Here is a 41469-nt window from a genome sequence, read left to right on the forward strand (position 1 = left end):
CGGGGCGGGCGCGACCTGCCCAAGGAATTCACGTTCAAGACCTTCTCTGACTGGATCAGACATGTATTAGAGGAAGAGCTAGAGCGGAGTTGGGAAATCGAGATGAACGGAACAGGTGTGCCAGAAGCGTACGCGCCGGCCGCGGGCTGGCGTCAGCCCGCGGCCTTGGGCAAGCTCCTAGTGAGCAACAGCATTCGCCTAGAACAGCGTATCTCGGTCTTCTTACTTCACTTCTCCTCATCCGTGGATTCTATTTCTTGTTCACTCAGTTACCACACCGGCGTTCACTCCGTTCGTCCATGACTCAGCACAGCTCACGAAGCGACGTTCGGGAAGTACCGAGTCTAGAATTATTTCATAATTAGACGAACATGAGAAATATATCTACCTGACTTCAGGAAAGTGAGTCGATCACGTTGTATAGTCCCGCAAGTCGGCAGAGATTCGGACCGAAACTAGCCTATCCTCCGAAACTGTGAACTTCTGGGGGGTACAGATTTATATATCGTTATACAGTATATGAGATGCGATACTGTACTGTAGACCACTCGAGCATACCGAAAACAAGCGATTTAGGCCCTATTCATTTCACTTGTCTAAATTCTCGTTTAACCAAGGGACTTTACGAGGGTCGATACTGTACCCCAGACACGAATGTCTACTCCCAGCGAGAGACGGGCTCACTCCCAGGGGAAGACCATCCAAGACGCGATCGAACGCTACCTCACCTACAAGATCCAAGCTGAAGGGTCCCGGACGACGATGCGCTCGCCGCTGATTGGGTTCGCCGAGTTCTGTCAGGACGAACTCAGCCTCGAGGACATTGGAGATCTCGAGCCGGCAGACGTCCGTCGATACAACGAGGACCTATACGACCGAACCAAGATCGACGAGGAGATCTCGGCGTCGACGGCACAGACGTACTTCGCGTATGTCCGTGCGTTCCTGTCCTGGTGTGTTCGAGACCAGCTCCTCGAGACGAACCCAGCGGACACGACCGAGGCGATGGATCCGCTTCCTGAAGACGATGGGAAGCGAAAAACGCAGTACTGGTCGGAAGACGAGCGCGAGCAGCTCATCAACTACGTCACCAAGCGCGTCGACATGGCACTCGAAGGAATCATCCGGGTTGATCGAGAGACTGCATTCCGCGATAGAGCGATCGTCGTTATGCTTGATGGAACGGGGGCGCGTGGGGCAGAACTATTCTCGGATCCAAAGGACGAGAAACGTGATGGCCTTCGCTGGTCTGACGTCGATTTCGAAGAGCGGTCGATAGAGGTCTATGGGAAGTCACGAGACTATGAAACCGCACCGTTCCCTGAGAGCGTTCATGATGTCCTTGAGCGATGGCGAGGACTCCTCGATCCACCTATTGACGAGTGGCCTGTTTTCCCGACCGGCCACTATCAGTCGAAACGCGAGGCACTTGTCGAATCGATCGGTGAGGAGACGGTTTCTGCGGCACTCGAGGGTAGGGGTGACGCAGGGAAAACCGAGGTTCTTGACCGACTACACCGCGAGCATGAGGTCCCACCGCCGTCGATCTCCAAAGAGGGAGTTCGGCGGTTGATGAAACGCCTCACGAAAGAGGCGGGTATCGACCCGGACGGCGATTACGACTATCTCACACTACACGGCGCACGACGGGCGCTCGGTCGTGATCTGTATGCCAGTGGCTTGTCCGAAAAGGCGCAAGAAGCTCTCCGCCACCAATCGATTGAGACGACACACGAAGCGTACTCGGATACCAAGATGAAGGACGTTTCCGATAGTATCGACGAAGTACGCGACTGATCTGGACTACGAACTATGCGGTAGCAGTATGAGAGTCGCGAAACATCTTTCCCACCTCCACACAAAATTCGGCATCTGATATCGCTTTTTCGCCGTCATTGGCTCAGCGATCTCCCGGCGCTGTTCCCAAGTCAGGTCGTCGCGCTCGAGGACGAGCATGTCCGGGTGATCACAACATGAAAATCAAAGGGCGTCCACTCGAACACTGTGCAAAATGCCACTGACCCGTATTCCTTCCAGAAGAATGCGACCTCTGCAAAGACTGTCGACGCGAAGTGTATGAGAAAAACATGGCCGAGCAGTACGGATTCGACGACTTCGAGGACGCGGATTTCGACGACTAAACTTCTATTTTAGACTCCAATTGCTTTTTAGAGAGGTATACGACCCCCGCGCCAATCAGTAAGGAAAGGAAAAATAATAGCGTTGAACCACCAAGAATACTAATACCCACCGTCAGAAGTGTGGCACAACCAATAAGTATTGTTCGCTTCCTCAAAGTCCTAACAATCTTGGCTGAGTGCTGTGTGATCTCTTGTACAGATTTGGCAGTTTCAAACTCATTCTCTCCAAGTCTCTTCCAATATTCATCTAATATCTCTACGCTATTCCATTCCGACGGGCCATTGACCAAACTATAAAGTCGACTATCCTCCTGTCTAAGTTCTATTTCACATCTTTGACACTTCACAATTCCATCCCTTGGTGTACTGAGATCAGAGGATTTCCCACAAAACGGACATTCATCAAATGAGTATACATTCTTCTCAGTACCATCATATGAAGCGGCTTCTAACACTTTAATGTCTATAAGTGAAGAGAAAGCCGAAGTCAGTTCCCCGAACGCATCACCCGTCTCTTCCACAGAGTCATGCATCCTCTTACTCGCTAATTTGATCTCAAGAAACTCAGCTTCAGACGTATCACTATTCCCAAGTAATCCGACTATGGTATCCAAATACGCATCGAATTTCTCTATATCCCTCTCAACTTCTTCAACAAACGACTGATACGGGTTCTTGATTTGGACTGAAAACTGGTCCGTATATGCTTCGTTCAAAGCCTCCACATCACGTTCTAAATCTCTAATCTTACTATCCGCGTTCTCAAATGCTTGTAAACACTGCTCTAGTAGTTGATCCGGTATTTCATCTTCTGGAATACTCGATGCCATCTCCACATAGTTCACTACTTCGTCAATAGCATCATCAATAGCGTTGTAATCATCATAACACTCTTTCATAGCATTGAGGCTCCTAATATCGTCAATAGCAGTATACGGGTAATCATCCACATCCAGTGGATACCTGTCATCTAGATCCGCATCAGTAGAGTACGGCGATTGCTGCGCTGATGGAGCAACACTATTCCCGTGAATCGCATTGTGACAATCCTTACATACAGTTTTCAAGTTACTCAACTTGTGCGTCCCACCCTTTGACTTCGGGACAATATGGTGCGCATGAAGCTCCGCATTCCTGCCCGTCCCACCCTGCGCTCCACAATTCTGGCAAGTATGATTATCGCGTTTGTAGACCTGCTTCCGGCGAGAATCCCAATCCGACGGATACTGCTGTGACATTGATTAGTCACAAATTTTCACATTATCATATCAAACCATCGCTTGGAACCCCGCTACTACCTGTTGAACATTAAATATTTACTAGCCGATACCACAGGTATAACTATGACAGGTACTACCACAATCTGCATCATCTGCGACACTCCACCAGACGACTCCCGGTAGGCACTCTGCAACGAGTGCGTCTCCTTGCAAGAGGACAAGTTCGAACGCGAGGTGATTCAATGAAGATTAAAAACGATCGCGTCAGTGTCCTCGACATTTACGACGTTGTCCGAGCTGAGGATGGAGAAATCCAAGCTATCTCAGAGATGTGGGACTTCGGCGCTGATCTCGTCCGCAAAGCCGTTGAATGGTGTGACAAGAATCCCAAGGAAGTCGAGAAACAGTGCGAAGAGAAAAACGAACACCTCAACAGCATACTCGAAGCAGAAGCGAACTGGAGGGAAGACACATGAACTAGGACGACGCCCGGGGCGACGATCTCGAGCAAGACCCATTGGATAGGCTGGCAATGATATTTCCCCTCCTCTTCCTCACAGGATTGGCAGGATACTCCCTTGCACAAGGACTCAGTATGATAGGATGGGAATTCCTTGTAATTCTCTGGCTCTATGCATTAGTTGAGGTAGTTAGCGGGATATTCGAGGTGAGCGACCGATGATGGAAGAAGCTCGTATTGCATGGGTTGCTAACAACAAATTAGATGCCCGGTGTCCCGTATGCGGACCCCCAATAGAATTCGATATCGAAGACGAGTTTATCGAATGTAGCTGGAACGCTCGTTGCGGTGCTACATGGAAGGTGCAAAATGTTGTAGCAGAAGTAGAAGAGGTAGGCGAACGATCAATGTGCCCCGTCGAGTGGATCACAGATTATCTTATCCGGGCCGAGGGATCTGAGTATACAACCGGGGAAAACTGACAGCCGAATTCGACGGCAAAACCCATGATGCCATTGTAGTTCATGCGGGCGCCCCAGATTTCATTCTCGAGGTGAGTGAGTGAACTAGATATCTTGGTTCAGTAGAATGACAGTTTCTCATCCATCGATACTGAGAGCTGATCCATAACCTCAAACGATTTAGTAGCAATACGCTGAATGGTTTTCTCTTTATCTTCGCCGAATTCTGTCCAAGGCGTATGAGCGATCTCGTTCCGCATTGACGCCATCTCCTGCAACCGTTGATGCTGTTTCTCATTGATAACGCGGAGGATTCGGGCTAACCGTATCCGGTCTGAATGCCCCATTTGTTCGACTATTCCTAAATCCTTATTTGAAAGTGCTTCTTTCTTATTTCGACCTAACTTGACCACACAAGTCATCGCAAGGAATTCTTCGAAGAACGCACTTTGTCTAATAATCGCTGTTTTGAAATCGTTCTCACCAATCAAGTTCTCAATATGAGCTATTTCTTGATCTAAAATAGTCTTCAGCGCCTTATCGCGGATAATATTCAAAATCAGACTTATGCGTAAGTCGAGAAAGCTAGCCTCCCCCTCCACAAGCTCTTCATCTTCGTGCTCTTTCTCCAACCAGTTCTCGGGCGGGTCAACAATCAAACCGCTTAGACCATCCAACTTCTCATAATTGACTATACTATCCTCGGCCCATTCCCCCGTCATATTCTGCTTGAAGCGCCTGAAATCTAGATACTCCTGTTTAGATGATTCCCACCACTCTTCATTAATCTCCATCCCTATGATTCTGCCATCGTCATAGGTCATTTTGGCAACTGGCGGATAATCAGACATATTAGAAGATAACTGGATGGATCGGCACTAAATGTTCTGATTAGAGTAGCGGTAGATGTTCAGATTCCGAAGATCAGATTTGAGATAACGTTCGCTCCAGTCCATCCAACTCCGGCCAGCAGTGCGGCGAACAATCTCGTGATCTCCTCTCTGAGATCCCGATTCCTGGAGTCGAAGCCGCAGCCTTCGACTCCGGGATTATCCGACAGACGCTCCTCCAGGCCGCTGTCGATCAGAAATCCATCAAGGCTGTCACTGACACCACTCGTGGAACATACTCCGATGACTACACGCTTGCCCAACTTCACACGGTCCTGCCTGCTGAACTCGAAGCAATCGCTAACCGCCTTCTCTGTCAACAGGCGGCGATGATCCTCGGCAGTAGTCATTCAGATAAGTTCTGGGTATAGCGATTCGGTGGTTTCTGCTCATGATGCTGTAAACGGCTACGTTGAGATGACCCATACCCAAAAGTTCGCTTAACTACTAGGGCCGAGGATCATCTGCCTCGATTTCGTCCATATCCATTATCATGGCTGTCCACACGCTGAACCTGGCGTAATCTGTCACACGAAGCCTCGTGATGGCACCTCCCAGTGCCATCGCTACCTTGCTGGATTTGTTCTTTGTCGGGCCAAACCACTGGTCGTCGCAGTCACACCCGTTCGTGGTGATGAACCGAAGAGCGACGCGGTCGAGCGAGTGCTCGACCACGTCGCGGCTCTCCCCTTTGATGTCGCTGGCGTTCTTGCCGACCGTGGGTTCTACGACGGAACGTCGATCGAGCGACTGACTGCAGTCGCATCAGTCGCTCTTCCAGTCGTGCGGCGCGGAAAACAGATGGCGGAGAAACTCGACACGACGGTGTCCTACTGGACAGAGTACGTGATGTACGAGGGGAGCAAGCGGGAACTACGCTTCCCGCTCGCAGTCTGTGTCTCCTACCAGCAGGGCAATCGAGGCAAACACGGCTTGCTCGTTCGGGCGTACGTGGCGTGCGATCTGACCGATCGCACGCCGAAAGATGTCGAAGCACTCTACCAGAAGCGCTCAGCGATCGAGACAGCTTTCCGAACGATGCGTGAAGCGCGTGCACGAACCAGCACGACTGATCCAGTCGTGCGGCTGTTGTTCGTTCTGGTGAGCTTCCTGTTGCGGAATCTCTGGGTGATCGTTCGGTGGGGCGTGCTCGCCACGCCGCAGCGCGGCGGGCGAGCACTGCCTGTCTGGTTCCGGTTCGAGGTCTTCCGCGAGTGGATTGATCACGCACTCGACGACACGTTACGGCGGAAATGGGAAGCACCGACGAACTGTACCGGGATTCTGGCGACCTATAGCCAGTTGGACGTGGGTTGAGATCGTTCGCGTCCAGCGGCAACCCTGTACCGGAGCGACGGCTTCGCATCGTGTCTGGCTCGACGGCTTTTTCACTGCGTGAGATCGCCGTCTGAGGTGCCGCAATGAGTCACTCGGTCTGATCTCTTTCAGTCCTTCTAAAAATCGAGTCAGCAATCAGGATCGATGGGAACTACTGACACTGGCAGAGTCGGATTCCTTGCGTCACCGGTTCATCCTATGATGGGTCCACGGTGAGGCGTTGCAGAGATGAACAGGGTTCTGTAGTGTTATTCGGCCTATCATATTACTCCTAACATTTAGATAAAAGTTATCGGGTATATATGAACAACAATTCATCGAAACGAACTGTTATAACGAAAGAACAACAGTTAACGCTCAATGAAAGACTTTGGAACATACATACAGGAGCGACAGAAAAACATCATATCACAAGTAGAAGAATTGAAATGCCAACCCATTCTTTTCGTTGGCTCAGGTCTATCCATGCGGTACTTCAACGCTCCCACTTGGGAAAGCCTGTTAGAACAAATGGCCGATGACTGCCCAGAAGTCAACCATAGTATCGATTACTACCTCCAAAGAAACGACTCCTACCCCGAGATCGGAGGTATACTTGCTGACGACTACTACGATTGGGCATGGGGAGACGGTAAAAACGAGTTTCCAGATGAACTACGTAGCCGCGAATATCCCAGCGACATCTACCTCAAATACAAAGTTGCAGAACACTTCCGTGACATCACTCCCAACTCAATTGATGCCATTAACAATCAGCGACACCGGGAAGAAATCGGACTTCTTCAAGAGATACAACCTCACGCCATCATCACAACTAACTACGATCCCTTTCTCGAAGTTATCTTCCCCGACTACCAACCCATCGTCGGCGAAGAAATACTGCGTACAGACTACCAGAGCGTCGGCGAAATCCTCAAAATCCACGGCTGTGTCTCTACGCCAGAAAAACTAATCCTCACTGACGAAGACTACGATCAATGGGTCAATAAGCAAAAATATCTCTCTGCAAAACTCCTCACTTATTTTGCTGAACATCCTGTACTGATAAGCGGCTACTCCGTCACAGATGATAACGTGCGGCGGATACTCTCTGATATAGATGAGATTCTAGCACCTGATGACGGACTAATCGACAACATCTACTTCCTCGACTGGGAAGACGACATATCCTCTGTTGACACATTCCAAAGAGAGAAACCCATCCAGACAGTAGATAGTAAATCAATTCGCGTTAACTACATCCAATCTAAATCATTTGACTGGGTTTTCCGCGCATTTAGCCAAGGCGGGAATATTGAAGGAGTGAATCTCAAACTCCTACGAACAGTCATGGCCAATACCTACGATATTATTAAGACAAAAGCCCCACGAGAAGAAATTGAGATTAACTACCAATCCCTTGAAAGAGCGGCCAACTCCGGTGAATCATTCGGGACTCTATTCGGCGTTACAACACACGACAACCCGATGGACTTCAACATTCTATATCGCCACCGACTAACCGAAGTTGCAGAAGAACTTGGATACGATACATGGCATTATGCAAACCAACTCATAGCACAGATCGAGGAAAAAAAGGACATTAACATCAAAGAAAGTGATAATCAGTATCACATGGATATTGCATTCGACCGCGAAGACACTCAACGCCGTTATTCCGACTCCGCAGTCGAACTCCTACGTAAAGTCAGAGACGGAGAAGATTACGAACTCGAACTACAATCTGACTCAGTTAGCTGAACTCATCAAGTGTTCTGCTTAATGCACTCACATCAATCTGTAATCCATTATCGCCCTCATTCTCAGAAAAATAAAATACTACTACATCATCACGGTCCTTGAAGACCGATTCATCACTCATTTCCTCCGGCTGTATCGAAACAAACCGATCACCAAGCCGCAAATCACATTGGTCCGGTCCTTCGCTCGGACCAAGACGGTCACATTCTGACCTGCTCTCAACGACTTTCTCAATGATTGCTTCACGAGCATTCCGGTTCGAGTACGTTCCGTTCAGGACTAGTCCCTCAACAAACTCCCGTACATCTTCCCGGTCAATTTGATCAATAGCAGCCCGGATCGTGAGAAACATATCGTATGCTTCCTCTGTTGCCTCATCTAGCCGTTCCCGTCCGTCGTAGTGATTGTAGTAATAATTCTGCCAATCATTAAAATCGCCGTCAGGATGCTTCTCCTCAAACTCTTCGTGTATCTTACTGATATCCCCCACCAATGGTTTCCGGTTCGCTGAGGAATATTTCACAGCGTTATTCATGGCATAGAATGTATATTTTGGTGCTTTCTTCTTATCCCCAGTAGTGAGTTCCTTTCGTTCGTCAGCGTCAATACTGATGGTTTCAGCCATTGCTGGCTAGCAATACTCTGATATGATATAGCTCTTACTAGTCGCATATACTGAAGAAAAACCCTGCCAGATTACTTCCCAACGATTATCACCATCCGTGTTCGGTTAAGGCCAGACCTCCGCTCTGAAGGCTTGAGCCACTCGTTTATTCAAGATGATCTCCGACGCCGGTATGCACAGCGGCTTCTCGTCGATAAGCAAGTGAACCCTCGAGTTGTCATGGTAGTCGGTGGCTGGGACTCATTCCAAGCGATCGAACCCTATCTGAACGCACCCACTGCCGACGTAGTCAATGAGGTCTTCGAGGACGCTGGCTTAGCGTGATAGTCGATCGAGGATAGTGTCGAGGTGTGAACCACTCTATGACGGTCTGTAGGACAAGGGAAGACGTTTTTTCGTCGGGCCACTACATACAGCCATGCCTTTTGGGACGAGCTGGCAGACACTCCTCGATGAATGCGATGCTCTTGGAGAGGATGCCACACTCACAACACCGCTCACTGAGAAGCAGTTTCGTATTACCAGTGCTCAAGAGTCTCGTATCGTGATCAAGTTCGCCGATACCGGCGACTCGCAGCCGTTGCAACGTGACCAATTCGAGACCTTAGCCGGCCGAATCACCGACTCTGGGGGCACATTCGAACTCCAACGGCTTCCCCTAGACGCAGAACCGTACGCGGCAGTGCTGAGTCTTCACCCTCGCTATGAGTGCAACGACCGGGCGGGGACGCTCACTGAGACCGACGAGCCAACAACCTCGCAACTCATCAAGGGTGTCTCTCCCTCCACTGACGAGCAGGAGCATGACCGGACGGAACCAGATCTTGACGTCTACGCCGACATGCTGCTCTTGATCGACGCTCTCGAACGGCATAATCCAGCGGTACTCGACGAGTGGGAGACGCCAGAACTCATCAATCTCTATACACTACTCTCGGATGTCCAACGGAATGCGGGCGACCTTCGCACAGAGGTTCGTGAAGTCCTTCTTGACCGGCTTCACCACGATAAGCCAGTATACGGCCAGTATGGGTCGGTCCAACGCACGACTCGACGCAACCGCTCGCTCAAAGCCGATGAGGAGGTGCTCCGTGTGCTCGAAGACGCCGGCATCCCTCGCGAGCGGCTCATGTCCGTTGATCGCGAGAAGGTCGATGAGGCGCTCGAGGTGACTGAACTCTCAGAGTCGGCGGTGTATGAGATCGACGAGCGTGAGTACGTCCGCAAAGCTGAGGTTGACGAGGAAAGCAAGGAAAGCCGTCTCCAAGGACTGAAAGACCAACTGGCGCTGAGTGACGATCCAGAAGCCGAGGAGTTGCGTCAGGAAGTCACAGAACTAGAACAGCGGATTGAGGACTTGACGGAGTTCAACCCCGGGACGTCAGTTGGAACGTGATTGTAATCTCCTCGAACGACCTCTGCTGTTACGTTGCTCAGACGATGCTCGTTCGGGAGAGGATGAATCCGCGGGTCGTGATGGAAGTGGGCGGCTAGGACGACTATCAGAGCCTCGAACCCTACCTTTCGAAGCCCGACGAAGGGACAATCATCGACGAATTCGAACTGCTCGGCGACAGTCACGATCCACTCCTCGCGACCGTTGGCCGACTCGCCAGAGGGAGAGGTGAGATTTTTGCTGGGAATTTTTACCTCTGCTGTCTTGCGATTCTCGATCGTCGGCCGACTCGGCCGCGTCGTCTTCACTTGGTGAACATCTCCTGCGACGACCTCGAGTCGTCGATAGCACTGAAAAGCTACGTCGGAAGGGGAACCGAGGTAGCTTAAGTCGTTCTCGGCAGGGTTGAATCGGATGTCGACCCGTTCCCCCTGCATATAGACCATGTTACTATGTCACAATAAGTTCTTAGGTGAGCGTCGCTCTCGAGTGGGGTGAGAAGGCGAAAACGACCGTCCTCGAACGTATCCACCGAGAAAACGACGTTCCATCGCCCTCGATCACGAAAGAGGGAGTCCGTAGATTGATGAAACGGCTCACGAAAGAGGCTGGAATCGACCCGAGTGGCGATTACGACTATCTCACGCTGCACGGCGCCCGATGAGCGCTCGGTCGTGATCTATACGCCAGTGGCTTGTCTGAAAAGGCGCAAGAAGCTCTCCGTCACCAATCGATCGAGACAACACACGAAGCATATTCGGATACCAAGATGAAGGACGTCTCCGACAGTATCGACGAAGTCCGCGACTGATCTCGTCTACTAATTAGCTACCGATACATTCAAAACTGAAATGATTGAACGCTAATTTGTGGCCGATATAGAACTTGACCTTGAGGACGACCTGATCGCGGTCGACGATCACGACCGACAGCAACGACTCATGGCCTCGAAAAACGGGGACACATGGCGCGTGTTCGAGGGCTCGATCAACAGGTCGCAGTTACTCTCGATGCGAACGACCGCTGAGACGGCGACACATGTTCTTGTAGAAACGCTCCGCTGGCTGGCAGAAGACGAATAGTGCGAAGTCTTAGTTACGTACCTATTACTCCGCGTTTCCAGTGGACTGAACCCATTCGAAGGCGCCGTCGGCCAGTTCTTCACCAATCTCTGGCACGCCCTCGAGTCGGTCCCGATGGAGTCGCACAGCTCGTCCAGGGAGTCGTACCTCCTTTCGCCGTACCGAGACCGACAGCTGCGGAGATGAGCGTGTCGACATCTTCGCACGTAAACGCGACAACGTTGCTTCGGTTGCAGTCGTAGAACTGGGCGGCTTTCTGGATTGTGCTTCGACCCCACAAGGGTCCGTCTGTAACTAGGAGTGTTGCCTTCGCCTCGCCGAGCTCGGACTCGTCGCTTCGACCCCACAAGGGTCCGTCTGTAACCGGCATTCGGCGATACCGCAAGAACGAAAAAATCCGCTTCGACCCCACAAGGGTCCGTCTGTAACTCGTCGCCGTCCACCTCGCCGACTATCCGATCGGGGCTTCGACCCCACAAGGGTCCGTCTGTAACGAGAGCGAGGGCGACGAGCCCTCGAGCGCGTTCGAGCTTCGACCCCACAAGGGTCCGTCTGTAACCCGTCCAGGGGGCAGTGGGGACCCGACGAAGAGGAAGCTTCGACCCCACAAGGGTCCGTCTGTAACTATTCTAACTCTGCCACACGGTCAACCAACTCGCCGCTTCGACCCCACAAGGGTCCGTCTGTAACAATCTCAACACTCTCGCAATTCCCATCCGAGCGTTGCTTCGACCCCACAAGGGTCCGTCTGTAACGATGGCCCTCAACTCGACCACCTACGGTCAACAGGCGCTTCGACCCCACAAGGGTCCGTCTGTAACCTGGGCCATGTCCCGCGTGACACTACGCAAGTCCTCGCTTCGACCCCACAAGGGTCCGTCTGTAACCTATCTGGCATGATGGTCACCTGGTCGCATAATCGCTTCGACCCCACAAGGGTCCGTCTGTAACTAGCGACCGCCGCCATATGAGCCGTGACGGTTCCGAGCTTCGACCCCACAAGGGTCCGTCTGTAACCAAGACCTCTTTGGTCGGAGCGATGTCCGATGACTGCTTCGACCCCACAAGGGTCCGTCTGTAACCAACTCCCGCAGTTACAATTGTGGCACTCTGTGTCGTGGCTTCGACCCCACAAGGGTCCGTCTGTAACGCTGGGGGCCGTGACGACCGTATCGTCGGTCGTGACGCTTCGACCCCACAAGGGTCCGTCTGTAACTCCAGGAGGATCACCCGACGGTCGACGCGCTCACGCTTCGACCCCACAAGGGTCCGTCTGTAACGAGTACAGTACGGATAGCCACGGTCTTACGATCCGAGCTTCGACCCCACAAGGGTCCGTCTGTAACCCCTCTAATGCAGGACCTCATCGACCGCGCGGCCATGCTTCGACCCCACAAGGGTCCGTCTGTAACCGGAATGAACGACCTTCGGTACGCCGGTACCCATCAGGCTTCGACCCCACAAGGGTCCGTCTGTAACACGAGTTCAACGACTAGACGCCGTCGCTTGTTCGAGCTTCGACCCCACAAGGGTCCGTCTGTAACACGCATCCATCCGTGACGTAGACACGGTGACTGCTTCGACCCCACAAGGGTCCGTCTGTAACTCGATACCGAGGGGATCCGGCACGAAATCACCGCGTCGCTTCGACCCCACAAGGGTCCGTCTGTAACCCTGCCCAGCCGTGAAGTCGTCCGAGTCGATGATGTTGCTTCGACCCCACAAGGGTCCGTCTGTAACTCGAATCCGCATCGACCACTTCCACGTTTCGCATTCGCTTCGACCCCACAAGGGTCCGTCTGTAACCCGTACCAACGTCCCACAAGTGACACTCGATGAGCGGGCTTCGACCCCACAAGGGTCCGTCTGTAACCCAGACGATTCAAACACCTACGCCATCAGTGGATCGCTTCGACCCCACAAGGGTCCGTCTGTAACGCGACACGCAGCACTCGATGACTCGCGGGCTCAAGCTTCGACCCCACAAGGGTCCGTCTGTAACCGACGACGAGCACCACTGTCGCGCGTGTGGGATCGCTTCGACCCCACAAGGGTCCGTCTGTAACGCCCCATTCAATCTCGGGCAAATCCACCGCCTCGAGCTTCGACCCCACAAGGGTCCGTCTGTAACCTGGTTCAGGAACCGGAGACGGCCGAACCGGAGCCTGCTTCGACCCCACAAGGGTCCGTCTGTAACGTTCCTCCAACTCGTCGACTTTCTCGTCCAAGTTGTGCTTCGACCCCACAAGGGTCCGTCTGTAACGGGGTACGAGCGCTGGCGGGACTACGTATGGAGGCCGGCTTCGACCCCACAAGGGTCCGTCTGTAACCGACACAAAGCAGTTTACTGCTGACTTTGTGGCTAAGCTTCGACCCCACAAGGGTCCGTCTGTAACCAGAGTGATTTAGCGCCCCCGGAGATCCAGTTCCAGCTTCGACCCCACAAGGGTCCGTCTGTAACGGCAACTCGTCCAAGACGGCACGAGTGACTGGCTCCCGCTTCGACCCCACAAGGGTCCGTCTGTAACCATGGCCGGTTAGACCACGTAAACAGCTCTATTGGCCGTTCACACTTTATCGTTTCCGTCGATCCGCGATAACCTCTGAACTCCTGGGGGTCGATGGAACGACCGGAGACGGTCAGAGGAACTGGTCGTCGGCGGCAGGATCGTCACCGAAGACGGTTCTCTCGACCATCTTCTCAGAGGAGACGCAGTAGATAATCGTCGATTCTCCGGGTTTGAGCATTTCGTCGACGCCGGATCGTATCTTTTCGAGGTCGCCTTCAGTCACGTCCCCTTCGAGCACGGAGTGTTGCACGTGTGTGAGATATCGGCGGAGGAACTTCAGCATCTTGTGGGTCCGGTCGGCTTCCATATCGTAGACCACGACGACGTAGACCACACTCACCACCACCGTCGGAACGGAACGTACTCCTCGCCGGTCAGGAGATATTTTTTCAGTTTGTACGCTTCGACACGGAGGAGATACTGATAGCTCACCCTCTTTCCCAAGTCCGGGTGGTCGATCGTCTCGTCGAGAGTCTCCTCGTATGCTTTCGAGTAGGTCTTTCGACCGCCTTCGTTCAGGAGACAGGAGTTCATATCGTCTTCAAAGTCGTCAGTGGTTAGCTGGCCGCGGTTGACGAGTCTGAAGATGATTCGATCCGCGAGCAGCGGCTTGAACAGGTCGGCGATGTCCAGCGCCAGCGAGTACCGTCGTTCACCAGGTTCGTGGAGGTAACTGACCGTCGGATCCAGCGCAGTCGAACGGATCGCCGAGACGACGTTCGCGTAGACCAGCGAGTTGCCGAAGGAGATCAGGCTGTTGACCTCGTTGTTCGGTGGGTTGTACTGCCTGCCGCCGAAGACAAACCCCTCGGGAAGGATCTCGTCGAAGGTCGAATAGTATGCCTTCCGGGCGCGCGCTTCAACGCCCATCGTCTCGTCGATCGTCCCCATTCCGTCGAGCGACGCCCGTGCATCGTCCAGTTCCTCCAGCACATGCTCGAAGTCGTGTCCACGCCCATTGTAGTAGGTAATGTTCGAGCGCATGTTGTGGATGCTACCGTCGACGAATGCCTTCGCCAGCTCGAGGCGGTGGTCCGGGTCGTCGTAGGCCCGGACCTGATCGACGATCGTCTGGCCGGAGGTCTGACCCCGCTTTGGCATGATTGAGCCGGCGTAGTGGTCGTGCCAGCCGAAGACGTGGACTGCGACGCCTTCCTGATTGAGGAAGGAGACGAAACGAGTGTTGTACTCGATCTGGCCGTGGAGGAAGATCGCCTCGGCGTTCTCGACCGGGAGGTACTTCTTCTCGCCGTCGTCGGTGACGACACGCACCGTGTCGTCCTGGCGTTCGATCCGTCCGTCGGAAAACACGTGGTAGTTGTCGTTCATGGTCAACAGCTCCAGCAGAAGTCGTGATAGGCACACGAGTCACAGACCGGCTTCTCCTCGGCCGGTGGCGGCGATTCTGCGGTGACGACCTCGCGGATCCCGCGGATAGCCGATTCGACTTCGGCGCTGGTTTCCGGGGTCAGTTCGATCGTCTCGCGTCGTTTCTCTGTCGGATGTGCCAGGACGCCAGCCTTCTCGACGCCGGTAACCCGATCAAGATACCAGAGGTAGAACAGCAACTGCAACCGCGCTGGTTTGGTCATCGACGACGAGGGTTTGACCTCTAGGATCTCGCCGCTGTCCAGTACGTCGATTGCGATGATCCCGTCGACGCGAACGTCTCGGCGCTTGTCCGAATAAGCCGAGTCGTCAACGTCGCTCCCGCGGACGATAGCTGGCGTGTCGCGATCGATCTCTACATTGCGGCTGAGGAACCACAGTTCACGCTCACAGACGATGTAGTACTGGAACATGACGCCGGTCAGCCGGAAGGGGAGTTCGGCAGTTTCATCCCTGGCGGCGCCGAGAAACCGGTCCACTGGATCGGCCGATGAGTCGGTCATAGGAACCGATCGTCGACGGAAGGCCCCTCGACTGCAAGGCCTTTCGTCTCGTCGAAGTAATTCTTGTTCCGGGAACGCCTGAGAACGCGGAGACCAGTGTCACCGAATTCTTTGAGGTCCTTGACCGTCTCGGCCTCGGTCGAGTCCTGGCTGTAGATCGGGAGTGAGACGGTAATCTCCTTGGCTTCGTCGCGGCGGTCGCCGAACGCGTCGTAGTCGAATTCGTCGAGAGCGATCTCCATCGCATCGATCAGATCTCGATCGGCGTCAGTCCGACAGACGACTACGTCCACGCTCTCGCGCTGGCCGATCAGCGAGAGTGCACCGAGCTCCGCTCCGTTTGCCTCGTCAACCCACTCGACATACTGTGGAGATCCCGGATTCCGGCCAGCGACGAGTCCGTAGTAGTGCTGAACGGCCTCGCGAGTCATTGTCCGTTCGGCGACGGTTCCGTCGTTCGCACCGATCGCGTCGAGTGTCCTAGAAGTCAGTGAGATCGTACTCACACCCTCGGAGTCGTAGACGGCTTGCGCTGGGGTCTTAGTCGTGCCCGCTGGTGGAGTGAGCCACCAGAGCGTCACGGTCCCGCAGTCGCGCTCGAACGATCGGTTACACCGACCCGCCGCCTGAACGACGCTATCGATCGGTGCGATGTCACGGTACACTCGATCGAAGCTGATGTCCACCCCAGCCTCGATGAGTTGCGTCGACACCGCTACAAGCGGAACGTCGCGCTCGGTGAGTCGCTTCGTGGCTTCGATGAGCACGAGCCGGTCCCGCGGACGAAGGCGAGTCGAGAGGTGGACGAGTGCCCGTTCGTTCGAACCCAGGGTCGTCTCAACCCGTTCGACGAGAGCGTCCACGTCAGACCCGTCCTCGTCGAGTTCTAACTCGAGACACCGACCAACGTCGACGACCGCTTCGCGTTCCCCGATCACATCCGTGAGCTCGGTGGCGCTGTCGATGGTGTTACAGATCGCGAGCGCCGACTCGGTCCCGATGGTCTCGTCGAGGATTGTCCGACCAGCGGTCTCGTAGTCTACGCTCGCGTCGGTGTCGTCGAACGCGAGCACAGAGCCGTGAATGTCGTACTCGACCCGTTCGAAGTGATCGAAGTATCGATCCACGTCGTCGACCAGTTCGAACGCTTCGTCGAACAGAGCTTGAGACGTGGTCTCTCCGTCGTTTGTCACCGGCTGGGTCGCGGTCATGGCGACGATCGTCGCGTCGTACTCCTCCGTGAGGATAGTCGTGATCCGGCGAACGAGCTTCCACCACTTCATCGGCAGTGCCTGGGGCTCGTCCAGTACGATCACGGAGTCGTACAGCGCCGGCAGTTTCATCGACTGGGTGTTACTCGGGCCGACGAGGCTCTCGAAGAGTTGGACGAACGTCGTGAGCGTCATCCCGGAACGCCAGCTCTCGGCGACCATCTCGGCGAGTCGAGCATGCTTGTCGGGATCGTCAGCTGGATCACCGAGTTTCGTCACCGTCTCGGCCAAGTGGTGGTGGATCGTCAATAGGTCGTCCCGAGCGTCGGTGTCGAACACGTCCGTGAGTTCGTCGGCGACCTGATCGATGACGGAGGTGAAGGGCAGTGCGTAGACTACCCGTTCACCCTCGTTTCGGAGTGCGAGGGCAGCACTGAGACCAGTCAGCGTCTTGCCCATCCCGGTTGGTAGTGTCAGCGTCGCGACTGACGTATCCGAGTCGCGGAACTGCTCGACACCGTCGAGTACGTCGTCTCTCGCCTCGTCACGGAGCGTATCGAGAGCGTCGGCCTGACTGTCCTCGTCGGCATCTCCTCCCAGGTCAGCGATGTACTCCGAGAGCGTACGCGCGTCCGGTTCGGACGCGTCGAGATCGTCGTCTTCGATACCGGCAGCCACCGTTTTGTCGGCGAGGATCAGCCCGCTCCAGAGCTGGAGGAGCAGTTCGTAGAACTCGTCGGAGGGTGCCGAGCGGTCGGCGCCGAAGCCGAACATAGAGACGTGTTCGTGGACGGTGTCGAACAGGGAGTCGTCCTCGTCGTCGATCTCCTCGGCGAACTCGTCCCAGGACCCGTTACCACCGGTGACGTCAGCGACGAACAATCGCGCAAACGTCCGGCGATGGTCGTCGACGTTTCCGACCTGTTCGATCACGACTTGCTGGCGCTCGTTGCTCGCCTCGCTCGTGTTGTCGAAATGAGCCACGTTTTCGACGTAATTCTCGACATCAGGGAGGCGACCATGGTGTTTCGCGAGCGCAACGAAGGCCGCGAGACAGTCCTCGCTGTCGTAGCTCAGCCGGTCGAGGACGTAGTACCCGAGATAGGCCCCGAACAGGGAGTGGTTCGTCCGCTTGCTGGTGTCTCGCTTGTCGACCACGTACTCCTGGAACCACGTCGTCGCCTTCCCGAAGTCGTGACATCGTGCCACGGTCGCCGTCATCTCGGTGAGCGGGTCGCCGCCGATCGTCGTTGCGTCCGCAGAGACAACGGACTCGGCCCGCCCGGCTACCTCGTTCAAGTGATCGAGGAGCAATGTCGCCTCGTTGCCGGCCTCGGCGGGATGAGAGATCGGCGCATCCACCATCAGGTGAACACCACGGTTCGATCATCGACTGAGTACGTCGACAGGTCGGTGAATGTGAGCGAGCCACCGTCCGGGTTGTAGGCGTAGGAGATGAACGCGCTGGTCGTCCGGCCACCGTCGTCACGTTCCATGAATGCGGGCGTCTGCTCGATCTGGTAGCGTGTTTCCGGATCGGGAACGATCGAGTCGACGGCCTCGGGGACGGTCGAGTCGATCGTCACTGTGTCACCGCTAGGCCCCTGTTCGATCGGGAACTCACCGTGGTAATCGACTGTCGCCAAGTACTCAGAGAGACCGAGGCTCGGAACGTAGTACGATTCCCCAGATTCGAGCAGCGAGCAGAGTTGGTTGTACCGCTCGTCGTCGTCGAGCCACACGTCGATTCGATAGGCAGGATCGACGAGGACCTCGTAGTTGTGCTGTTGTCGGGGCTTGGACGGATCGGGGAGCTTGATGGAAAGTTTCCCGCGAGGGTTCAGCGACGATAGGTGTTCGTCGGCGGTCGAGAGCGTGTTCATCGGTAGCTTCATCGTTCGCAGTTCGCTCGTCGGTTCGATTGCGACCAGCGACTCGCCCGGGGCGAAAAGATCGTAGTACCCATCGCGTTCGATGCCCAGCATCGCGGCGATCAGGCCGGCGACAGTTGTCCGCGGGATGACCCGGTACGTCTGTTTCACGATGTTACCCTCGATACGCCGGAAGTGCCCCCAGGGTCCGCTGACCGTGAACGACAGGCACATCTCAGCGCCATCGGGAAGTCCCGACACAGCCGGTGCGTGCTCGGTCACAGGTCACTCCTCCGGCGCGGTTGCTTTCGCGTCCTCGTACACGTCGATCACTCGGACGGTCTCACTACCGACCACCGATTCGAGGGCGTCGTAGAGGAACTCGTGGCCGCCTGTCTCACCGTTGGCGGAGACTTCGAGGACATCGCTGGCGACGACGTGAACGGTGTCGATCCGATCGGACGCACCGTCGAGTCGCTCAAGCAGTGCCGACACGTCGACACAGATGTCGCGGACGTTCCGGAGTTTCTCGACGGGGTCGGATTCCTCACTGTCGAGCTCGATGTCCTGATCGAGCCCGCCGAGATGGAAGCTCTCGTCGGCGTACTCGACTCTGAGGTAGAGCCGAGGCTCCTGTCCGACCTTGCTCCGGCTGATCGTCTGATTCTTCAGCGCACGCCAGCATAGCGTGTCCAGCCGCCGCACGTCTCGATCCGACAAGAGCGTGTCTTCGGCCCCGTGTTCGTCGACGAGCCCGTGGAATCCGATGAATGCATACTGGATCCGGTGATCGTCGAGGTCGAACCCGCCCTGTGCCTTGTCGTCGCCGGTCGCGATGACGCTGGTGAGGCTGTTGTACTCCTCGTTCTCCATGACTCGGTGGAGCGACTTGCCGGGTGAGAACTGGACGGGGCCAGTGAAGTGATCCGGGAGGTGGTCGACTTTCTCGTCGTCCATGTCGACGCTCATCGTCGCGCCGAAGTAACGAATGTCGGCGCTGTTTTCGAGGAACTGACTGAAGACAGCGTTCTCGATGTTGTCCTCGTCGACATCGTCGAGGTCAATGTCCTTGAGCCGGTCTTCGAGGAGATCCTCGCGGGTCGCCTGATCGCCGTCGTCTTCCTTGACGTTGCGAATGTAGACGCCGTGGCCGTCGTCCTGTAGTTGATCCCGCAGGTAGCGCTTGAGGCGAACGTCGGTGACGATCGCCTGATCCGTATGGGGGTCAATCCGCGGTCGGTTCGCGCCGCTGAGAGGGTTGCCGTTGGGGTTCGCGTCGACTGCGTCGTACGCGAAGATGATCTCGGATCTGTTCGAGACGGTGGGGTAGTGCTCACTCATTGGTATCAGGGGATTTGTCGGTGGTTTCGTCGTCGGTTGATGCGTCGTCCTCGTTCGTCGATTGGTCGTTCATGCCGTAGGTCAGGCCCAGGGCGTAGTAGAAGCGCAGATCATCGGTGCTGATCTCCCAGCCCGACGGATCGTTTCCGGCCATGGTTTCGACGATGGCGTTCGTGACTTCCTTGTACATCGTCGAATTGATGTTCGACCCTTTCTTGGCCATCTCCCTGGAGTAGACGATGTCTTTGTCGATTACCTCCTGGGTGATACGCTTGATCTTGGTCTTGGTCATCGACTTGATCGGGTACTGGTCGATGACGGTCGTCGACCGGTCGTGGTAGCCCTGCTGGTAGGTGCCGACCTGCCCGACGAGTGTGCCGAGCAGGAACGCACCCTTCCGTTCGGGGTCGTCCAGACCGTCCGTCTGTTCGATGAACGATTCGAGCTTCTCGGTGCGATCGAGGGCGGCCGTGCCGCCGTCGGTCCGCGCATGTTCTGGTTCCATGGTGTCGTAATCGGGGCCGTCGATCAGCGTCGATTCGGTATCGCGGGCCTCGGTCGTCACGAGGTCAGCGTTTTCGAGCGCACATAGCTGTGCGAACTGGGAGGCGATCAGGAGTTCCGGGACCCCGTCGCCGTCCCGGTCGAGCAGTCGCTCGACGTAGGCGCTGACGAGCTGGGTTCGCGGGACGGGATCGCCGGCGAGAATCGAGACGTAGACGTCGATCCGCTCGTCGTCGACTGTCGCATCGGTGTCCTCGTCGGTAAACGGAAAGGTCCTGTAGAGATAGGCACCCGACGCGACCATCTCCCGAAGGTCCTCGTAAGTGGTGAGCGCCCACTGCTCGTGGGAGGGCATCGGTGGTGTCCGATCTGCGTTCCTGTCGTCGTCGCCGTCGAACACCCAGCTTCCCGTGATCTGCTCGTGTCTTTGTCCGACCTCGGTCGGGTAGTGAATCCGGCCGTTCAGCGTCTCGCCGTACACGTCGAAGCGGGACATCTGGTGTTTCATCACCGCCGCGACGTAGAACCGGAGTCGGCCCTCTGGCGCCGCTTCGTGGTCACCGAATTCGTCGTAGAGCATCTGGACCGGACCCATGTCATCGGCCTGTATGACCCTGTGAAGCGCCGCGTACAGGTTGTACGTCTCCTCAGGTGTCGGCCGTCCGAGGAAGTACGGGAGATAGTACACGTCAGCGTTGAACGTCCGGTAGGAACAAGCGTTGACGAACTCCTCGGCGTTCATCAGCGTGACAGCGCCGTCCTCGGAGATCGGATGACTCCGCCACGCTTCGTCCGGATCCAGCCCCGGGAACTTCTCCATCTGCTTGCCGAGGAAGTAGTTGAGGGGGTCCTCCGCAGTGCCGACGGTCCGGGTCCGCTCGCCGCTGATGAGGTCCGTCGCCTCGCCGGCGGAGTTCGTCGCCTGACCCTTCGAGACGAGCTTCGAGAGTTTGCGCGCCCGCATCGCCTCGTTGAAGACGGGAATCTGTCCGGGCCACTCGAACTCACCGCCAGTCTCGTGTCGTATCTGGACCGTCAGGAGCGCCGTTGTCGAGTCACCGAGTTCGGTCTGGACGGCCTCTCGAATCCTGTCGAGTGCGTCTTCGTCCTCGCCGACGGTCGCGAGTCCGTGGATGAGGTCACCGTCGGGATGGTCGTCGGCGACACCCTGAACGACATCGTCGGTCGCCCACTTTGTCAGTCGCTCACAGGCGTAGCGGGCCAGCTTCTCTCGGTCGCTGTTGCGCCCCGAGCGGTGCGTGACGCTGTGGTCGATCCCGCGTGCAGCGTTATACTTGCAGTGAGCGACTTTCTGGACGAAGTCGTCGGTGTACTGAGTGATTCTGACCGGCTCGTCCCGATCCAGCGTTGGGTACTCTCCGGAGAAATCGACCCGAACTACGATCAGACTCTCCTCTGCGCCGATCAGGTCATTGGCCTGATCTGGTGTCAGATACGCCGCGTAGTCGCCGCCGCCGGCTGTCGCCAGCGTGTAGAGTCGTCCGTAGAGGTGCTGGATGTCCCGCAACGACGAGATCGGTCGCTCCGGAAGCTCGTCTTCCAGTTCTCCATCGTACTCCTTGCGGAACTCCTTGGGCTCAAGCATCGACTCGCTCCTTCCGTCCGGATCGTTGGTCTTCCTTCTCGGTGATGTTGACGAACCCGAACCCGAGCGAGTTGCGCTCGCCGATACCCGTATCAAGCGCGAGGTTGAGGTGGCGCCGGTGGTGGTCGTCGCGGACGGTGTAGTCGAACCGCCATTTGCTCAACACCCACGTCTCGCGTTGGCCCTGTGTCACGGTCACCGGGATTGAGAACGTCTTGATCAGGTCCGCGCCATCGAACAGATCGCCGTCGGCCTCGGACGGCCCGGGCAGGTAGTCGGGACAAAACAGATCATGTTTCTTGTCGAGATTGTTTTCAACCTGGTTGCGGAACGGCTCCATTGTGTGTTCAGGTCGCCAGAACTCTGCCTCGTCGTGGTCGGTGTCGATGCCGTACTCCTCGAAGCGCCACGGCGGAATCCGAATCAGCACGCCCGTCCCCGTCTCGATTGTGCCCGACGTGCCCGGTTCGCCCACGTCGGTCGCCAGCCCATTGACCGAATTGACGTGGAAGGGCATCTCGCCGATATTCAACTCCCGGTCGTCTTTGAGATCGGCGGCGACGTTGGCGAGCAGTTCCTCGTGCGGCGACGCCACGAGTAACGTTCGCTCGTCGCCCTCCCGCATATCTCCCGGAGGGAACGGATTGCTGTACGTGAATCCCTTCGGACGATCCTCGTCGTGTATTTCGTCGTATTTGGTCCCCTCAAGCGCGTTCCAGATCCGACCCCGAAGCTTGTGATGGTATGTGTTGTCGTAGGCCGTGTCCAAACGTGCTCGCAGGTGTGCTATTACTCGCATTCGTGTATCTCCCTATTTCGTGTCATTCTGTCATTGCGATACTCTAACCGATCGTATCACTATAAATGTGATTATGCCAGATTGAAGTGAATTTTGTTCAGTGTCTGTCTCTGGTGCGATGGATTTATTGAATTCGGTGGTGCCTCCCTGCAGCCGCACGAGCCGTATGCACCCGCACACGATCCCCAGAGTGAGGAATACTCGACCGGTCTCCTTGAACGAGATGCAGAGAAACCGGCTGTTGGAACGTTCCTACCAACCGTGTCGTCGACTGCGTTCGATGCCGTGACCCGTGGCGATCTCATTTATTGGGGAGAATGGTCTGATCGGGATATTCTCGTGGCCACGAGGCACCGGTCAGTCTACGACGCCGATTCTCGGTTCACAGAGCTGGGTCAGTCTCTGCTCGACAGCGACGGTGTAACTACGCTACCGCCGCCCGTCGTGGATCGCATCGAGCAGTGGACGACGGAGAAGATCCTTCCGGAGCGGGTTCTTCGAGCAAACCTCGTCGTGGTCGAAGTCGTCCAACGACTCGATATCAACTAGTTCTCCGTCCGTCTCACCACACTTCGGACAGCGTTCAGTCCCGTCGTCCCCGGACATTACGCATCATCCTTCGAGTCTCCGCCACGGGAGACCTGGACGGTTCTTTCGTCGGGGAGCTCGAAGGCGAGCAGCTGGTCCCCGGCCCACACGTTCAGCTCGGGCGGATTGTCCCAGTCGATTCCGTCGGGGTCGATCCCGAGCTCTTCGAGGACGTCGCGGGGCAGGCTGATACTCATCGTGCCGCCAGCGCCTTCGTGGTGGATCGAGCAAGTGAGCGGATCCGTCCGGCCGTCGACCCGCTCTTCCATCGCGATCGCCGGGACCATGCCGATTTCCTCAGCCGCGTGGGGGTCGAAGCGGAACGATCCGTCTTCGACGCCGGCCGCTCTGATCGCGTCCGTGATCCGGACGACGATCGATCCCTTCGAGTGTCGTAGCTTGACAGTCTGTACTTCTCGAATGTCGACAGTTTCGTCATCAGTCATGGGGTCGCGTTGTGCTTGTGTCATGGGGTAGTCTTTTTGTCGGCCTTGAGGCGTAGAGGCCGCTAACCAGAAGCCGGTGCGCCGAGTCGAACGGCGACGGCGTCGCGAGGACGCCGCCCGCCACGGCACCGGTGACGTCGGCCGGGCATCGGAATGACGCCATCCCGACAGCAATCAGACGTCAGTCTAGCGTCGTTATGACCATACGGAGCCACCATCTCGCCGACCGATCACGCCGGCGGCCTTGTTGATCAGCAGCACGTAGTAGCCGGCCATCAGCCTTCGATCTCCTCGAGGAGGGCCTCGGTGTGGGCCTCCAGGTCGTCGCGGTTCCCATGCTTGACCGTGAGCTCGGCGAGTCGCGCGCCAGGGCCCCACAGCTCACTGTCCTTCAGATCTTTCGCGAAGTCCTTGACGAGGTCGTCGACGTCGTGGCCGATGTTGTTCGCGACGCGCACCCAGAAGCGCTGGTTTGGTGCGTCAAAACTATCGAGGTCGCCGTCGAACTCGACGATCGCCTCGCCGATCCCGTAGTACGCCTGTACGTGGCCGTCAATGAGGACGTCCCACTCGTCGGGGTCTTCGTCGTAGTGAACGCTGCCGTCCTCGAGCTCGCCGAGGAGCTTGTCGACCGTCTCCCGCTTCGGGTAGTGCTTGTTTCGGAGATCCCAGAACTCGCCGAACTCCTCGAGAGTCTCGATGTGGTGCGTGACCGATATTTCACCTTCGGTCCGCTCGGTGATCCCGTCACGATCGCGAACGATCGTCGCGGTTCCGGAGGCTTCGACGACGAACGTCCGCGGGAGCGCCGTCGCCTCTTCGCCCTCGAGGACGTCGTCGCGATCGTCGTGGGTGGCACTCTGCATCATCAGAGCACCTCCGGCGGCGGTGATCCAACAGGCTGCCCGTCGCCGCGGTACTCGACCTGGTTGCGCTGCTTGCGTGGACTAGGCCCGTGTCGCAGCGAGAGGATGTAGTGACAGCGGTCGCGCTTGCGCTCGAGTTCATCGACGTCGCCGGCGGTCTCGAGCAGCTGGGAGAGCTGCTGACCGCGCTCGAAGGCGAAGTCGTGATCGGGCGCGTTTCGCTCGTAGCCCGCGACGGCGCGGGCCTCTTCGGCCGGTCCGTCAGCGCCTCGTGTCGAAATCTGCTGTGTCATGGGTTAGTTCGGGGCAGTGCCCCAGTACCTGTACATAGTACAGGATATGTAATAAAGCTACCGATCCCGGCGGGCGCTAGGCGTCCTCAACCCGGATGTCGCCACCACATTGACAACGGTAGTCGCTGGGGTTCTTGACGATCTTCGAGCGCTGGTACCGGGGATCGCGCTTCTCGCAGTTCTCACAGACGAGCCAATACTTCGGTTCAGCGAAGCGCTCGCAGTGCCGATCAGTGTTGAGTGGATCGGCCCAGCGGGTGAACGTCGGCCCGTGGTCTGCTTCGTCGTATTCGTGGTACTGCCAGGCGTGTATCAACTCGTGACGAACGGTCCGGTAGAACTTCTCCCAGCCGTACTCTTCGTAGGCGTCCCACGAGAGTCGAATCGTGATCTGACCGCTTGCTCGGTTGTAGACGGCCTTTCCCGCCGAGCGCTGCATCCGGGTTGACGTTTCCCAGTTGATCGACTCGACCGGCAGCTCAGGGAAATGTTCGCCGGCGACGTCGGCAGCGTGCGACGCCGCTCGGTCGCACAGCTCGGCCTCGGTCTTAGCTTCTGTTTCCGCGTTGTGTTTTGCAAGTGTCATGGGGGTAGTCCAGGGAACTGCTTCCCCTGTACCTGTACTATGTACAGGAACCACCATAAAGGTACCGATCAATAAAAGTGGGGATCGCTAGTCGAGACAGTCCACCAGTTCGCTGTTGAACGAAACGTATGTCAACGCTTCATTTTCCCAACCACGAGTCGATCGAATGAACTTGACCCACGTCTCAAGGTCCTTCTCGTCGTGGGCGTCGAGATTCTCAACGTGTTCGAGTTTACCGACGAGTCGGTAGCGGTTGAGGCTCTTACCGGCCGGGACGAACGTCTCATGTGGCCTGTCGGTGACGTAGACGGTGTTTTCGTCTTCGTTCAGGTGGTGGTGTTTGCCTTCCGAGTCCTCGCCAAGGTAGCAGTATCGCAGGCAGACGACGTATGTGCAGTCTTCGAGCCACGCAAGTGCGGCACCTAGGTCATCATCGACTTCGGTTCCATTCTCCGGTTTGGTTTGCGTCGAAGCGCTTTTCGCGAGTGTCATGGGGTAGTCCAGGGAACTGCTTCCCCTGTACCTGTACTATGTACAGGTAGAACCATAAAGGTATCGGTCAGAAACTCCTCAGGGGAACTCCGATGGATTTATTATTCTTCCTGTACTGTGTACAGGTGCGGGGAACGCCCCGAACTAACCCATGACACTGGACATTGCGACGCGGAACGACTCTGCAAGCACTGAACCGACGATTTCCGACCTTAACGAGCGGGACATCCGGGCGCTGACCGAGTATATGTCCGTCCTCGAGGACATCGGCCAAGTTCGCGGCGCCGACGGTATGTATCTCGTCGTCACGCAGAGAGAGTACACAGTCGACCTAGTCGAGGGCACTTGTCAACAGAAGAACGGCGACATCTGCCCAGATCAGAAGTACAACCTTGGTCTAAACGAGGAATGCAAGCACGTGAAGCGAGCTCGGTACGCAACGGGCCAACTCTCAATCCCAGCGGAAGTTGACGAAAGTGCGATTGACCCGCAATTGGGCGATCACGTCACGCACGTGGCGGACGAGGAGTGACCGACCATGCCAAAATGCGATAACTGCGGTACGCACGTCACCGAGCAGTACCGGCGCGTTTTCGCCGATAACGACGGCACGCTGCACGGCTGCCGCTCCTGTCGAGACCAGACCGAGATATTCAACGGCGCCGGCGCTGGCCTCGAGACCGACACCCTTCAGCTCTAGGCCAGTCGGCGTTCAACCTCAATCTAGCAGTGCCGCTATTGCTTCTCTGTTGCCAGGGATAGTCGTCGTGCCACGGGTTCACTCGTTCATAGGCGGCACTTGCGGCAACGATTGTTCGATCATCATAAGACGGGCCGATGAGTTGGAGACCAACCGGCGCCCCTTTGTCGGTCAGCCCCGCTGGAATGGATGCCGCCGGATGGCCGGTCATATTACACACAGTCGTGATCAACCAGCCGACGATTGGATGAATGTCGACGCCCTCGACTTCAGTTGGACCGAGAATATCGTTTGGGAACGGGGGAACTGACAACGTCGGGGTAGCGATAAGATCGTACCCCCTTAGTGCCGCCTGGAGACCAGCGTACGCTTGAGAACGCGCCTCGATTGTTTTCGCCAGCGGTTCATCACGAATGTCTCCGTTCTCATCAAGATACTCATATCCAGTTTCGATAATATCTACTAATGTCTCCGGGAAGAGTTCTCGATCCGTACCGAGTGCATCGACGCCGTCCTCCTCAGCAAAGGTCTTCGCTAACTCCGCATACGAGGTGGTCCACACAATCCAGACGGCTTCGATGAACTCCTCATAGCTTTGTCCGAGGTCGACCTCGGTCACTTCGACAGTTGCTCCCTCCGCAGTGATCGTGTCGACTGAACCATCAACGACATCTCGAACGCGCTGATCGACAGGATAGGTGCTTAGCCCAGGATCGTAGCCGATCGAAAGCCCTTCGACATCGTCTGTGAGCGCAGCCTGGTAATCCGTTGCCTCTTCATCATCGCCATACATCACCGACAGGGTAAAAGCAGTGTCTGCAACAGTCCGAGTCGAAACACTCGGCTGGAAGTACGTATCGCCGGTTCCGAATTCCCCAGGATCCTCGATTCGAGGGAATAGTCCGTAAGTACCAGTAAACGATGCGGGGATACGAATCGACCCAGCCCCGTCAGTCCCCGTTGCGAACGGCAGCATACCGTCTGCGACCGCGGCGGCACTCCCGCCAGAAGAGCCGCCTGCATTCAAATCGAGATCAAACGGTGTCGGTGTCGGACCGATAAGCAGATTATCCGTCTTACCCATGTACCCCCCTTCAGGTGTGTTCGTCTTCCCGACTGGAATCGCTCCCGCATCGAGGAATGCTTGTACCTCGGAATCAGTTTCCTCTGCAATCTGGTCCTTGAAAGCGAGGAATCCATCGGTAAAGCGGACCCCCTCGAGCTTCTGCCGGTCCTTGATGGCGAACGGGATGCCGTGTAACGGTCCAAGGTCGTCTCCACGTTCGATCGCACGTTCTGCCTCTCGTGCATCTGCTCGAGCTTGTTCTGGAAACAACGTAATGAACGCGTTCAATTCGTCGTTTCGCTCCTCGATCCGTGCAAGGAACGCGTCGACGACCCTGACCGGTGAGAGTTCACCTGTATGGATTCGCTCCGCAAGAACTGTCGTCGGGGTGAAAATGATCTCACTGTCTTTTTCCGCGGAATCTGTCTGCCCTTCCGAGGCATGTGCACTAGCACTCCCAAACCCGAGCATTGTAACACTGCCACCGGTGACACTTTTGAGATAGCTACGACGGGTACGTGACCACTGACTTGATGATTGCTTGGTATTGTCTACCATCCTCGAACATATATTCTGGTGCTTCCAATAAATATAATTAAATCTATCGATAAATTATAAATATAATAAAATTCAGATAATATAAATATCAATAACTAGCTATAGAAAAAATTACTCGAGTTTCTGGATCGCCATTCCACCATCAATAGATACTGGATCACAGGCAAACCCATCAGCAACGCGGTAGTACTCCAGAACGTATCGGGAATCTCCCTCGATCTCATCCAGCACGGAAGGCTCGGGAGATCGCGCCCGCGAGCAGTTGCTCGAACAGTGTCTGATCGACGTCTGCGTGGCCGGCGTCTGCGACCGCTCGAACGCTCGCCTACGATTTCACCGCCGGGCGACGAGTCGTTTTCGCAAGATGGGGCGCTGACGGTCAATGGCTAACACCACTCGAGAAAGATCGATATCTTTATTACCATTCCTGTACATAGTACAGGTACAGGGAACAGTTCCCTGGACTAACCCCATGACACGGAACGACGACCTTCAGACCGAGCTGATCGAGAACGAAGACGGATTCTGCACGCTTCAGGTGCAAAGCAAGCGAGGCGACGATACCCGCAACGAGGACCGCGTTAAGGCCACTCTCGGGCGACCTACCCTCGATGAGATCAAAGAGGACCGCGAGCAGTTCCTTGAGATGATCGAGGAGACGATGGCCGAACGCCGAGCGAGCAACCAGGGCGACAGCGAATAGAGTCCATGTCGCTCGCTTTTGAGAGTGCCGCTGAGAGTGATCAGCGACCTGTCGTTGCCGAAGCCCGCGCCGTGGCGGCACCTGAACGGCCGGAGGACCGGCAACACGAGAAGGTCATGCAAAAACTCAACGGGCGGCGAAAGATCGACGAGAACCGTACGCCGGCGTCCGAACCCAACCGCACCCCGATCCGCGTCAACGATCCCGGCTGCACCGAACAGCAGTTCCGCCAAATGGTGCTCTAGCGGAGGTCCTCTTTTAGGGCAAGTACTCAGAGCGATAACGCTGACTCGAGACGTACAGTCGAATGTGCCGCTTGCGAGCGGTGGCCGATGCGCCGCGTCTCTGACGACGTCCACTGGCACGACGTCGTCGGCGAGACACCAGGCGAATGTAAGGTCTGCCGGCGGCAGATCTCTGACGGCACCTCTGACCGGCCCGGTCGTTGGTGGATCCGCGAGAGCTCGCACGATGTACTCCTCGAGGCCGCTGGGTGGTACAGAAGGTGTCAGAGAACGATCCGCATGACGTTCTTTTCATCCAACCTGGGGCGAACTATCCGTTCACTACACTTGCTTACTGATCAACATCTTCTTGTTTGATGATCTGGGTGAAGGTCTTCTTTATCTGTCTCCAACCCTCCTTGTTGATAACGAGAGATTTTGCACTGTGCGTCCCCTTGCTGTGAGGAAGAGTCTATCGGCGGAGTGGTCGTGTAACGGTCACGGACGCATCAAGGATCCCTTCTCGTCCATCAACCATGCACGAGATTCCTTCCCACAAGTCCTCGAATGGTGTAATCGACATCCTCCTTATCGAAGATAATCCCGGCGACGTTCGTCTGACACAGGAGGCCTTCAAGACAATAGATCAGAAGGTAACACTGCAGACAATCGCCAGTGGAGACAATGCCGTAGAGTTCTTACAGCAGTCCCCAGAGACGTCCTTGCCCGATCTCGTTCTCTTGGATTTGAATCTTCCCGGTCGAGATGGATGTTGGGTTCTTGAGGCGATCCGAGATGACCCACAACTCAAACCGCTTCCTGTGATTATGCTCACGAGTTCTGAAACCGACGAAGATATTGAGCGGTGCTACGGTGCCCGGGCCAATGCCTACCTGACAAAACCAACAGCTCCTGATGAGTATACCTCGCTGGTGGATTCACTCGAACGGTTCTGGTTTGAACAGGTACAGTTCCCTCCAACCCCACACTAGTTCTCACCTTCTGTGAGTGTCAGGTTAGACCTGTGCTGAGTAGTTGACCTATACTGAACGATCACCACCTTCGCAAATCGTCCTGAATTTCGTGCTACATTCACGCTTTGTATCCGAAATATCGAAACGTCTGTCCGGGGTTCCTGAGCCAGTCCATATCGCCAGACGGCATCCAAATCCCCTAAAATAAGCGATAAAATCCGCAGAGGGAAGGTCCGTTCAACGGAGTATTCTTACTCCATGCGCTGGGGACTTAGCAGGGTTTCATCCCATCAGTGCCATTAAGGGTTCAGGTGGAAATCAGCCTATTAATTTAAAGGGGACTAACATTAATACGGTTGACTTTAACACACCGGTTATCTGGGCTCTGAGTTGGAAGATTATTGAAAAAGTCCGCAATCGAGCCTGGCCCGAACGGTTCGTCACACGAGACCTTTATCTCTAAGCCCACATCATACGTGGTTGATCCGGACAACTCAAATCCTCCTGTTTGAGTCGTAGTTCCGACAGTCTTTCCACCAGGCGACTCAACTTGATTGCGTTTGATTCCTTGGTCAGCACCACGGACAAACAAAGAAATATTTGCTGAGGCACTTCCTGATCCACCAGTATAGGTGCGGCCAGCTCGGTAATACTCTGCTGTCACGTCATAGGAACCGTCGCTACTAGGATCAAATTGCCCATAGAGTCGAGCAGTGGCCGAACCGTTCCCGAAACCAGATGAGTTTGCAAGTGCACCCATTTCGTTGTCGTTTGGGCGTGCATACGAGCCAACACGCGTATTTCCGCTCCCACTTTTGCTGCTGTCACCGTTTGTGACGTCGATACTGGTGGTGGCAGTAGCGGTACCGGCAACACTCCCAATGCCGATAATGGAGGCGCTGATGGTACCAACTCGTTTGAGCGCTGTTCGACGTGTCGTCTGATCGAATGTTGCCAGATTATTTTCTGACATTACAATTTGGTTTTCACTCCTAATAAACAATAAAAGTTTATCTGTAATAAATTAAGATATGGTTTCTATTTGACGGGATCATTTGACTGTATGTGTCTCTCCAAACGAGCCCACGGTAGAAACCAGACCGATTGCTTGATGGAGTAGACATTTTTATTATTTATTCAATATAAATATATTAAAAGTTTCCCTTCTTTCTCTGGATGCCACTATAACCACGATCGACCAAATCAAGCGCTCAATGGCCGGACACCAGCCAAGGAGGTGCTGAACTAGACCATGCCCTGTGGCCATAGTGAATACATAGCGACTATCGCTCAGATCTCAAGAGACCAAATCAGTACTCATCTACATATCGACCGAATCCATACCAGTGTTCCCGGAGAATTCCTTCCTGGTTGAAATCGAGTTTTTCTAGTACTCTTTTTGAACTTTCGTTGTCTCCAACTGTGCGGGCCCAGACCTTGTGTAGGCCAAGTTCGTTGAAGGCGTGAGTCAAACAGATATCCGCCGCTTCGGTCGCGTATCCCTTCGCCTGTTCGTCAGGGACAATCCAGTAGCTCAACTCGGCTTTGCGGCCCTCTTGATCAATGCCCTTGATAGACGCACTCCCGATGGGCGTTCCTTCCAGACACACGAGGAAAGTATGGGAATCGTCGGACTCGACTTTAGTCACGATGTCGTCCTTGGAGACTGGTGCCCGAACGGTTTCGTATCCGCCGTGTCGGATTTTTGGATCATTGAGATTGCGAACGAGGAACTCGTGATCCTCTGACTGAACTGTACGAAGCGTTACTCGTTCTCCTTCGAGAAATACGGGTCCCGGCATTGCTCAACCATTGTGGAAGAAATATGGTAAATCTTTATTGTGTTTCCAAGATGGTAGCCGCATCCGACGCTCAATCTCTATATTCAGCAGGCTGTTTCTGAAAGTTATTGGAGAGTCGATTATCTCACTGTTACCTACTTGACCTGTAGTGAACGGCAACTACGTGTGCGAACTGAACACCAGAAGTGTTATTGACCCAATTGGGACATCTGATGTATGGGAGACAAAATCTCATTTGATGGTCTAACACTTGCTGGCGTTGCGAATGACGAGGATGGAGAAGTGGGCGCAGATACCGTTTTCCATTTTGAGCAGACCGGTGAACGAATCTATGCAAACTACTCTGGTGGCGATATTGCAGATGGTCACTTGGTTGGTACGTTTGATGGGGAGCAGTGGGACATCAGATACACCCAAATAAATACAGATAACGAAACCGCGACTGGCCACTCTGTTGGTGATGTCGAACTCCTTGACGATGGGCGTGTGAGAGTTGAAGATGAGTGGGAGTGGGAATCAAAACCCGGTACTGGCGAGTCAATTCATGAAGAAATTGACGAGTAGATAGTCGTCACAAATCACATCGTGACTGGTCACTACTTGACCTGTACTTACCGTTTGTCGGGTAGTCACAGAGAGGGAATGGGAACTTTTCTATGACACCCTGTGGTACATCCTAGCCGTCTACACCGAGGCCGCTGGAATTGTTCGGATGGTCCGCGTCCCCGCCGATCGCGTCGACGAACTCTTCGAGGACCGGTGGACTCCATGTGGATCGTCCCACCCGGCCAAGTGAGCAGCACAGCTCCCCTGGACGACTGTCTTCGAGCCTACCGAGCTCGAGTTGTAGGCTTTCCAGCAGGCACCGATCGGTACAGACGTTTTCTCACGAAAGAAGAGCTTCCAAGGGATTACAGCCCTCGGGCACACCCCTTCAGAAGGCTTTTACAAACGCACGGGGTATGACCCTGTAGGGACCTGGACTGTATCTAGCTCAGTGTCATGGGGTTAGTTCGGCCAGGCCCCAGTTCCTAACTGAGACACCCCACCCGTAGCGCTAGCGCCACCGACTTTCGACTCGGGTCTGGTACCGAAGCCCGACAACGCTCGTGGTTGCGATTTCCTGGATCACGTGTGGCGGGTGTTCATCACGAGCGTCCTGGATGTTCTGCTTCGATTCGATCAGATGCGTTAGCGCCGCGTCGATCACATCGGACGTCGGCGCGTCGTCGTTGGGCCCGTCCGCCACGATCGCACCGGGGCGTCCTCGAGCTCTCGGCGAACACGAACGGTGACTCGCCGACTCTCGATATGTATCTCAACGGGATCCGCCGACATTCAGGAATCCGGCTCTGTTGAAATTGTCAGTGGCTAACAAATTTGAGAGGGATCGGTAAGTACAGGCGAAGACGTTACCGAAGTGGCTATCCACCTCTCCGATAGCTGCCAATAACAGCGTGCTGAATTCAGAGGGTGTAGCCAGCACAATGCGTGTGTTTGTTTCTCATCAAAGCTGCTAAATCAGCCTTTCACTAAACGGGATATAATAAAATTTTTCTATTCATTCTCTGAGACCCAGTATTCAAAGTCAAGGGGCCCATCGATCTTGCCTGAGTCCTTACCGTGTATCCAGAGGTTGGAGGTAACCCAATCAGGAGTTGCTTCATCTCTTGCTTCTGAAAACTGTTCAATCATCTCTTTCACACCAGAGACAGCTTTGTATGCCTCTCTGTGGTTCGCATACTCGATGACCGGACTCACGTAGCCATAGTCATCCCTCTCAACAAACTCCTCTGTCTCCTTCTTGAAATGGACAATTCGATTTCGACAGGTAACCGCCCGGGTAAATTTTCCGAATGTTACATCACCTGACTCAAATACTTTCTCATTCGTTACAAGATGTGGAACCGTCTGCCACTTCGCACGAATATTCGTTTTCTCAAGATTCTCCCAATACTCAGGCAACTCCTCCTGAGCAATACCGTTGATGTATGCTTCCAAAGATTGAACTGAGAGAATTATCGCCGTAGCAGAATGCTCCAATTCACGCTCAATATGCCCTACCTGACGGTCCTCTTTTAAATTCTGATGAATACGTCGAGATTTCAACGCCTTCTGAATAGCCGTCCGGTACGTAAGAGCTTCAACACTGGTTTTCCCATGCACATTCCCCTCTTCATCCACTCTTACAGCTCGATCAATACCCGTCAGAGTAGGCGGCTCACGCGGTTTCGGCTTATTTTCGTACTTTGAAAGCCGCTCCTGAGAATATTCGTAGATGTCATCATAGTACTCCTGATAGATACTCTGGAGTTGACCGTACAGGTCTTGCATACGTTCACGGCCATTCTCCTTAGAGATATCTCCCGAATCAACCTGGTTACGGACGTGGTGTATTTCCTGGTGCTTCCTTTGAGCCCTGTAGAAGAGTTGGGGAAATCCATCTGAAATCTGAAAGCTTCTTTCCCGGTGCGGAAACCTGCCCTTCTGCCCTGCTAAGATGCCTTTTCGAAACTCAGCTACCTCCCACTGGTAGATATCATCTTCATGCCTCACGAAAACCATCGGTGAGAGAGAAGTAATTGGGTCTGCGATCTCAATAGGGCTTCCTGGCAGGGGAAAAGAATTACTACTCAGACGGCCCTCACTCAACATATTCTCCATAAGCGGCTCAAAGTAGCTGCCACCTCTCATCATCCGCTGTGTTACAGAGATAGGGTCAACCTCGTCATACACACTGTATGGACCAGTAATCAATACCCCAGCATCGTTAATAATCTTTAAATCGTTATCATTCAGTTCCAAATCATATTCTATCCAGTTCTCCGGGGTGAAAAAGGAGCGACAGTCAAAACGCTCTAAAGCGACGTGACGGACCCACCAATCCGGAAGATCAACATCCAACATGTCTTACTCTCTCCATGTTTGCAATTCTGAGTTACTCTACTCCCTCTAAGTTATCTATATTTACTCAATTGGAATTGGGCATGGCCGATCACTGTGTCTACTGGACTGAACGATTTGACCCCTCTTGATTTGGAATCGTTTGGTGAGAGATACGCGCCCTCTATGCAGCACCACCATCAGAACCTATCACCGGCTGATGATCTCCACAGGGGCTCTGTCTCGGCGTCCGGCCAAGGCGCTTCGAAGTCGGGTATGACCGCGGCGGCAGTAAAAGACGACTTTGGTGACAGCAACGAATGGGCGCTCGAGGCCGTCAGAACGACGCCAACCGATCGTACCCCTCTCTCGGACGGTTAAGTGAAATAAACCGCATCACTTCGCAGAAGACGATCAGTTAGCAGAGAACGCCGTCACTCAAACTTTGCTGTGAGCGGGATGTCACAGCCCGTGCGCGTCATCGTAGCTTTTAGCGTACTGGCGCCAGTTCTCACGAAGTTCGCCCTCGGCTTTCTGCCAAGTCCAGTCGACAGGATCCTTCGGCTGGTCTCGGCGGTAGATCCGATCGAAATGTACGAATCCGTGCGCGTTGTCGACTCGAGCGATCGCCTTGCTCTCCCCACTCGAGAGGCTGTAGTAGACCGTCACCGCAAAGTCGTCGACAACATCAAGAGACGGCGACGCGCTGACCCGAAGGGAGAACTCGTACCCGAGAAATGAACCGAGCTTGTACCCGTATTCCTGCGTCATCTGGCTTAAAGCGAGGGAAGGAAGCCCACCCACTTAGTCTTAGCCGCACAAAATATGTATGCTATATTGAGTAGTTAGTTGATTAAGAAAACAAAACCGGGCAAAGGGATTTATGTGTTGAGGTATAATACAACGATAAGACAGCAGCCATACTCCGATGTCAGTCCATATCTCTACCGAAAAAAAGCGGTCAATGATGGCTCGAGCGCTGGCGAAAGAAGGGTTCGAGGACGTTTATGTTCTCGATGCCGATAGCGCAGCTGAAGTTCTGACGCCGAAACGGCGAGCAATCCTGAACCGCCTCGCTACCGGCGACGTCCATTCTGTCCGATCGCTTGCCGACGAACTCGATCGTGACAAGGGTGCTGTAAGCCGAGACCTTGAACTGCTTGCGACCCACGATCTCGTCACGTTCGATCGCGAGGGCAAGCGGAAGCTCCCCAAGAAGAAACACGAGACGGTCGTCGTCGAGCCTGTCGTGTAGGTTTGGGCCGTCACTCCTCGAGTTCACTCGTCGACAGGGATACCGGTGAGTAACCAGCGCGAACGTGTGAGGATACCGGCCTTTCGGTAGGTCTTCTCCTTCTCGACGTATTTGACCAGCCTGTTCTCCAGGGGAGACCGATGGGACACACGTCGGGATCTGCACGGACTGTGCCGAAGTGCACCTTCAGAAGAGAGGCCTGCTTTAGACGTTTACTCTTTTCCCGTACTCGGCTGGATAGACGCATCTACAACCGTGTCTTAGACGCGCAAGGTAGGGTGCAAGCAGGGAAAACCGGGTTCCGCGAGCGGGATCTATCGTATCGAAAGAGTAGGTTGGGCGGGATGATGGAAGGCGGTGCAAGACAATGCGTCGGGATATCATTCAGTGCGATGGATCACCCTCCATGTTACCATTCAACACTATCATGGGTAATAAAGTTACACTCTAACGAGGCAGGTGTAGGCAGAACGGGGGATCCTCGAGTCGTCGATAGCACTGAAACAGCGTGTCATAGAATACGTCTCACACCCTCTACCTGACGATTATACAGCTCTCAATTCGCGTACGAGCCTGTAGTTTCGCCAGTTATTGTTTTTGTTCAAGATAAATACCGTGAATAATGGTTATTGAGAACTATCGTATGACACGCTCACGAGTATAGCTTAGCTATAGTATTCTCCAAGTACCTGATTTGCCTCTAACACAATCTGGTACGTCTCTTTATCAACGGCAGGTTCATACTTTGGCCATCTGCCTTCTTTCACTTCATTTACAATTCCCATATCAACAAGAACGTCGATGTGTTCGATAACCGTTTTGCGTTGTAATCCAGTGTGATCTATTATATTTTGTTTTGACAGCGGTTGATACTCTTCAGACCAGCGGAGGTCTAAGAAGAAATCAGCGAGATCTTGTCTCGCCTTGCTTGCATATAGGGTTCGAATATAGGTAGGAGAGTTCTGTTTCTCAAATTTATCCCACTCAATCGTAGGGTCGTTTCGTTTCTCATCTGTGGATCTATCTCGTTCCTCACGTCCATTCCACTCGCTCTCTCCGACTACCCAATAAAGAGAAACACGCAGAAAGTCAGCTTTTGAATTAATCTCAATTTCTTCAGTAGCCACGACTAACTCAACCAAATCTTCGACAGTTGGTGGTACGCTGATATTGACAGAAGAACCTTGTTTCTGATATTGAAGATTGATCGGTTCAAAGTTTTCTACCCAATCACTTGGGGGAATAAGAAATCTTATCTCATACTCTTCCCGAATATCCTCAAACAGATCATCGTGGATATCCAGTATGTATGAAAGAAATATCCGGGCGGTACGATCTGCGGCTTTCGCTTGTGAAAGATCCCATTTATCTGCTAGTTGTTATGCAATTGCTGATAGCTCTCCGCTTATATCTTGCAAGGAGAGATAACCTGTTCGACGTTCCAAGTCAGCATCTCCCTTTTCATTTACATGGTCAACTTCTTTTGTCCACGGTTCGTCAACTGTTTCAGTCATAATACATACCATAGATCGAACCATCAATATATTTTCCATAAACTCCCAAGAAGCACCCGTCTTTAGTTAGGAGACGAATCGCGTGACAGCGGTGGCTTATCGAGGTATGTTTGCGGAAGGAACGAGGAGGCGGCAAGTGTGCAACAAGACGCCTCCTCATCTCGAATTATGCGTCGGCTCACTACACTGTTTCTCTCCGAGTTCCTTGAAGGGCACGCCGAGTTCCTCGGCGTGGTCGAACGCGACCGCAAGCTCCAGATTCCTGCCTTCGTCTGGGCATTCGTGTTCGGCTTCGCCGCAGGCGAGAGTCGAACACTCACTGAGTTCAGACGGAGCTACAACGCTACAGCGGATGAAACGATCTCTCCTGGCAGATTCTATCAGCGACTGACGCCCTCACTCGCGGAGTATCTCCGCGACCTCGTCGAGGTCGCGCTCGATGGGTCGCTGTCCCGGATACAGTTGATGCAGATTTCGACTGGTTCAGCGTCACTGACGAAAAAGCACACGACAGCACGGAGTTTGACACGGGTCCGTGGCTCAAAGACCGGTTGGTACTGTTCGATCAAGCGTATTTCAAGTACCGTCGTTTCGCACTGATCGACGAGGATGACGGCTACTTCGTGAGCCGACTCAAATCAAACGTGAACCCGGTGATAACGGGAGAATTACGGGAATGGCGTGGCGACGCCATTCCTTTGGAGAGTGAGAAGATCCACGACGTGGCTGATGACCTCTATCGGCAGTATATCGATGTTGAGGTCGAAGCAGAATTCCAGCGCAGAGAGTATGCAGGGACGCAGTCGTGGGACACGAAGACGTTCCGTGTCGTCGGCGTCCGCAACAAGAACGCCGACGACTATCATCTCTATATCACGAATCTCCCGCGAGAAGAGTTCTTCCCGGCAGATCTAGCGACGATCTACCGCTGCAGATGGGAGGTTGAGTTGTTATTCCGCGAACTCAAGACACAATACTCGTTGGACGAGTTTACCACGAGCAAGAAGCACGTCGTGGAGATACTGCTGTATGCGGCGTTACTGTCACTGCTGGTCAGCCGTGATCTGTTGGATCTGGTCACCGAGCAGGCAGATGATGAGCTCGTGTTTCCACCAGAACGCTGGGCGGCGACCTTCCGGTCGCACGCCCAGCTCATCCTTCAGGAACTCGGTGAACACCTCGGTTACTCTCCGCCACCGTTGCTGGAACGGTTGATCGACGAGGCTCAGAAGATACACCAACAACGACCGATACTCCAAGAGAGGCTCGCTACCGCTACACAACCGAGGACTGGGGCCTAACTAAAGACCAATGCTATCTGTTCTTTGAGCTCGTAGAGTTCCTCAAGCGTGATCTCGTCAAGCTGACCCATTATCAAATCTACCACGTCTACCGGTAAATAACCTCCCTAATCACTATCAGTGTGTAGTAATGGCATTGAGTCAATAGTGCGTAATCAAGGGATTACGTAGCCCCGTTCCCTTTTATCCAGTGGAACGTGTTTCTTAGCTAAGCTGATCACAACTACTGCGTTCAGCGGTGCTATTCAAAAATGTCGCTTGGAGTAGACGCATTAGTTCTACAGTAATCGTCACTCCAATCCACATGGCGACCGCGATCGCCGTAACAAGATAAGAGTCGGCCGGGTCAAGTGCGTCGACCAGCTGATGTAGCCAGAAAAGGTTCCCCATTGTCGAGTTATGGATTACCTCTATCCAACCAACATAGGTTGGTGCAATCTTGTAGGCGTCTGGAACTAACGCAAACACGCCTCCCAGTAAAATGAGTGTACGGGGGATCCGTACACGACCAGGGAAAAGGGCAACCAGAACGGTCATTCCAGTTGCACCGATAGCGAAGTGTGTAAGAGCCTGTGACATCCAGATATACTCTGGCGACTCTCCATTTTAGTACACACAGGGTACTCCCCGTGAAAATCTCTCTGTCGATATGGTAGGTTATACAAATCTAACGCTATTCACGCTGCAATTTGGACCGAACGAGGACAATCTGGGCACACGGTTCGATAATATGGTTTTATTGTGACACAGTACCATGATCTATATGCAGGGGGCGTCGACATTGCCTGTTCAACCCCCTGCAGGGGGATTTAAGCTACCTCGGTTTCCCCTTCCGACGTAGCTTTTCAGTGCTATCGACGACTCGAGGAACCCCCGTTCTGCCTATACCTAACTCGTTAGGGTTAACTTTATCACCTATGGGAGTAATGAATAGTAATACGGCAGGGAATCCATCACACTAAATGGCATGCACCCGACGCGTTGTCTGCACCCCCTGCCGCCACCCCACCCACCCCTTTCGATACGATAGATCCCGCTCGAGGAACCCCGTTCTCCCTGCTTGCACCCTACCTCGAGCGTCTAAAACACGGTTGTAGATGCGTCTATCCAGCCGAGTACGGGAAAAGATGTGATGTTCTTTTATAACGTTTTAACTATAATATAGGTTGACGCATTTTCACCGGTTACAACGTGGAGTACCACACCTTGTAGCGCAACCCCATCTGCTACTTCCTGTGAAACAATTACATTATTGACTTCATGACCTTCATTCTCGAGGATGTCTCTAATGATTTCCTTTGGGTTTTCATCAAACTGTTCTTGTTCTTCATCATTTAGTCTTCCTTCTAACTCGTAAACTTCAGCTACCAATATTTCGCCTTTATCCGACGTTTTTCTTTGAATTTGTGACCGTGCCATGTTAGTTAACACACCTTCCTAGGATATATATCTATCATTATAAAAAATGATGTTTATTGAGCAGATTATTTTATTAATCGATGAACGCTCTTGTGAAGCACGTTGATTTTAGAGCGCAGCGTCGAGAGCATGTTTGAGTGCTTCTTCTCCTGGCTTTCTGTAGGATTGTTCCGCTATTGACAGCGCATGAAAATTCCTCTGGCCGACTTCAGGTCAATACGGGAAGTGTGGATGATTCGTTTCCGACTTATATAATAAGTCGTCACTCACAGAGCACGCCGCTCGAAAACCGATGTGAGTTCGACTTCGACTCGTGCAAATCGCGGGCGGGGTATAAGTCTCTTCCAGAAGTAACACACGAAACTGTCCCCGATATTAGGGTATCGGAGACGAGCGCGACTGCCAGTGAGAGACGGACATGATTCACGAAACATCTGAGCCTCAAGTGCGTAACGAATCGATAGACGTAGAGGCTATACAAATTGACGGTCACTACGTGTTGGTGGAAGAGGCGAACGACCACAGATGGATAGCAGCAAAGGAACCCGCTGAGGTTCGTGAGTAACTATATAGAGCGGAGCGTGTCATACAATGACTCTATGAAAATCCTGCTTTGAAGCCCCTGTGCGTGAATCAGGACAACAGGGGTTGG

The 41469-nt window shown here is 54.3% G+C and carries 43 protein-coding genes, 5 pseudogenes and 1 CRISPR repeat array; of the genes and pseudogenes, 20 read left to right on the forward strand and 28 right to left on the reverse strand.

The genetic code is table 11. From position 1 onward, the window contains the following. Together PGX04_RS06855 and PGX04_RS06860 are read left to right on the forward strand one after the other, a co-directional pair. Positions 1–147, forward strand: a pseudogene (locus PGX04_RS06855) (ISH3 family transposase); the annotation flags it as partial. Between the two features lie 507 nt (positions 148–654). Then, on the forward strand, positions 655–1797 hold the full coding sequence (locus PGX04_RS06860) for a tyrosine-type recombinase/integrase (RefSeq protein ID WP_273737828.1): 1143 nt from the start codon (positions 655–657) through the stop codon (positions 1795–1797). A 340-nt stretch (positions 1798–2137) separates the two neighbouring features. On the opposite strand, the gene PGX04_RS06865 is transcribed toward PGX04_RS06860, so the two are convergent. Next, complete coding sequence (locus PGX04_RS06865) at positions 2138–3379, reverse strand: HNH endonuclease (protein ID WP_273737829.1); 1242 nt, start codon at positions 3377–3379, stop codon at positions 2138–2140. A gap of 224 nt (positions 3380–3603) precedes the next feature. Between PGX04_RS06865 and PGX04_RS06870 the strand changes: the two genes are divergently transcribed. Genes PGX04_RS06870 through PGX04_RS06880 form a run of 3 tightly spaced genes read left to right on the forward strand, consistent with a single transcriptional unit; the run spans position 3604 to position 4303 of the window. Further along, positions 3604–3837, forward strand: a complete 234-nt coding sequence (locus PGX04_RS06870) for a hypothetical protein (RefSeq protein WP_273737830.1) — start codon at positions 3604–3606, stop codon at positions 3835–3837. A 56-nt stretch (positions 3838–3893) separates the two neighbouring features. Then, on the forward strand, positions 3894–4043 hold the full coding sequence (locus PGX04_RS06875; RefSeq protein WP_273737831.1) for a hypothetical protein: 150 nt from the start codon (positions 3894–3896) through the stop codon (positions 4041–4043). Next, positions 4040–4303 (forward strand): hypothetical protein, encoded by a 264-nt coding sequence (locus PGX04_RS06880; RefSeq protein ID WP_273737832.1) that lies wholly within the window; start codon positions 4040–4042, stop codon positions 4301–4303. Before PGX04_RS06875 ends, PGX04_RS06880 begins: the two co-directional genes overlap by 4 nt. 98 nt (positions 4304–4401) lie before the next feature. On the opposite strand, the gene PGX04_RS06885 is transcribed toward PGX04_RS06880, so the two are convergent. Together PGX04_RS06885 and PGX04_RS06890 are read right to left on the reverse strand one after the other, a co-directional pair. Next, positions 4402–5133 carry a hypothetical protein gene (locus tag PGX04_RS06885; protein WP_273737833.1) on the reverse strand — a complete coding sequence of 244 codons (732 nt, stop codon included), beginning with the start codon at positions 5131–5133 and terminating at the stop codon, positions 4402–4404. Positions 5134–5192: 59 nt separating this feature from the next. Next, positions 5193–5522, reverse strand: coding sequence for a hypothetical protein (locus PGX04_RS06890; RefSeq protein WP_273737834.1), 330 nt, complete (start codon positions 5520–5522; stop codon positions 5193–5195). Between the two features lie 133 nt (positions 5523–5655). Between PGX04_RS06890 and PGX04_RS06895 the strand changes: the two genes are divergently transcribed. Then, positions 5656–6489 carry an ISH3 family transposase gene (locus PGX04_RS06895; RefSeq protein ID WP_273737869.1) on the forward strand — a complete coding sequence of 278 codons (834 nt, stop codon included), beginning with the start codon at positions 5656–5658 and terminating at the stop codon, positions 6487–6489. A gap of 381 nt (positions 6490–6870) precedes the next feature. Further along, positions 6871–8250, forward strand: a complete 1380-nt coding sequence (locus PGX04_RS06900) for an SIR2 family protein (RefSeq protein ID WP_273737835.1) — start codon at positions 6871–6873, stop codon at positions 8248–8250. Here PGX04_RS06900 and PGX04_RS06905 read toward each other — a convergent pair. After that, the gene (locus tag PGX04_RS06905) at positions 8243–8875 is read right to left on the reverse strand and encodes an MjaI family restriction endonuclease (RefSeq protein ID WP_273737836.1); all 633 of its coding nucleotides are present in this window, start codon (positions 8873–8875) and stop codon (positions 8243–8245) included. The two genes, PGX04_RS06900 and PGX04_RS06905, sit on opposite strands and share 8 nt — an antisense overlap. Positions 8876–9031: 156 nt before the next feature. Here PGX04_RS06905 and PGX04_RS34500 point away from each other — a divergent pair. The 4 genes and pseudogenes from PGX04_RS34500 to PGX04_RS06920 all read left to right on the forward strand — a co-directional run. Next, positions 9032–9199, forward strand: a pseudogene (locus tag PGX04_RS34500) (site-specific integrase); the annotation flags it as partial. Between the two features lie 94 nt (positions 9200–9293). Then, positions 9294–10271 (forward strand): DUF7983 family protein, encoded by a 978-nt coding sequence (locus tag PGX04_RS06910; protein WP_273737837.1) that lies wholly within the window; start codon positions 9294–9296, stop codon positions 10269–10271. Positions 10272–10743: 472 nt separating this feature from the next. Next, a pseudogene (locus PGX04_RS06915) lies at positions 10744–11082 on the forward strand (tyrosine-type recombinase/integrase); the annotation flags it as partial. 58 nt (positions 11083–11140) lie between these two features. Continuing rightward, entirely contained in the window at positions 11141–11353 is a 213-nt protein-coding gene (locus PGX04_RS06920; RefSeq protein WP_273737838.1) for a hypothetical protein, read from the forward strand. A 79-nt stretch (positions 11354–11432) separates the two neighbouring features. Here the strand turns inward: PGX04_RS06920 and PGX04_RS34505 are convergent, their stop codons facing one another. The 15 genes from PGX04_RS34505 to PGX04_RS06990 all read right to left on the reverse strand — a co-directional run bounded on the left by PGX04_RS34505 (position 11433) and on the right by PGX04_RS06990 (position 26418). Next, on the reverse strand, positions 11433–11615 hold the full coding sequence (locus PGX04_RS34505) for a DUF7692 domain-containing protein (RefSeq protein WP_425498438.1): 183 nt from the start codon (positions 11613–11615) through the stop codon (positions 11433–11435). 3 nt (positions 11616–11618) lie between these two features. After that, positions 11619–13881: direct repeats of the CRISPR family, unit length 30 nt; unit sequence GCTTCGACCCCACAAGGGTCCGTCTGTAAC. 112 nt (positions 13882–13993) lie between these two features. After that, a complete protein-coding gene (gene cas2, locus PGX04_RS06925; protein ID WP_273737870.1) occupies positions 13994–14257 on the reverse strand; it encodes a CRISPR-associated endonuclease Cas2 in 264 nt (87 codons plus the stop codon). A gap of 2 nt (positions 14258–14259) precedes the next feature. Continuing rightward, positions 14260–15252: a type I-B CRISPR-associated endonuclease Cas1b gene (gene cas1b, locus PGX04_RS06930; protein ID WP_273737839.1), complete on the reverse strand. Its 993-nt coding sequence runs from the start codon at positions 15250–15252 to the stop codon at positions 14260–14262. 2 nt (positions 15253–15254) lie between these two features. Further along, positions 15255–15815 (reverse strand): CRISPR-associated protein Cas4, encoded by a 561-nt coding sequence (gene cas4, locus PGX04_RS06935; RefSeq protein ID WP_273737840.1) that lies wholly within the window; start codon positions 15813–15815, stop codon positions 15255–15257. Beyond that, positions 15812–18391, reverse strand: coding sequence for a CRISPR-associated endonuclease Cas3'' (locus tag PGX04_RS06940; RefSeq protein WP_273737841.1), 2580 nt, complete (start codon positions 18389–18391; stop codon positions 15812–15814). Before PGX04_RS06940 ends, cas4 begins: the two co-directional genes overlap by 4 nt. After that, complete coding sequence (gene cas5b / locus PGX04_RS06945) at positions 18391–19179, reverse strand: type I-B CRISPR-associated protein Cas5b (protein ID WP_377042282.1); 789 nt, start codon at positions 19177–19179, stop codon at positions 18391–18393. Before cas5b ends, PGX04_RS06940 begins: the two co-directional genes overlap by 1 nt. Positions 19180–19182: 3 nt before the next feature. Next, positions 19183–20238, reverse strand: coding sequence for a type I-B CRISPR-associated protein Cas7/Csh2 (gene cas7b / locus PGX04_RS06950; RefSeq protein WP_273737842.1), 1056 nt, complete (start codon positions 20236–20238; stop codon positions 19183–19185). After that, positions 20231–22348, reverse strand: coding sequence for a type I-B CRISPR-associated protein Cas8b/Csh1 (gene cas8b, locus PGX04_RS06955; RefSeq protein WP_273737843.1), 2118 nt, complete (start codon positions 22346–22348; stop codon positions 20231–20233). The genes cas7b and cas8b overlap by 8 nt, the downstream gene beginning before the upstream one ends. Continuing rightward, the gene (gene cas6 / locus PGX04_RS06960; protein WP_273737844.1) at positions 22341–23147 is read right to left on the reverse strand and encodes a CRISPR-associated endoribonuclease Cas6; all 807 of its coding nucleotides are present in this window, start codon (positions 23145–23147) and stop codon (positions 22341–22343) included. Before cas6 ends, cas8b begins: the two co-directional genes overlap by 8 nt. A gap of 429 nt (positions 23148–23576) precedes the next feature. Then, positions 23577–23753 (reverse strand): hypothetical protein, encoded by a 177-nt coding sequence (locus PGX04_RS06965; protein ID WP_273737845.1) that lies wholly within the window; start codon positions 23751–23753, stop codon positions 23577–23579. Continuing rightward, positions 23753–24181, reverse strand: coding sequence for a hypothetical protein (locus tag PGX04_RS06970; RefSeq protein ID WP_273737846.1), 429 nt, complete (start codon positions 24179–24181; stop codon positions 23753–23755). Before PGX04_RS06970 ends, PGX04_RS06965 begins: the two co-directional genes overlap by 1 nt. 275 nt (positions 24182–24456) lie before the next feature. Then, positions 24457–25050 carry a hypothetical protein gene (locus PGX04_RS06975; RefSeq protein ID WP_273737847.1) on the reverse strand — a complete coding sequence of 198 codons (594 nt, stop codon included), beginning with the start codon at positions 25048–25050 and terminating at the stop codon, positions 24457–24459. Continuing rightward, entirely contained in the window at positions 25050–25340 is a 291-nt protein-coding gene (locus PGX04_RS06980; RefSeq protein WP_273737848.1) for a hypothetical protein, read from the reverse strand. The genes PGX04_RS06975 and PGX04_RS06980 overlap by 1 nt, the downstream gene beginning before the upstream one ends. Positions 25341–25416: 76 nt before the next feature. Further along, positions 25417–25926, reverse strand: a complete 510-nt coding sequence (locus PGX04_RS06985) for a SprT-like domain-containing protein (RefSeq protein ID WP_273737849.1) — start codon at positions 25924–25926, stop codon at positions 25417–25419. A gap of 87 nt (positions 25927–26013) precedes the next feature. Further along, on the reverse strand, positions 26014–26418 hold the full coding sequence (locus PGX04_RS06990; protein ID WP_273737850.1) for a hypothetical protein: 405 nt from the start codon (positions 26416–26418) through the stop codon (positions 26014–26016). 151 nt (positions 26419–26569) lie between these two features. Between PGX04_RS06990 and PGX04_RS06995 the strand changes: the two genes are divergently transcribed. Together PGX04_RS06995 and PGX04_RS34510 are read left to right on the forward strand one after the other, a co-directional pair. After that, the gene (locus tag PGX04_RS06995; protein ID WP_273737851.1) at positions 26570–26950 is read left to right on the forward strand and encodes a hypothetical protein; all 381 of its coding nucleotides are present in this window, start codon (positions 26570–26572) and stop codon (positions 26948–26950) included. 6 nt (positions 26951–26956) lie between these two features. Beyond that, positions 26957–27118, forward strand: a complete 162-nt coding sequence (locus PGX04_RS34510; protein WP_425498437.1) for a DUF7563 family protein — start codon at positions 26957–26959, stop codon at positions 27116–27118. Here the strand turns inward: PGX04_RS34510 and PGX04_RS07000 are convergent. After that, a complete protein-coding gene (locus PGX04_RS07000; RefSeq protein WP_273737852.1) occupies positions 27072–28742 on the reverse strand; it encodes an amidase in 1671 nt (556 codons plus the stop codon). The genes PGX04_RS34510 and PGX04_RS07000 overlap by 47 nt on opposite strands. Before the next feature lie 472 nt (positions 28743–29214). Between PGX04_RS07000 and PGX04_RS07005 the strand changes: the two genes are divergently transcribed. From PGX04_RS07005 to PGX04_RS07015, 4 genes and pseudogenes are all read left to right on the forward strand, one after another. Continuing rightward, positions 29215–29445: a DUF7389 domain-containing protein gene (locus PGX04_RS07005; RefSeq protein ID WP_273737853.1), complete on the forward strand. Its 231-nt coding sequence runs from the start codon at positions 29215–29217 to the stop codon at positions 29443–29445. A gap of 5 nt (positions 29446–29450) precedes the next feature. Further along, on the forward strand, positions 29451–29690 hold the full coding sequence (locus PGX04_RS07010) for a hypothetical protein (protein ID WP_273737854.1): 240 nt from the start codon (positions 29451–29453) through the stop codon (positions 29688–29690). Positions 29691–29732: 42 nt separating this feature from the next. Continuing rightward, a pseudogene (locus PGX04_RS35010) lies at positions 29733–30047 on the forward strand (PD-(D/E)XK family putative nuclease); the annotation flags it as partial. A gap of 158 nt (positions 30048–30205) precedes the next feature. Continuing rightward, the gene (locus PGX04_RS07015; protein WP_273737855.1) at positions 30206–30661 is read left to right on the forward strand and encodes a response regulator; all 456 of its coding nucleotides are present in this window, start codon (positions 30206–30208) and stop codon (positions 30659–30661) included. A gap of 313 nt (positions 30662–30974) precedes the next feature. Here PGX04_RS07015 and PGX04_RS07020 read toward each other — a convergent pair whose 3' ends face one another. Together PGX04_RS07020 and PGX04_RS07025 are read right to left on the reverse strand one after the other, a co-directional pair. After that, complete coding sequence (locus PGX04_RS07020) at positions 30975–31616, reverse strand: hypothetical protein (RefSeq protein WP_273737856.1); 642 nt, start codon at positions 31614–31616, stop codon at positions 30975–30977. 337 nt (positions 31617–31953) lie between these two features. Further along, positions 31954–32445, reverse strand: coding sequence for a GNAT family N-acetyltransferase (locus tag PGX04_RS07025; RefSeq protein WP_273737857.1), 492 nt, complete (start codon positions 32443–32445; stop codon positions 31954–31956). A gap of 216 nt (positions 32446–32661) precedes the next feature. Here PGX04_RS07025 and PGX04_RS07030 point away from each other — a divergent pair, with 216 nt between their 5' ends. Further along, positions 32662–33009: an avidin-fold protein gene (locus PGX04_RS07030; RefSeq protein WP_138245004.1), complete on the forward strand. Its 348-nt coding sequence runs from the start codon at positions 32662–32664 to the stop codon at positions 33007–33009. A gap of 493 nt (positions 33010–33502) precedes the next feature. Here the strand turns inward: PGX04_RS07030 and PGX04_RS07035 are convergent, their stop codons facing one another. From PGX04_RS07035 to PGX04_RS07045, 3 genes are all read right to left on the reverse strand, one after another. Beyond that, positions 33503–33694 carry a DUF7386 family protein gene (locus PGX04_RS07035; protein ID WP_273737858.1) on the reverse strand — a complete coding sequence of 64 codons (192 nt, stop codon included), beginning with the start codon at positions 33692–33694 and terminating at the stop codon, positions 33503–33505. 308 nt (positions 33695–34002) lie between these two features. Continuing rightward, positions 34003–35352, reverse strand: a complete 1350-nt coding sequence (locus tag PGX04_RS07040) for a hypothetical protein (RefSeq protein WP_273737859.1) — start codon at positions 35350–35352, stop codon at positions 34003–34005. A 438-nt stretch (positions 35353–35790) separates the two neighbouring features. Then, complete coding sequence (locus PGX04_RS07045; RefSeq protein WP_273737860.1) at positions 35791–36099, reverse strand: DUF7718 family protein; 309 nt, start codon at positions 36097–36099, stop codon at positions 35791–35793. Positions 36100–36295: 196 nt separating this feature from the next. Here PGX04_RS07045 and PGX04_RS07050 point away from each other — a divergent pair, with 196 nt between their 5' ends. Further along, complete coding sequence (locus PGX04_RS07050) at positions 36296–36583, forward strand: HVO_A0114 family putative DNA-binding protein (protein ID WP_273737861.1); 288 nt, start codon at positions 36296–36298, stop codon at positions 36581–36583. A 665-nt stretch (positions 36584–37248) separates the two neighbouring features. Here the strand turns inward: PGX04_RS07050 and PGX04_RS07055 are convergent. Further along, on the reverse strand, positions 37249–37710 hold the full coding sequence (locus PGX04_RS07055) for a helix-turn-helix domain-containing protein (protein WP_273737862.1): 462 nt from the start codon (positions 37708–37710) through the stop codon (positions 37249–37251). A 252-nt stretch (positions 37711–37962) separates the two neighbouring features. Then, positions 37963–38097, reverse strand: coding sequence for a hypothetical protein (locus PGX04_RS07060; RefSeq protein ID WP_273737863.1), 135 nt, complete (start codon positions 38095–38097; stop codon positions 37963–37965). Between the two features lie 168 nt (positions 38098–38265). Here PGX04_RS07060 and PGX04_RS07065 point away from each other — a divergent pair. Then, a pseudogene (locus PGX04_RS07065) lies at positions 38266–39398 on the forward strand (IS4 family transposase). A 1140-nt stretch (positions 39399–40538) separates the two neighbouring features. On the opposite strand, the gene PGX04_RS07070 reads toward PGX04_RS07065, so the two are convergent. Next, entirely contained in the window at positions 40539–40817 is a 279-nt protein-coding gene (locus PGX04_RS07070) for a hypothetical protein (RefSeq protein WP_273737864.1), read from the reverse strand. Positions 40818–41469 lie beyond the last annotated feature (652 nt).

The sequence above is a fragment of the Natrinema soli genome, from assembly GCF_028618695.1.

Coding starts and splice junctions, on each gene's coding strand:
- PGX04_RS06860 (WP_273737828.1), top strand. CDS start 655: ATGTCTACTCCCAGCGAGAGACGGGCTCACTCCCAGGGGAAGACCATC.
- PGX04_RS06865 (WP_273737829.1), bottom strand. CDS start 3,379: ATGTCACAGCAGTATCCGTCGGATTGGGATTCTCGCCGGAAGCAGGTC.
- PGX04_RS06870 (WP_273737830.1), top strand. CDS start 3,604: ATGAAGATTAAAAACGATCGCGTCAGTGTCCTCGACATTTACGACGTT.
- PGX04_RS06875 (WP_273737831.1), top strand. CDS start 3,894: ATGATATTTCCCCTCCTCTTCCTCACAGGATTGGCAGGATACTCCCTT.
- PGX04_RS06880 (WP_273737832.1), top strand. CDS start 4,040: ATGATGGAAGAAGCTCGTATTGCATGGGTTGCTAACAACAAATTAGAT.
- PGX04_RS06885 (WP_273737833.1), bottom strand. CDS start 5,133: ATGTCTGATTATCCGCCAGTTGCCAAAATGACCTATGACGATGGCAGA.
- PGX04_RS06890 (WP_273737834.1), bottom strand. CDS start 5,522: ATGACTACTGCCGAGGATCATCGCCGCCTGTTGACAGAGAAGGCGGTT.
- PGX04_RS06900 (WP_273737835.1), top strand. CDS start 6,871: ATGAAAGACTTTGGAACATACATACAGGAGCGACAGAAAAACATCATA.
- PGX04_RS06905 (WP_273737836.1), bottom strand. CDS start 8,875: ATGGCTGAAACCATCAGTATTGACGCTGACGAACGAAAGGAACTCACT.
- PGX04_RS06910 (WP_273737837.1), top strand. CDS start 9,294: ATGCCTTTTGGGACGAGCTGGCAGACACTCCTCGATGAATGCGATGCT.
- cas1b (WP_273737839.1), bottom strand. CDS start 15,252: ATGAACGACAACTACCACGTGTTTTCCGACGGACGGATCGAACGCCAG.
- cas4 (WP_273737840.1), bottom strand. CDS start 15,815: ATGACCGACTCATCGGCCGATCCAGTGGACCGGTTTCTCGGCGCCGCC.
- PGX04_RS06940 (WP_273737841.1), bottom strand. CDS start 18,391: ATGGTGGATGCGCCGATCTCTCATCCCGCCGAGGCCGGCAACGAGGCG.
- cas7b (WP_273737842.1), bottom strand. CDS start 20,238: ATGAGTGAGCACTACCCCACCGTCTCGAACAGATCCGAGATCATCTTC.
- cas8b (WP_273737843.1), bottom strand. CDS start 22,348: ATGCTTGAGCCCAAGGAGTTCCGCAAGGAGTACGATGGAGAACTGGAA.
- cas6 (WP_273737844.1), bottom strand. CDS start 23,147: ATGCGAGTAATAGCACACCTGCGAGCACGTTTGGACACGGCCTACGAC.
- PGX04_RS06965 (WP_273737845.1), bottom strand. CDS start 23,753: ATGTCCGGGGACGACGGGACTGAACGCTGTCCGAAGTGTGGTGAGACG.
- PGX04_RS06970 (WP_273737846.1), bottom strand. CDS start 24,181: ATGACTGATGACGAAACTGTCGACATTCGAGAAGTACAGACTGTCAAG.
- PGX04_RS06975 (WP_273737847.1), bottom strand. CDS start 25,050: ATGATGCAGAGTGCCACCCACGACGATCGCGACGACGTCCTCGAGGGC.
- PGX04_RS06980 (WP_273737848.1), bottom strand. CDS start 25,340: ATGACACAGCAGATTTCGACACGAGGCGCTGACGGACCGGCCGAAGAG.
- PGX04_RS06985 (WP_273737849.1), bottom strand. CDS start 25,926: ATGACACTTGCAAAACACAACGCGGAAACAGAAGCTAAGACCGAGGCC.
- PGX04_RS06990 (WP_273737850.1), bottom strand. CDS start 26,418: ATGACACTCGCGAAAAGCGCTTCGACGCAAACCAAACCGGAGAATGGA.
- PGX04_RS06995 (WP_273737851.1), top strand. CDS start 26,570: ATGACACTGGACATTGCGACGCGGAACGACTCTGCAAGCACTGAACCG.
- PGX04_RS34510 (WP_425498437.1), top strand. CDS start 26,957: ATGCCAAAATGCGATAACTGCGGTACGCACGTCACCGAGCAGTACCGG.
- PGX04_RS07000 (WP_273737852.1), bottom strand. CDS start 28,742: ATGGTAGACAATACCAAGCAATCATCAAGTCAGTGGTCACGTACCCGT.
- PGX04_RS07005 (WP_273737853.1), top strand. CDS start 29,215: ATGACACGGAACGACGACCTTCAGACCGAGCTGATCGAGAACGAAGAC.
- PGX04_RS07010 (WP_273737854.1), top strand. CDS start 29,451: ATGTCGCTCGCTTTTGAGAGTGCCGCTGAGAGTGATCAGCGACCTGTC.
- PGX04_RS07015 (WP_273737855.1), top strand. CDS start 30,206: ATGCACGAGATTCCTTCCCACAAGTCCTCGAATGGTGTAATCGACATC.
- PGX04_RS07020 (WP_273737856.1), bottom strand. CDS start 31,616: ATGTCAGAAAATAATCTGGCAACATTCGATCAGACGACACGTCGAACA.
- PGX04_RS07025 (WP_273737857.1), bottom strand. CDS start 32,445: ATGCCGGGACCCGTATTTCTCGAAGGAGAACGAGTAACGCTTCGTACA.
- PGX04_RS07030 (WP_138245004.1), top strand. CDS start 32,662: ATGGGAGACAAAATCTCATTTGATGGTCTAACACTTGCTGGCGTTGCG.
- PGX04_RS07040 (WP_273737859.1), bottom strand. CDS start 35,352: ATGTTGGATGTTGATCTTCCGGATTGGTGGGTCCGTCACGTCGCTTTA.
- PGX04_RS07045 (WP_273737860.1), bottom strand. CDS start 36,099: ATGACGCAGGAATACGGGTACAAGCTCGGTTCATTTCTCGGGTACGAG.
- PGX04_RS07050 (WP_273737861.1), top strand. CDS start 36,296: ATGGCTCGAGCGCTGGCGAAAGAAGGGTTCGAGGACGTTTATGTTCTC.
- PGX04_RS07060 (WP_273737863.1), bottom strand. CDS start 38,097: ATGACTGAAACAGTTGACGAACCGTGGACAAAAGAAGTTGACCATGTA.
- PGX04_RS07070 (WP_273737864.1), bottom strand. CDS start 40,817: ATGGCACGGTCACAAATTCAAAGAAAAACGTCGGATAAAGGCGAAATA.